We start from the raw sequence: 41,002 nt of genomic DNA, 5'->3' as shown, positions 1-41,002 counted from the left end.
GCGGCTTAGGCGGACGCCTAAGCCGCGGTGAAGGCTCATCGCTCACCCGGTGGAAAGCGTACGACTGCAGTGAAAATCCTAGCGTTCACTAGTCGACGCAGTATCCCTATATCGCGTTCGATACAAGAAATGGCATACCTTATACTACTTTGAAAAAAATCATCCACATGTTTAGATTTTAATAATTTTCTATAGCATAAAATAATCCCAAAAAAGATCCAAATCCGAAGCGCTATGCTTCGGAACTTGGATCTTTTTTGGGATTAAAAAATTCTGGCGTTTTCTCCATTTGATCTAAAAACCCTTGAGACTTCAAACGAATTCCTACTTGTTCATTATAAATGGTTCGAACGATTTTTTTGATAAAGCCCTTTGTTTCTTTTTTTAACGTAAGTTTTCCAACTTGGCTTATCGGAACGGAGTAAAAGGTACGGATTAACTTCACTTGTGCTGGTGTTAACCTTATTAAATAGGGATCAACCGAAAAGCATCTGTGGCAAAGGAATCCAATTTGAGCAAAAGAAAATGCAAATTCCCCGTCCGTTGCTCCACAGTTAGTACATTGATGCAACACCGGATAAATACCAGCAATAGGAAGCATCTTCCATTCTACAAATAAACTAATTGCTTCTGGATCATACTCCTCAGAAATAGCTTCCAGCGCTTCTTGCAAAATAGTAAACACATGTGGTTTCGGGCGCTCATCTTCTATTAATTTATCTACTAGCTCCATGATGAAACTAGCATACGCAGTAGTAAAAATATCTTCTCGAATAGAGCGCATAGAGTCAATAATTTCCCCTTGCTGTAGGGATCCCATCCCTCTACCTTGCTGAATCAAAAAATAAGCATAGGTAAATGGCTGGGATATAGAAGACAGGCGGCTCGTTGGTTTTTTGGCCCCACGAGCCATGGCTGCTCTTTTTCCTAATTCTCGTGAAAATATCGTGACGATTTTATCCGTTTCTCCGTAAGATGAAGTCCGTAAGACAATCCCTTCTACTTTTTGAAGCAAAAGCCTTCCCTTCCTTCTTAATACTCGTCTTCTCTAAATCCATAATCGCGTAAATGGGTCGATTTATTGCGCCAATCTTTTTGAACTTTTACCCATAATTCTAAAAACACTTTCGTTCCGAGTAGCATTTCGATATCATGGCGAGCTCGCGTACCTACTTCTTTTAAAAGTGCGCCTCTTTTCCCGATAACAATCCCTTTTTGGGAATCTCTCTCCACAATAATCGTGGCCATTACACGGATCATATCTTTTTCGGTATCTTCTTCTTTTTTAATCTTATCAATTACAACCGCAATGGAATGAGGAATCTCTTCACGCGTTAAATGGAGTACTTTTTCACGAATTAATTCAGAGATGATGAATCGTTCCGGGTGATCGGTTACTTGATCCGCAGGATAATATTGAGGGCCTTCTGGCAAGTATTTTTGAATTGTTTCAAGCAAACGATCTACATTATTACCTTGCAATGCAGAAATCGGAACTATTTCAGCAAAATCATATTTGTCTTTATAAGACTCAATAATCGAGATTAGTTCATCCGGATGCACTTGATCAATTTTATTAATAACTAGGAATACCGGCGTTTCATTATTCTCAAGTAAATCAATAATGAATTCGTCGCCTTTTCCTCTTGGTTCTGTCGCATTCACCATAAATAAAATAGCATCCACTTCACGAAGTGTATTTTTCGCTACTTTTAACATGAAGTCACCAAGTTTATGCTTCGGTTTATGAATACCTGGTGTATCAATGAAAATCATTTGACTATCATCTAATGTTAAGACCCCTTGTACTTTGTTTCGAGTTGTTTGAGGCTTGTCACTCATGATGGCAATTTTCTGGCCAATTACTCTATTTAAAAATGTGGACTTCCCTACATTTGGACGTCCAATAATCGAAATGAATCCCGACTTAAACCCTTTATTATTTTGTTCCATATTCCATATCCTCCGTTTTAAATGCACCCGGTAATAATTCTCCAACTGTCGTTTCCGATACATCTCCATTTAAATTCGTTAAGAAAACCGGCATATCTTTTTCACAAAATTGTACTAGTACTTGTCTGCAGGCACCGCAAGGAGAAACAGGTCCTTCAGTATCAGCGACAACTGCAATAGCAGCAAAATCTTTTTTTCCTTCAGATACTGCTTTAAATATAGCCGTACGTTCTGCACAGTTAGTCAATCCAAAAGATGCATTTTCAATATTACAGCCGTGGATTACTTCTCCGTCTTTCGTTAAAAGTGCTGCACCTACTGGAAACTTTGAATAAGGTACATACGCATTTTCTCTTGCCTTAATAGATGCTGCTAATAACATTTCTTTATCCATCTTGTTCACCTCTAAAATAATATTCCCGACCATTTCGGGAGAAATATGATTAAACCAACGATTACTGTGCAAATGGCATACACGAGACACGCTCCTGCCGCTAGATCCTTTGCCTGTTTGGCAAGTGGATGTAGTTCAGGCGATGTTAAATCAACGACACGCTCAATCGACGCATTTACTAATTCTATCACGAACATACCACATATTAACATGATAATGATTATCCATTCCCATTTCGATAATCGAGAAAGTAGGCTTGCGATTAATACAATTGCCGCAGCTAGTATGTGGAAGCGAAAGTTTTGTTCACTTTTAACAACATGCACAACACCTTGCGATGCATATAAAAACGACTTAAAAAACTTACGAAAGTCCATGGCCTTCACGCTTTAAACCAAACGCTTGTAAAATCGTTTCTTGTAAACTGAACATTTCTTTCTCTTCTTCTTCCGTCCCGTGATCGTAACCAAGCAAATGTAAAAAGCCATGGACAGCTAAAAAGCAAAGCTCCCGCTCAAATGTATGTCCGTATGATGCCGCTTGTTCTGATGTACGTTCAACCGAAATAACAATATCGCCAAGTAATGTTGGAATATCCGCATCTTTAATCTCGATTTCTCCTTCTCCCATTTCTTCCATGGCAAATGAAATGACATCCGTTGGCATATCTTTTTGGCGATACGTTTTATTAATGTCTTGGATAACCTCGTTTGTTACAAATGTAACACTTACTTCGCTACCTTCTTTTACTGCTAATTGCGTAGCGGCAGAAGTTAATACTTTTTCGACAAGCGTCAGCGTTTCTTCAGATAGTGTGCTTGTTTCATCCATTAAATCTAGTTCTATCATTCTTTTAGCCCCTTACATCCTTATTTTGGGTATTCAATACGCGAATGGAATGTCCCATTCATCGTCGTACAGAAACTTTCTTCCATTCTCTTTATTTCCTTTAACGACAAATCGCATTCATCAAATTGACCATCTAATAATTTGTTTTTAATAATGGATTGGATTAGTTCCCTAATTTTCTCTGCATTTGGTTCTTTCATCGAACGGACAGCAGCTTCTACACTATCCGCAACCGAAATAATCGCAATTTCTTTCGTTTGAGGTTTTGGTCCTGGATATCTGTACAGTTTTTCTGGTGTGTCTTCCTTTATTTCTTTTGCTTTATAGTAAAAGAATTTGAGCAAGCTTGTTCCATGATGTTGTTGTGCAATATCGATTATTTCTTTTGGCATTTTATGTTTCCGTAATATGTCTGCCCCATCTTCGGCATGTGCAATAATAATATCACGGCTCGTTTCTGGTGGTAAATTATCATGTGGATTGTAACCACTCACTTGATTTTCGATAAAAAAACCAGGCCGTTTCGTCTTCCCAACATCATGATAATAACAACCTACGCGCGCGAGTAACCCGTTAGCACCAACCGCTTCACATGCAGCATCTGCTAAGTTTGCGACCATTAAACTATGATGATACGTTCCAGGAGTTTCCGTTAATATTTTTTTTAATAAAGGATGATTCGGATTAGATAGTTCGATTAACCGCATCGTCGACAAAATGCCAAATACGGATTCAAAAAATGGTAATATCCCAATCGTTAGTGCCCCAGATAGTATACCCGATAATACAGCTACTCCAACATAAAACAATATATCGGAAAATTCATACGTCGTTTTTGTCATTAATAAATAAAACAAGATAAATAATAGGTTTATCGCTGAAACGATGAAGCTTGCCCGAAATATTTGAGAATTATTATGTGTTCGCTGCATGGCGAAAATACCTGCTATACTCCCGAATAATATGTATAATGAAATTTCCATTTGAAATACATTCGTATAACCTTCTTGGAAAACAATGCCGGCATAAGCAGCAACAATAAAACTAGTAACGAATGCCGAACGCTCATTTACTAATAAGTAAACAAATACAGAAACCATTGCTGTCGGGAATATAAAGGCAATGACGACATCAAAATTGGACGAAACAGATTGTAACACTTTCATGATTAATACAGAAACAATTAGGCTAAAAGCAACAACAACCAAGTTTTTGGCGTTCGTATTAGCTTTCTCTTTCTTACGAAACGTTTGTGCAAATAGTACCCACATCGTAAGTACAACGAACAATCCAACACCGATCAATGGCTTATAAGAAGCTTTATCTGTTAACATCCCTAGTAATTCAATTTGCCTATAAACTTCTCGGTCTATTATTTCTCCTTTTTGTACAAGAATTTGTCCTTGTAAAATTCGAGTTGGCTCTACACTTGCTCTTGCCTGTTCAATCCGTAACTTCGTTAACTCTTCATTTTCGATTTCTGTTGCTACGATCGCCCCACGTGCTATATTGATAAGGACAGTCATATATTCTCCAGAAAATCCAAATGTATTTCCAACTTGCGAACCAATCTTTTCACGCGCTGCTGGAATATTTTCGGAGCGTATCGGTTCATTTAATGCTGTTTCTACAATAGTGGATAATTTCTCTTTTGATTCTCTTAAAATAGGAGTTGACTGCTTTAATAAAACAGTTAACGTTTCATCACTTAATGGAATAATACTTGCATTTTCCGCTAAAATATCCATTTCATCTTTCAACTTGGAAAGCGGTGTAACAGTCACCTCTTCTACAGCTTCGTCCGGAGGGCTTTTTTTAACTTCGAGTACACTGTCAAAAATAGATTGGATAATTGCTCCTTGGTTGTCTGCGGTTTCATCTTGAAATTGGTAGACAGGAAGAACTTCTAATTCTACTTTTTCTCTTTCTTCCTCTGTTTTGATCGGGTCTTCCATTGTTTTAACAGAACGTATCGTATCAGGTGATAGCTGGAATCGTTCTATATCATATTTACTTTCTTTCACATTTCCAATTAATAAAAAGAACATGCAAAACGCTGTTAAGAGAATGATAACGAAAGGGAGATATTTATGATTGCGCCATTCTCTCCATTTTAACAAAATGGGTTTCACTCTATACTCAGCTCCTTCACAGCTTGTCCTTTTATTATACCTCAAAGTTAAAGCTAGTCATTACTATTTCCTGAAAATTAACAAAAGCAACAGTCAGCTAATGGACCGTTGCTTTTGGAAATGCTATTATTGTTGCTCATCATATGCTTGAATTATTTTTGCAACTAGTGGATGACGAACTACATCACCCTGTTCTAAATATTGAAAATGCATACCGGGAACATTGTGTAAAATTTTCTCCGCAACGATTAACCCAGATTCAGCACCTTTTGGTAGATCTATTTGCGTTTTATCGCCCGTAATGACCATTTTCGAACCAAAACCAAGACGGGTTAAAAACATTTTCATCTGTGCTTTTGTTGTATTTTGTGCTTCGTCTAAAATAACAAAAGCATCGTCTAGCGTTCGACCGCGCATATATGCAAGCGGAGCAATTTCAATTGTACCACGTTCCATCAAGCGGTCTGTTTGTTCGGTCCCAAGTACATCGTGCAAGGCATCGTATAACGGCCGTAAATACGGGTCTACCTTCTCTTTTAAATCTCCAGGTAAGAATCCTAGGCTTTCGCCTGCCTCCACCGCAGGACGTGTTAAAATGATTTTTTTCACATGTGCATTTTTCAATGCTTGAGTTGCCATCACAACGGCAAGATACGTTTTACCAGTACCTGCTGGGCCAATTCCGAATGTTAAATCCGTATGTCTAATTCCTTGTATATACTCTCGTTGACCAATCGTTTTAGCACGAATAGCCTTTCCTTTTGTATTCCTTGCAATTTCTTCATCATACAGACTTGAAAAATATTCAATCGTTCCATTCAAGCTCATTTCAACTGCTGAAGTAACATCACGTAAGTTAATATTGATGCCTTTGCGAATAACAGCAAGCAGTTGTACCATGAGTTTTTTCGCTTCTTCTACGTTCTTCTCTTCACCAACAATTTGAATTTGTTCGCCTCTTGTGATGAGTCGTACCTTTAGTTCCGCTTCAATAAGCTTTACATTTTTATCTGATATTCCGAGAAGCATTACCGCTTCTGCCGGGTCCTGCAAGTTAATATCTAATTGTTTTTGTTCGCTCATGCTTCGTCTCCTTGGGGTATAACTTGTGGTATTGCAATATTTTCATTAACTAATAATAAGACCTTCCCTTTTACTTTATCATTTTGTATAGATACCTGCAAAACTTTATCTTCTAATATTTGTGTACCCGCAGGTAAGTCGTTGATTATTTTTTGAAATAATAAAGGACGTATTAATCGTTCCATCGATTTTTCATTCAACTCGTAAGACTCTTCTATATTTTTTTGTACATATCCTGCTTCTACATAGTTGCGTAAGAAAGATGGAAGAACGATTTCTTTCCAGAAAGGAACGTTAGACTGCCCCTTTTTTTGGATTACCAATTCCCTTTCATTTGGCTTTACAATCGCTACTGTTTTAGGAAGTTCAAACTGTAGTTCAATCCAATAACTTGCATATACTTTTCCTTCTGCACTCGTAATAATTCGTTTATCTCCTTGTGTAACAAACCCATTTACGAGTGTATCCCCTTTTTTAACAGCGACATGTTTTTGTACTGCTCTTACCCCTTTAACTAGTTCAAAATCTGTAATAACACCGCTTCTTTTAGCAATTAAATGAACCGGCGGCGCGTCTTTTATTTCTCGTTCGGTTTGTTTTGGTGCGAGCATTGGCGACACGATAAGCATAGAACCTGATTGGCTAAAATGTACCCATGAATATTCTTTGTACTTCAACAAAATCTTTTGCCTTATTTCTTGTTCAGCAGGCAAGGAAGAAGCAAGCATGTTTTCTTTAATATTCATCGCTTTTAGTTCTTCATATAGTAAGATATTGTTTTCTGGCGAATCGGATTCAATATGAATTGTCCAAATGAATTGTGCAAGACAGATAGGGATGATGAAAAAAAGAACGACGCCTATGAAAGCGTATGAATAAGGAGAAATAATTCCTTTTTTTGTTTCATCTACTAAGGCTACTTTTATTTTCATCGTTTTTCTAACTTTTCGGAAAGCCTTTAAGTCTTTCTTTTTTATCGAGAAATATAAGTAGTTATCGCTGCTATACACGCTGTATACGTTAATATTTATAGCAAACAGACGTTGAAACAAAGCATGTTGATCAGTTGTCATCGGTATTTGTACACGTATGAGGCTTGCCATTAAGTACGATCCTTCCTAGTTAAATTAAAAAAGTTAAGTTGTTCCACAGTTAAATGTAGCCTGCCAGCCGATAGCGATTTTATTTGTAAGCTATCGGCATTAATTTCTAATAAATAATGATCGTAAGAACATACTATGCTATTTTCATTTAACTTAAGAAGGGTTATTTCGTAATCTAAAATAATGTCACTAAAATTATCAATCATAATACTCGCGTGGAGTGGAAATAACTGTTTTATAAAAAACACCCCTTTACATGAATTTATGCATGTAAGGGGGTGTTCATGAGTTATCTTTTGGATTTTGGTGGCGCTAATATTTCAGACAAAATAATAGCTCGGACAAGTTCATCCTTCGTCTCCGGTAATACGCCCGCTATCACTGGTTTTGTAGCATTCACATCTGGTCTATTTCCTTGGTATACAGACAATCGTCCAGAAGATCTTGGCACACCTTGATTGCGACTTACTTCACGCTGCGCTTTTTCCACTGGTACCGCAACAACCGGTTCTTCCTTCATAACCGGCATTCTACGTTCCAGTTCCGCCTGTTGTTGCTGTTTAAACTCTTTTGCTAATTCTCCTAAATTTTTAAACGGATTTTCAGCAAAAGGTTTTTGTGGTGAAACTTTTTTGACCTGTTTTGGAGCATTTTTTTGCTCCGGTTTTTTTTTGCCAAACAATGCGCTAATAATACCAATGATAACGAAAATAATTAATGATTCCAAGGAGAAAGACCTCCTTTCCGCGGTTTTAGACTAGTCTTTCAACTCTTCAGTGGAAGGTTTATCTCCTCCAACTTTACTAATGGAGTCTCTCATACTAGTGTCCGCTTGGATGTTTTTATAGTTCATATAATCCATCACACCAATATTTCCTTCTCTTAATGCCTCAGCCATCGCAAGTGGTACTTCTGCCTCTGCTTCCACTACTTTTGAACGCATTTCTACTACTTTCGCTTTCATCTCTTGTTCAGAGGCTACGGCCATTGCACGTCGTTCTTCTGCTTTAGCTTGTGCGATTTTCTTATCCGCTTCCGCTTGCTCTGTTTGTAGTTCTGCCCCGATATTTTTACCTATATCAACGTCCGCAATATCAATCGATAGAATTTCAAATGCCGTACCTGAGTCTAATCCTTTGGCTAACACGGTTTGAGAAATTAAATCCGGGTTCTCAAGCACGCGTTCATGGCTAGTACTCGATCCGATTGTTGAAATAATTCCTTCACCAACACGGGCAACAATTGTTTCTTCACCCGCACCACCGACTAAACGGTCGATATTGGCACGAACCGTAATACGCGCTTTCGCTTTTACTTCAATCCCGTTCATCGCAACACCGGCGATAAATGGTGTTTCAATTACTTTCGGGTTTACAGACATTTGCACCGCTTCTAGTACATCTCGACCTGCTAGATCGATCGCTGCAGCTCGTTCAAATGTTAGTTCAATATTTGCACGGTGTGCAGCAATAAGTGCGTTTACGACGCGGTCTACGTTACCACCTGCTAAATAATGACTTTCTAATTGATTAATTGCTACTTTTAATCCTGCTTTATGTGCTTTAATAAGAGGATTAACAATACGTGATGGAATTACTCGACGCAACCTCATCCCTACAAGTGTAAAGATACTAATTTTTACTCCCGCCGCTAAAGCTGAAATCCATAGTGTAATTGGGAAAAACGTGAAGAACACCGATAGCAATATAAATGCTAAAACGATAATTACTATTAATCCAATCGTACTTCCAGTAAGTGCCATTATTCTTTCTCCCCTTCCACGACTTCTCGTACAACTATACGAGAGCCTTCTACTTTAATAATTGTAACATGTTTATCCTTCGCAACAAAACTACCATCAGATACTGCATCGATTCGCTCATTGTCGATACGTATAGTTCCAGACGGTCTAAGGGCAGTCATTGTAATGGCCACTTTACCAATTAAATCTATTCGATTTTCATTGGACACATATCCTTGCTCCGTCGTTGTAGCATCAGACAAGATAATCTTGTTTAATGCTTTCATCTGTTTTCCAAAGAACTTCATAATAATCACCATTCCCACTATAGCTACTGTTAAAGCAATTAATACAGCAATACTCATTTGCACAATATTGCCTCCTGCTAGTATTATACTAAAAATAATAGCAGCTGCACCTAATATACCACTAATTCCTCCAGGCAAGAAGAATTCAGCAATTATTAATAGAACTCCGATTACAAAAATAATAATCGTTTCATAGCCTGCAAGACCAGCAACTAGATGCCCGAAAAAGAAAAGCCCGATTGAGATAAGTCCCATCGTACCCGCAACCCCAAATCCTGGAGAGTACAGTTCAACTATCAACCCTAAACTTGCAATAGATAATAATATCGGCACAATAATTGGATGCGTAATAAATCGTGCAACCGATTCCAAAAATGTCTCTTCTGTTTCTACGACTTTCGCATTCACCAGATTTGTCTTTGCCAATAATTCCTCAAACGAATCCACAGTTCCTTTTGAATACTCCACTTCCAAAGCTTCTGATGAAGTGAGTGTCAATAATTTCCCCACAGGCGCTCTGTATTGTGGTAAATCCACAGTGTCGTCCGCCATTGCCTGTGCATATTTGGGATCTTTTCCAGTGCGCTGTGCTGCATTAATCATCTTCGCTTTCCATGCACTGTTTGCTTTTTCGTCTGCTGTATTGCCACTATTATCTATTACTGCTGCTGCACCGATTGTTCCATTAGGAGACATATAAATTTCATCGGTATGTAGCGCTAAATATGCCCCAGCAGATAACGCTTCCGTATTAATAAAAGCTATTTTTCGAATGGAAGTAGAGTCAAGCAAGTTAGAAATTTTCTCCGCTGAATCTACAAAGCCACCTGGTGTATTCAATTCAAATATAATTGCATCTGCTTTTGCCTCTTCAGCTTCATTAATAGATCTCTTCAAAAAAGCGTACAAGCCTTTTTCCACTTCTTTATGGACTGGAATTTTATAAACAGTCGGTGTATCGGCAGTAAAAGAAGGTACAACCATGAAAAATGAGAACAACAATAAACAGAAAGAAATAATGTACCGAGACAAGTTCATCCTTAAACCTCCCTTCTACTATATGTATACTACTGTTTACGGATGAGAACAATAAAAGTTTCATAAAATGAAAATAAACCGAGAAAATAAATTTTCTCGGTTTACATAATTGTAAATGTTAATCATAAAGTACGTGTTTTGAACGTAGGGATGGTTGGGATAAAAATACCACTTACGTTAACGAGCATCTTTTGATTTCTTTTTACGTTTCACGCTTGGGTTTTAGAAACCTCAGCTTTGAAGCTTTGTAAATTTCAATTAATTAGAATTTACGTTTACGGGCAGCTTCAGATTTCTTTTTACGTTTCACGCTTGGTTTTTCATAAAACTCGCGCTTTCTTACCTCTTGAATTGTACCACTTTTAGATACAGTACGTTTGAAGCGGCGAAGAGCATCTTCAAGCGATTCGTTTTTACGAACGACAGTTTTTGACATCTCTTTTTCCCTCCCTCCGAACACACGTCAAGCACATAACCTAGTGTTATGTACTAAAAAATTATACCGTATACTTTCATTCTGGTCAATACTTTGACTTAAATTAATAATCGGATTCACTTTCTAAGCCTTGGACAATTTCTACACCTGAGCTTGCACCGATTCTTGTTGCTCCAGCAGCTACCATTCCTTGTAGATCAGCCAAACTCCGAACACCACCGGATGCTTTTACACCAAGTTCTGGGCCAACAGCGCTGCGCATTAACTTTACTGCATGAACCGTCGCTCCGCCTGTAGAAAAACCTGTGGAAGTCTTCACAAAATCTGCTCCAGCAAGTTTTGAAATTTCACTTGCTCTTAAAATTTCTTCGTCCGTTAATAAGCAAGTTTCTAAAATAACTTTCACGATAGCTTTTCCTTTTGCAGCTTCCACTACAGCTTCGATATCTTTTTGCACAAAGTTATAATCTTGATCTTTTAAAGCACCTACGTTTATTACCATATCGATTTCTTCCGCACCGTTTTCAATGGCATTTGTCGTTTCAAATGCTTTTACAGCCGATGTACTTGCTCCAAGTGGAAAGCCAATTACTGTACAAACTTTTACTGGTGAACCTTTCAATAGATCCGCACTGACACTGACCCAAGTTGGATTTACACAAACAGATGCAAATGTATAGGTTTTTGCTTCCTCACAAAGTTTTTCAATTTGACTTTTAGTCGCATCTTGTTTTAATAATGTATGGTCGATTAATGCCGCAATATTTTGAGTCATTTTATAATCTCCTTCCGAGTTGTACGTACCTCTTTATCATAATGGATAATCTAAAAAAAAGCCAGTGAGATTCTTCTCACTGACTTAGACTAGTTCCTCTACATCTTCAAGCACACGAACAAATTGCCCGTCATTGTATGGATAACCAGCTTTTATTATTTTCACACGCACTAGTTTTCCAATTAACTCTTCCGTACCAGGAATGACTACTTTCAAATAGTTATCTGTATATCCTTCATATAAATCACTAGCAGGATCTAATTTATATTTTTCTTCTGGGATAATTTCTAATACTTCCCCTTCAAAACGGGATGCATACTCAGCCGCTAATTGATCATTCAATGTAATTAATCGATGAACACGTTCATTCTTTATCTCTTCATCTACTTGATTGTCCATTCTCGCTGCAGGTGTACCAGTTCGTTTTGAATAAGGGAAAACATGAAGCTCTGAGAACTTTTGGTCATGAATAAAGTTAAACGTTTCCATAAATTCTTCTTCTGTTTCACCTGGAAAACCGACAATTACATCCGATGTAATGGACAAATCAGGAAGTGCTTCTCTTAATCGGTCTAATCGATTCGCAAAAAACTCCATCGTATATTTTCTACGCATTCTTTTTAATACAGTATCGGAACCAGATTGAATCGGAATATGTAAATGTCTCACAACAATTTTAGAATCTCTTAAAACGTCGATTACTTCATCGGATAATTGACTCGCTTCAATCGAACTAATACGTAGTCGTTTTAAACCTTTTACTTTCGATTCGATATCTCTTAAAAGCTGTGCTAAATTATAATCTTTTAAATCTTCTCCGTATCCACCTGTATGAATACCAGTTAGAACGATTTCAAAATAACCAGCATCTACTAATTGCTGTGCTTGTCTCACTACTTCTTCTGGATCTCTGGAACGCATTAACCCCCGAGCCCACGGAATAATACAAAAAGTACAGAAGTTGTTACAGCCTTCTTGAATTTTCAATGATGCACGCGTACGATCCGTAAAAGCAGGAACGTCCAACTCTTCGTATACTCGATTTTTCATAATATTCCCAACCGCATTAATCGGCATACGCTCTGTTTTATACTGTTCAATATAATCAAGCATTTTCGTACGTTCTTGTGTTCCTACTACAATATCTACTCCTGGAATCGCCATAATTTCAGCGGGAGAAGTTTGCGCATAACAACCTGTTACACAAATTACAGCATCTGGATTTTGACGAATAGCACGTCGAATCACTTGGCGACTTTTTTTATCGCCAGTGTTTGTTACGGTACATGTATTAATCACATATACATCTGATTGTTTTTCAAATTCAGTGCGGTCATAGCCATTTTCTTTAAATAATTGCCATATAGCCTCTGTTTCATAGTGGTTAACTTTACAGCCTAATGTATGGAATGCAACGGATGACAAGTCCTTACACCTCTTTCATTCATATTCATAGGAAATTGCAGCAAGCGCATATAACGGTGCTGTTTCTGTTCGTAGTATCCTTGGCCCAAGTGCTATGGGTTGAAAATCATGTTCTAATAGAAGTTTTACTTCCTGTCTATCGAGCCCACCTTCTGGGCCAAAGACGATTAGTATCGATTGTTTATCATACACTTTTTTTAGTTGGTCAGCAAACTTTTTTCGTTCAGAAAGTTTTGCATCTTCCTCATCTGCAACAAATTTAACATCATACGATTTGGAAATCTCTATAAGATTTTGTAAGGAGATGGGGTTATGTATTTGCGGGATAAAGGAACGGTGAGATTGTTCCGCAGCTTCTTTCGCGATTTTTTGTAAGCGAGCAATTTTTTTCTCATTTTTTTGCTTGTCCCATTTTACGATAGAACGCTTTGCTTCAAATGGATAAAGTGTATGCATCCCTAGCTCCGTCGCTTTTTGGGTGATCAATTCCAGTTTATCACCTTTTGGAAGACCACAAACGATGGAAACTTTTATTGGCATTTCATTCGTTTGCTCATGAGTTTCTTTTATTATTAGCAAAACAGATTTAGCGGTTCCCTCTACAATTGTCATTGTATACGTTTGGTTATTCGCAACTACATATACGTCATCCCCAGGAGACATGCGCATCACTTGAATCATATGATGCGCATCCTCACCTGTAATCGTCACCGTATTATTTTCCTCTATAAGTTCATTTGTAAAATAACGTTGCATGACAGTCTCCTTACTGAACAGGCTTTCTTGAAATAATTGTTACCCAATCTTCCATCATCATAACTTCCTCGATTTCAAATCCAGCTTGTTGTAAGGAACTACGAACATCCTCTTTTTTCGTTGCAATAATACCGGACGTGATAAATAGGCCGCCATCTTTTACAATGGAATAAGCATCATTTGTAAATGTCATAATAATTTCAGCTAATATATTCGCAACGACGATATCTGCTTGTTCGTTCACATTGTCTAGCAGATTACCATGTGTTACTTGAACAACATCTTCTACTTTATTTAATGCGATATTTTCTTTGGCCGATTGAACGGCTACTTCGTCTAAATCCAGCGCATGAATAGAAGCAGCACCTAATTTTGCAGCTCCAATGGAAAGGACGCCAGAACCAGTTCCTACATCAATTACGCTACATGCCGGTTGCACTGTTTTTTCAAGTGCTTGCAAACACATAACAGTAGTCGGATGCGTACCCGTTCCAAAAGCCATACCAGGATCTAGTTCGATGATTAGTTCATCTGTATTTACTCGCTCATAGTCTTCCCAAGTTGGTACGATTGTAAAACGATTCGAGATTTTCACCGGATGGTAATATTTTTTCCAAGCAGTAGCCCAATCTTCTTCATCTACCTCTTGTACAGTTACACGATTATGCCCAAGGTCGATATTAAAGTTTTGTAAGTTGTTAATCGCAAGTTTGATCTCTTCTACCGTTTCCAGTAGAAAGCTAGTTTCCGCTAAATAAGCTTTTACTCGAACACCGTCTACAGGGAAATCATCTGGATTTAAGCTATAAATTTCACCAAATACATCTTCTCTTTCTCTTAATAACTCTTCTGAATCTTCAATAACTACTCCACTAGCACCAGCCTCATGCAAAATATTACTAATTGCTTCCACTGCTTCATTTGTAGTATGAATGGATAGTTCAGACCATTTCACTTGCTCCAACTCCTTTATTCGCCTTTTATCGTTCTTTTGATTTTATCAAATAATGAACTGCCTTGCTCTTCTGGAATATCCCCGCTAATTTCTGCAAATTCACGAAGTAATTGTTTTTGTTTTTCTGTTAACTTCTTCGGTGTGATTACTTTCACTACAACATGTTGATCCCCGGTACCGTATCCATGTACGTTTTTTACCCCTTTTCCTTTTAGACGGAATGTTGTTTGGGATTGCGTACCCGCAGGAACTTTTAGTTTCACTTTCCCTTGCACTGTAGGAACTTCGATTTCGTCTCCAAGTGCTGCTTGCGCATACGTTAGTGGTAACTCGTAATATATATCGTCGCCGTCTCGTTCAAATCTTGGATCTGCTTTTACGCGGAATACAATGTATAAGTCACCCGCTGGCCCACCATTTATGCCTGGTTCTCCTTGACCGCTTACACGTAGTTGTTGACCATCGTCCACACCTGCTGGAATTGTCACTTTAATTTTTTTGCGTTTGTTTACAGTACCTTTACCATGACAAGTCGTACATTTGTCTTTAATCATTTTCCCGGTTCCTTCACAATGATGACACGCACGTTTCGTTTGGATGCGACCAAATGGTGTATCTTGTGTCACATTTACCTGACCATGACCATTACAATGCGTACATTTTTCCGGATGCGTTCCTGGTTTAGCACCAGTTCCAGTACATGTATCACAAGTCTCTTCTTTTGCAACGTCAATTTCTTTTTCTTTTCCAAAAACAGCTTCTTCAAATTCAATCGTCATCGAATATTGAAGATCATTCCCTTTTCGAGGTGCGTTCGGGTCACGTCTTCTAGCACCACCGCCTCCGCCAAAAAAAGAACTAAAGATATCTTCAAATCCAAAACCATCTCCACCACCAAAGCCTTGGTTAGGACCGGCATGACCAAATTGATCGTATTGCGCACGTTTTTGTTCATCACTTAATACTTCATATGCTTCCGAAATTTCTTTGAACTTTACATCAGCGTCCGCTGCTTTGTTAATATCCGGGTGATATTGTTTTGATAGTTTACGATACGCTTTTTTAATTTCATCTTGAGAAGCACTTTTGGAAACTCCTAGCACTTCATAATAATCACGTTTATCCATTGTTCACTCTCCTGCTCTCTACCTACACATAATGAATATTGTAACACGTATAATTTTCTACGTCTAAACAGTAAGAAAAGCCAAAGCCGAATACGGTCTTTGACTTTTCGTTACCGACTAACTTACTAATTACTTGTTGTCTTTATCGTCGTTTACTTCTTCAAATTCAGCGTCAACAACACCGTCATCCTTAGCATCCGCTTGCCCACCATTTGCAGCAGCTTCTGCTTGCGCTTGCTCATATAGTTTCATTGTTAATTGTTGAACGATTTCGTTTAATGCATCTTTTTTCGCTTTAATATCTTCTAAGTTACCAGCTTCAAGAGCAGCTTTTAACGCTTCTTTTGCATCTTCCGCTGATTTTTTCTCGTCTTCTGATACTTTATCTTCTAAGTCTTTTAATGTTTTTTCTGTCATAAATACTAATTGGTCTGCTTCGTTTTTCACTTCAGCTTCTTCTTTACGAACTTTATCCGCTTCAGCGTTTGCTTCTGCTTCTTTTACCATACGGTCGATTTCTTCATCAGATAATGATGAATTCGATTGGATGGTAATATTTTGTTCTTTTCCAGTACCAATGTCTTTAGCTTTAACAGTTACGATACCATTTTTATCGATATCAAATGTAACTTCGATTTGTGGAACGCCACGTGGAGCTGGTGGAATATCCGCAAGTTGGAAACGACCAAGCGTTTTGTTATCTGCTGACATTGGACGCTCACCTTGTAAAACGTGAATATCTACTGCTGGTTGGTTATCTGCTGCAGTTGAGAATGTTTGAGATTTTGATGTTGGGATTGTCGTATTACGTTCGATTAACTTCGTAAATACGCCGCCCATTGTTTCAATCCCTAAAGAAAGTGGTGTAACGTCTAGTAATACAACGTCTTTCACATCTCCAGTTAACACTCCACCTTGAACTGCTGCACCCATTGCTACTACTTCATCAGGGTTTACACCTTTATGTGGCTCTTTACCAGTTTCTTTTTTAATCGCATCTTGTACTGCAGGAATACGAGTAGATCCACCAACTAAGATTACTTTATCAATTTGAGAAGCAGATAATCCAGCATCTTTCATCGCTTGACGAGTTGGTACCATTGTACGTTCAACTAAGTGAGCAGTTAAATCATCAAATTTTGCACGAGTCATCGTTACTTCTAAGTGAAGTGGTCCAGCTTCTCCAGCAGTAATAAATGGAAGTGAAATTTGAGTTGACGTAACACCTGATAAATCTTTTTTCGCTTTTTCAGCAGCGTCTTTTAGACGTTGTACAGCCATTTTATCTTGTGATAAGTCAATTCCATTATCTTTTTTGAATTCTTGTACTAAATAATCCATTAATACTTGGTCAAAGTCATCCCCACCAAGACGGTTGTCTCCAGCAGTTGCTAATACTTCAAATACTCCATCTCCAAGCTCAAGAATAGATACGTCGAATGTACCGCCACCTAAATCGTAAACAAGGATTTTTTCGTCATGATCCATTTTATCTAAACCGTATGCAAGTGCTGCTGCTGTTGGTTCGTTAATAATACGTTCTACTTCAAGTCCTGCAATACGACCAGCATCTTTAGTCGCTTGACGTTCTGCATCATTAAAGTAAGCAGGAACTGTAATAACCGCTTTTGTTACTTTCTCACCTAAGTATTCTTCTGCGAATCCTTTTAAATATTGAAGAATCATTGCAGATACTTCTTGTGGTGTATATTCTTTATCTTCTGCAGATACTTTTTCATTTGTACCCATTAAACGTTTCACAGAAGCGATTGTATGTGGGTTTGTAATGGATTGGCGTTTTGCTACTTCCCCAACTTGTTTTTCGCCATTTTTAAATGCTACAACAGATGGAGTTGTACGGTTACCTTCTGGGTTTGGAATTACTTTTGGTTCTCCACCTTCAAGTACAGATACACATGAGTTCGTTGTTCCTAAGTCAATACCGATAATTTTAGACATACTTATTTCCTCCTAAATATAAAGTGCATTTAATTATTTTTAAATTAAGTTTATTCGTTAACTTTAACCATAGATGGTCTTAAAATTCTATCTTTTAACTTATACCCTTTTTGTAGTTCTTGAAGCACGATACCAGAATCTTTTGAGTCATCTTTTTCTTGCATAACTGCTTGATGAAAATTCGGATCGAATGGAACGCCTTCTGCTTCAATTGGTTCAAGTCCTTCTTTGGATACTGCATCTAGTAAAGAGCGATAAACCATTTCTACTCCTTTAGCTAATGATGCAGCTTCTTCCGAAGTCGTTTCGACAGCTAAAGCACGTTCAAAGTTATCTAACACTGGTAAAATATCCGATAAAACAGACTGCGCACGGTATTTGTAATCCGCTTCTTTGTCTAATTGAACTCGACGTTTATAGTTTTCAAAATCTGCTCGTAAACGAATCGCTTTGTTTTGTTCTTCTTCTAACTGTTGTTTGACAAGCGTTAGCTCATCTACTTCCTCTACTTCTAATTCTACTTCTTCTACTACTTCTTCAGTTGTAACTTCTTCTTGTTCATCTAGCTTTTCAGTTTCAACTTCTTCTGCAATTCCATCTTTTTTTTCAGTCATTGATAGCAACTCTCCTTTATCCATACGGCCCATGTAAAATTTTCGACAATTCTCTCGATAAGTCGCCACTCATCACATCAAGTAAAGAAACGACTCGTCTGTAATCCATTCGAGTAGGTCCAATAATTGCAATGGAACCCATTTGTTCCTCCCCAATTTCGTAGGAAGCTGTAATAATACTACAATCTTCCATAGCTAAGTGGTTGTTTTCTGTACCGATCCGAATCTGAATTCCTTTTTGGTCTAAATGGAATAATCCAGGAATTTGGTTTACATGATCCATCCAATACATGATACTTCGTGCTTTTTCTACATCATTAAATTCAGGTTGATTTAATAGTTGCATTTTCCCACCATAGTACACTTTATCTTCATGTTCAATTGTCATCGCTTTGTTTAATGAACCTAGTAAATCATTTAGACGACCGTTTTTTTGGCGTAAAACTGCTATTGTAACGGCTTCTAATTTTGAAGGGAGCTCATGTAAATGAACACCTACTAAATGTTCATTAATCAAATTGACCATTCGTTCAATATCCGATGCAGTAAAGCTCTCAGGTATAGAAAATACGCGATTTTCTACATGTCCACTATCTGTCACAATAATTGCAACAGCGGAATCATCCGTTAATGGTACGATAGAAAACCTTTTGACACGATGTTTTCTCACATCTAAGCCTAACATAATAGAGGTATAATTCGTTAGTTCTGACAAAATTGCCGCTGACTTACGGATTATTTGTTCCGTCTCTACCATTCGTTCTTCAAAAACAGAACGAATTTGTTTAATCTCGTTTTTGGTAATTCGTTGTGGAGTTAACATATTGTCTACATAATAACGGTAGCCTTTTTGTGAAGGCACACGACCAGACGAAGTATGTGTTTTTTCTAAAAAGCCCATTTCTTCTAAATCTGCCATTTCATTTCGAATTGTAGCAGGACTAAATGGAACTTCCTCCTTTTTCGAAAGTTGACGAGACCCAACTGGTTGAGCGGTTTCGATAAAATCATCTACCGTTACTTGCAATATTAATAATTGCCTGTTAGTTAGCATGATTATCACCTCTGTTAGCACTCGTTAATAGAGAGTGCTAATACTTATATAGAAAATTTATCAAATCTCATGTAAACTGTCAACGTTTTAGCTTGTAAGAAAATATTGAAATACTTCGTTTCCAACAAAACGTCCTCGTTTCGTTAGTTTGATAAAATTATTCTCGATGGAGACAAGCTCTTTTTCAAGAAGTTCATCTATTTCTTTTCCGTACACTCCTTGTAATGCTTGACCATATCTTTGTTCAAATCGTGCAAGTGAAACTCCTTCGTTTTTGCGCAAGCCTAAAAACATTTCTTCTTCCATCTTTTCGACTTGAGAAACTTCTTTTTGCATCATAATAGGTTTTTCATCCACTTCAATTGTATGCATATACTTTTTTAGCGGTCCATGATTTGAATATCGCACGCTGTTTACATATCCATGGGCACCAGCACCAAGACCAATATATTCATCATTATCCCAATAAAGTAAATTATGTTTAGACTCAATTCCTTTATAAGCAAAATTACTAATTTCGTATTGCGCATAGCCATTACGCTTCATTTCATCCATCAAATAGCTATACATTTCTGCTTCTAAATCTTCCCCTGGTAATGTTAGCTTCCCTTTCGATAATAAATTATAAAAAATCGTTTTCGGCTCTACAAGTAGTGAATATGCAGAAATATGTGGAATGTTTAGACGGAAAGCTTCTTTTAAAGATGCTTTCCATTGGTCCATTGTTTGATTTGGCAAGCCATACATCAAATCTATACTAATCGATGGAAAATTTGTTTGTTTGGCATATTCGATGACTTTATATACATGATCATTGGAATGCGTTCTACCAAGTACTTGTAGCAACTCTTGATCAAATGTTTGTACACCCATACTTAAGCGATTTACTCCAAATTTGCGCATCAATTGCATTTTTTCAAGTGTTAATTCGTCTGGATTCGCTTCCGATGTAAATTCCACAAGGCTGTCCATGGGAATATGTGTATGAATTAGTGCAAGTAAACGTTCTAATTGTTTTACCGATAGCGAAGTCGGTGTACCTCCGCCGATAAAAATTGTTTCAACAGATGCATTTTTTAAATCATCCGCCCATAAGACCATTTCTTGTCCGAGTGCTTCAATATATTCATCTACAGGTTGATTTTGAAAAAAGAATTTATTGAAATCACAGTAATTACAAATTTGATGACAAAAAGGAATATGAATATACACTCCCCGTACCATAATAATTCCTACTCTCTATATAGGAAAAAGGGGGCTCTATACTCGCGCCCCCTTCTTTCTTTTTACTTATTTGGCTCATCCATTTTCAGAACGGCCATGAATGCTTCCTGAGGAACTTCTACAGAACCAACTTGTTTCATACGTTTTTTACCTTCTTTTTGTTTTTCAAGAAGTTTACGTTTACGCGAAATATCTCCGCCGTAACATTTTGCTAATACGTTTTTACCGATGGATTTAATCGTAGATCGTGCAACGATTTTTTGTCCGATTGCCGCTTGTACTGGCACTTCGAATTGCTGTCTAGGTATTAATGCTTTTAACTTCTCTACAATTACTTTCCCACGTTCGTAAGCAAAGTCTTTATGCACGATAAAGCTTAAAGCATCTACCTTCTCACTATTAAGAAGAATGTCCATTTTCACTAGTTTCGATTCTTTATACCCAATCAATTCGTAATCAAATGATGCATATCCTTTTGTACTTGATTTTAACGCATCAAAGAAATCATACACAATTTCCGATAATGGAATTTCATAAATAATATTCACACGTGCGGCAGATAAATAATCCATCGTAATAAAATTTCCGCGTTTACGTTGACAAAGCTCCATAACCGAACCAACATAATCTTCCGGAACCATAATTGAAGCCTTTACATATGGCTCTTCAATTTTATCGACTTTTTGTACTTCTGGCATCATGGATGGGTTATCGACTTTAATCGTTTCACCGCTTGTTAACTTTACGTCGTAAATAACACTTGGTGCTGTCGTAATTAAATCGATTTTAAACTCACGCTCAATACGCTCTTGAATGATTTCCATATGAAGCAGTCCTAAGAATCCACAACGATACCCAAATCCTAGTGCTTGGGAAGTTTCAGGTTCAAATTCTAAAGCCGAGTCATTTAGTTCTAATTTTTCGAGGGCATCACGTAAATCAACATATTTTGAATTATCGATTGGATATAAACCGCAGAATACCATTGGATTCATCTTTCTATATCCTGGTAGAGCTTCAGTAGCTGGGTTCGAAGCTAATGTAATCGTATCCCCTACACTCGAGTCTCCTACATGCTTCATCGATGCCGTTAAAAACCCTACATCTCCAACTGTTAGTTCAGAACGCATCGTTGCTTTTGGCGTGAATACTCCCGTTTCTACAACTTCGAATTCTTTGCCAGAAGACATCATTTTAATCTTATCTCCAGGTTTCACTGTACCTTCCATAATTCGAATGTAGACAATTACTCCGCGGTACGGATCGAACAAAGAGTCAAATATAAGCGCTTTTAGCGGAGCAGAAGGATCACCAACAGGTGCCGGAACTTTTTCCACGATTTGTTCTAATATTTCTTCGATACCGATTCCTGCTTTTGCAGAAGCATGTACCGCTTCAGACGCATCTAATCCGATTACTTCTTCTACTTCTTTTTTCACTCGTTCTGGATCTGCAGCAGGTAAATCGATTTTATTAATAACTGGTAAGATTTCTAAGTCATTGTCTAGTGCTAAATAGACATTTGCAAGTGTTTGCGCTTCGATTCCTTGTGCAGCATCTACTACAAGAATTGCCCCTTCACAAGCAGCTAAGCTTCTAGAAACTTCATACGTGAAATCGACATGTCCAGGTGTGTCGATTAAATGAAAAATATATTCTTCCCCATCTTTTGCTGTATATGTCAATTGAACGGCATTCAATTTTATCGTAATTCCGCGTTCTCGTTCTAGATCCATCGAGTCGAGCAATTGGCTCTGCATTTCACGTGATGTGACCGTTTGTGTTTTTTCTAAAATACGATCAGCAAGCGTCGATTTCCCGTGGTCAATATGCGCGATGATCGAAAAGTTACGTATTTTTTTCTGTCGTGCTAATCTCTCTTCATGGTTCATACTTGTTCACTCCTAATTAAACTACTTGAATTATAACAGATAAAGGATTGTTTAAGAAATATAACTATTACATTTTATGTACATTCTAAATAATCTTATTGGATAAAAGTTAAAAAATAATTTTTCGCCAGAATTTAATCTTATCAAAAACCCGTACATAACACAATCTGCTGCGAATGCTTTCCACACAAAAAGAGATGAGGCATCTGTGATACACTTCATCTCTTTTCGATATAAGATAATTTATTGTTAAGGGATAGTGCGTCGTACGGAGTTTCCACTAGCCTTCGCGCTTGCCGCTACGGCAACAAAATCCCCTCTTTTTATCTGGAGATGATTGATCAATCAAAAATGCGCAACATTTATAAGTAATGCGTTAAAGCTCTCGTCGACTCACTCCAAGTACACTTGCTATTTTGAGAATTGGTTGCTTTCACTAGCAATTTGGTTGCTCTCGCGCTGATTTGATTGCTTTCCGAGCAGAACTGGTTGCTTTCAATGATCAATTGGTTGCCCTAAGCCATTTACTGGATCATAGACGCTGATTAGCGAGCACTTTTTACGACAATTATCCCTATAACATCCAAATTATTATTTGCAGAAAGCTATAAAACCTACATGCACCGCTATTTTATTACTTATGAAGGTAATTGTTCATTTAACATATTGGATAATGCTTTTGCTAGAATCGCAATCGAACGATTAATTTCTTGTTCGTTATTATCAATGCCTCCAAGTTCTACAACAAGTAAATTTTTGGAAAGATCTTGGTTGTAAACACCGTCTACTCCCTTACCTTCTTTCAATAAAATCCCTCGTGAAATTCCAGGTACTAATTTATTTAATTGGTTAGAGAGATTTTGCGCAAGTTGCTCATTCCATCGATAGTTGGGATGCTCTCCGCCAACAACGAATATAAATTTAGCGTAGCTTTGTTCTCCACTTCTAAGCGTCGTAACATTTGCTTTTGCGGAATCTCTGTGAATATCTAAAACAATATCATATTCGTTTTGCCCGATTGCTTGTTGGACTAATGGACGAATTGTATGATAGTCATCCATTTCTTTTTTATTGTAGTTTTCTAAAAAAGTTGCCTGTAGTTGGTGAAAAGCAAACTGTGCATTAATCTGATCTTGAAAAGTCGTGATGTTGCTTATCGGATGATAAATAGCAACTTTTTCACCTTGTGCAGCAAGTATCGGTTGATAAGCTTCATGGGAATGAGTAAAGTAAACAAATGCTTTTTTGGGTTCTATTATTTCTTGAACTTGAACAACTGGTTGCTTTTTTTCCAATTGTGCTGCATACACTACAGGAATGTCCTCTTTTTTCTTTTCTTCCACTTGTTCCGGTTGTGCCATAAAAAGAGGTGTTTGGACGGTAGCAATAATGATAGGTGCTAAAAATAAAAGGATTAAGATGCTTGTTAAATTCTTCAGGGATTTAGCCATATATTCCACTCTCCTCACACAATCGTATGTGGAAAAGTGGAATTTTAGAACGACATCATCTATTAGTAATCCATGTTTCTAAGCTGTTAGATAGCAAATGAGCATATTGTTCCACCCATGCATCCGTTTCTTTCGGTGTCACGAATAAGGAAGGATTCTTTCCAACAAAAACCTCTTCAAACAATTTTCTTTTTTCTTCAGTTGGCCAAGTAACCCATTCTCCAAAGATTGGTTGTAAGACTGTTTTGTCAATAGTTGGTTTTTTGCTAGAAACCATCGGGGTTACTGCTAATGCCGATGAAGGACTTCCCTTCTCTTCTATTTTTGACGCGATATAGTGAACAACCTGTTCCATTGCATCCGCGTATAAAACTGGGCCGTCCACAACCATCGGTATTCCAATTGCAGTAACAGGTACGCCGTATACTTCTTCGGAAACTTCTTTTCGTTGGTTCCCAACTCCTGAACCAGGATGTATACCTGTATTGGTAATTTGGATTGTTTTACAAAGTCGTTCACTGTTTCTAGCAGCGAGTGCATCTAGTACGATGATTAAATCTGGCTTAAATGCATTGCTGATTGCTTCTATAAAGTCACTAGTCTCAAATCCAGTTTGTCCTGTTACACCTGGAGCGTACATAACTACCTTGATATGCTCTTCAGAAGTCAATGCAGAATTTTGTAAAATTTCAATCGCTTTAGGTCCTATTGCATCTGGTGTAATTAGTGCATTGCCAAGTCCTATTATTAAGATTTTGGATGACTTCGACAGTTTAATATTTTCATGCATTTCCCTTAGCTTATCGACGAAGACTCTTTCTAAATGTTGAAAGCTTCGATTATCATCCGGACTCACAGTTAAGTCTGTTAAGGTAATATATTTCCCTTTTTTCTTCCCTAGTTCCTTTTCTCCGTTTTCATCTACTTCGATAGAGGTTACTAAAACTGCTCCCTCCCTACTTTCATCAAATTTAATACCCTCGGATTTTTCCAACGTATTCTTATCTTCTTTTGAACGATGTCTAACCATTTCATCAGATTCGTCTAATAAATCTGTTCGTCCCCACATAAAATTCACCTCCAAAATAGTTTGGTCGATGTGTCAAGTAAATATTCTTTGCAATTATATATTGCAATTTGGTTTTGCGTTTGTTAAAATAATGCTTGTTGTATTAGACAGTTTCAACAAAGAAATGTATCATCTCGAGACCATTTTAGGAGGTGAAAGGTATGCCAAATATTAAATCTGCAATTAAACGTGTTAAGAAAAACGCAACTTTGAACGCTCAAAACGCTACTGCTAAATCTGCAATGCGTACTGCTGTAAAAAAAGCGGACAATGCTGCACTTAACAATGACGAAAACGCAAAAGAACTTATTAAATCTGCAATCCAACAATTGGAGAAAGCAGCTTCTAAAGGTTTAATTCATAAAAACGCAGCTACTCGTAAGAAAGCTCAATTAATGAAAAAAGCGTAATTTAAATAAGACTGACCGGATTTATTCGGTCAGTCTTTATTTATTTCCACATTTGTTGATTAACCAAAAGTAGCCAGTAAATTACTTATTAAAATTGTGATAACTCCCTAGGCTCTCTATAAACGGTGCTTTGGGAGTGCTTTGTACGAAACGAGTGTCTACATAATAACCGGACTTCTTGATGTGCAAGGGATGCGACTTTGTCGCATCCCTTGCACATTTTTTTTCGGTAATCGTGTGGAGATCGTTTGTCCGTGGCACTCTATAAGCACGGGTAATTTAAGTGCTAAAGCTTTTGAGAACGAAAGAATAGGCACTTACTTATCTAGATAAAAGCAGCCAAAGATGCAATTTTGGCTGCTCAGTCCTTCTATATATTATTTCCACCTTTTCAATTCGAAAGAAGTGTCCCTCTTCAATATAGCGTCACCATATTTCCAGCACTAACTTTGAAAAAAGTAAGCAAGATAGCAAGATAGAAAGCGAGAGAGTGACCGAAATTGCATCTTCGGAGGCCCACACGACGTGGGTCAGACAGCCGTTGCGACACGATGTCGCGTACTAAGACTGTGCTCCTTTAAATATCCGCAACAAGATTATCGAAAATAGTGTATCAGGAAGTGACACAGTCACTTTCTGATACACTTAAGTCCTCGGTAATGATGTAGTGATCATTTCGTCCAAAGCGAATCGAAAACGTACATGTGCTAAACCCGATAATTGTGCATTTTTCGTGAACTTCTAATGGTGAAAATTGGATAATAAACTAACTGGATTTATTTCATCAAAAACAGCTCTAATATCCGGTTCCGATTAATATTTAATGTTTTTAATTGCAAATCCACTGTCGCTAAATCATTTAATGTCTGTAATAATTTTGCTTCGTTATATAATATTGGGTTATCATAAAGTAGTTTCACACGGTAAGGATGGACTTTTAACTGACCCGCTATTTGCTGGGCATGATACCCTTTTTTCTTTAAATGACCTACTTGAACCATTAACCTCACTTGTGTTGCGATCAATGCATTTAACTTTAATGGATCTTCTTTTTGCTTTAGTAGATCATGATAAATGGCGATTGCTTCGCTTTTATTGCCCGCAAGATATGCATTTCCTAGTGTAAAAACGTCTTGTTCTAATGTTCGAACGAGTAATTTTTTCACTGTTTCTGTATCTATTTCTTGCGCTTCTCCTACGAACGTGGCTATTTTAGCTAATTCTGTTTGTAAATGAACTAAATCTGTTCCGCCAAATTCGATGAAACGCTCCATCGTTTCCTCTGACATTGTTTTGCCATGCGCTTTTAGTTCATGCAACACCCAACTTTTCAAATCATGCGCTTGTAAGCTAGTTGCTTCGATTATATTAGCGGTTTGTTTCATGGCTTTTGTAATTTTTTTACGCTCATCTAATTTCTCATATGGGGCGATAAAAACGACAATTGCTGTTGGAGAAGGACTTTGGAGCCACTTTTCTAGACTAACTGTATCATGCAGCACTTTTTCTTTTCCTTTTTCTGTTGCTTTTAAAAAGAAAGCATTTTTGGCAATTACTAGCTTTTTGTCTGAGAAAAAAGGAATCGTATCTGCTTCATACATTACTTCGTCCACGCTTTTTTCTTCCATATCGAAGGTTATTATTTCAACCTCACCTTGCTCATTTAATTGTCTCTTTAATCTTTTTAATGTCTCTTCTATAAAATACGCTTCTGTTCCGTATAATAAATACACATCCGACAAATCATTGTTCGCTATTTTCATCCATTTTTCTGAAATCATCTTGGATCTCCTTACTACTGTATGTTTGACTTTATTATAACGTAAAAGTAGTGAATAATTTGTGACATTGTCAGCAGGAAATGAGAAATGAAAGATTCCATGTAGATTTTTAATAGGCTATCCTATATAATTAGGTGGAAATAGGAGGGGTAATAATGAATGAATTTGAACAAAATGTACAGTCGAAGCGTAACGACGCAATCGACTCAGGCGTAGGTTTTGTAGTCTCCTTTGGATTTTTTACAATTATGTTCGCTATTGCAGTAATTGTTGAGTTTGTTTCTCGATAATCACTAGAAAAGGGTTTTGTCTATTGGGCAAAGCCTTTTTTTAGTTACTTAAAATTTGTTACCAATATTTCTCCCTTTTTCGTTATTTCAACTTCAATCGCTCCATCTCTACCCGTTTGTAAAAAAGGTATTTGAAGCGTTTCTAAACGCTCGACTACATCTGGATGTGGGTGGCCAAATCTATTCCCAAACCCAGCAGTAATGATCGCCACATCGGGATTTGTTAATGTTAAAAAAGATTGTTCGCTAGAAGTTTTACTTCCATGATGCCCCATTTTTAATAACGTAATATTTTTTAACGCTCCCCGGTACCTATTAACTAAATCCAACTCTCCCTCTTTCTCTAAATCCCCCATAAATAATCCATGAAAATAACGATTTTGCATGGATAAGACTAGTGAATCATTATTTCCTTCATACATAGAATCTATTGGATAGATATAGTGAAACTGAAAATAATTTGAGTCTATTTCCAGTCCCGCGCCTTTTTCTACCATAGGAATTTGTTGCTCCCTTACTTCTTTTAGCAAATCTTGCATGCCCTCTTTATTAGTAGATCCAGGTGTAATATGAATTTCACCTACGGGCACTTCCCCTAAAATCTCCTCTGCACCTTCCATATGATCCGCATCTGCATGCGTAATGACTAGTGTATCTATTTTGGTTATTCCTTTTCCTTTTAAAAACGGTACAACAATTTGTCTTCCCACTTCATAGACTTCATTCGTCACCTTCCATGCTTCCTGTTCAAAACGTAATAACCCTCCCGTATCAATCATGATTACTTCTTTTCTGTAAGGCATTTCAATCACGATACAATCCCCTTGCCCGACATTTAAAAAAGTTATTTTCGTCGATGAATCTAAATATGGGGTAATATGCATAATTCCAATTGGCGATAAAAGAAGTAAACTACATACAATAAGCCGCTTCTTTCGTTCAATCGAGATAAAAAAAAATATCACCGTCACATAAGCCGTAAACACAAGTAGCAAGGACGGCTTCATCGGATTCCACATTTGAAAAGGTAAACTACCTAAATACATGATAAAGTCACCTAATAAATTGCGTATCGGTTCATATAATTGGAAAAGAAAATCACTAAGCGTAGTAGAAATATACGTGAGTAACAAGAAAAAGAGGTTAATAGGTAAAATGATAAACGAAAACAAAGGAACAAAAACTAAATTTGCGAGGAATGAGGAAATGGAAATTTCATAAAATTGATAAAGAAGAATAGGATAAACAATCAATTGACACAGAGCTGTAATAACAAAAGATTGCATCACATAGGACGTACTATTTTTTAACAACACAGTCGAGTAAATAAGCGAAAGTGCAGCTAAATACGATAATTGAAAACCAATTTGAAAAATAACCCAAGGCGTGAGTAAAACAAAACCAATAACGCTTAACGAAAATGCATCATCGATTGCAAGTTTTTTCTTAAACAATAAACTAAGTAAAACGATCTCCGTTACGGAAACAGATCTCCATACAGATGGAGCTCCTCCAGCGATAAATGCATAAAGCGGAAGAGCAATAATTAATAATAAGTTTGCCGTTTCTCTTCGAATCCCGATCCTAATCATCGATTCATATACAAGTAATGCGAGTAGAGCTACATGTAGACCCGAAATCGCAAATAAATGCGTTATTCCTAGTGTTTGATAAGCATGTTGCATATCAGACGGCATCTGCTCTCTACTGCCGATTAAAAGCGCTTCCGCTTCTGCCTGTAAAGATGAAGGAAATGTAGTTTGTATATGCCACTTCATCGCAAATCGCTTTTCTGCCATATACGTAAGAAAGCTCTTGTTTTTCTCTATGATTTGATACGTTTCTACTGCCATTTGACCGACAGCTCCGTTACTTTTAATATAAGAATCCATGTCAAAAGCATAAGCATGAGAAGCTGGTCGTTTCTCTACCTCTTTAGCATCTACCTGAAATACCATACCAGCAACGGATGTTTGCATAAGCATATTTTTTTGACTTTCCGTACTTATTTTAAGTTGTACATACCATTTTTCACCGTCTTCAGATATTGCAAATCCTCGCATATATTGCCCATTTATCCGGTAAATATCTGTCCAAGTTATTTCCTTTACTTGAATTTCATTTGCCTGTATCGGCGTAACTGTTTGCACATAAAAATAAGAAGCAATACCAAAGATGATTGTTCCGGCTATATAAAGTACATGCTTTTGCTTGTACAATAGCCAGCAAAATAGCATGACAAATAACACCAGTAGTTTTACTGATCCATACGCACTAATAGTTGCAATTACAACAGATAAAGCTACATAAATAAAATTTCCTTGAATGGTTATACGCCGAATAATTCTGCCACCTTCTTTTCATAAGGCGCCAATTCTTCCATACTTGCTCCTTTCTCTCGTAACTTAGTTAACAGTTCCATATAGAGTGCAACCTTTTCATCACTTAAAAAGTCGATTTTACGTTCGTCAAACGGGACTTGAATCACTTCCACTCCCGCTTGTTTTAGCAGTTCGATTGCATATTCATTGTTTTTATAATCCTGTGCATAATAAAGGCGAGCAATTCCTGCTTGAATAATCGATTTTGTGCATGGTAAACAAGGAAAATGAGTCACATATAAATCTGCTCCATTTACAGAAACCCCATATTTGGAGCATTGTAATAATGCATTCATTTCTGCGTGAATGGTCCGTACACAATGATTATCTACAACGTAACAGCCATGATCGATACAATGATCTCCACCTGAAATAGAGCCATTATAGCCCCCTGCCATAATACGTCGATCACGAACGATTGTTGCACCGACTGCTAATCTAGTACAAGTGCTTCTTAATGCAAGTAAATGGCTTTGTGCCATGAAAAATTGGTCCCATGTAATACGCTCCATATAACTACCTCCAAGTAATATATACTTCTTCTAGTTTAGTAGTTTTTATCGTGTATAGTCAATATTACTTCACAGTTATTAGGGGTTCTAATTTTTCAAATGTTTTTTGTCCAATCCCTGTCACATTCATTAAATCTTGCTTTTCTTTAAAATGACCGGTTCCTTCTCTGTACGCAAGTATCGCTTCAGCCTTTGCAAGGCCGATTCCAGGTAAAGTAGTGAGCATCATGGCATCCGCTTTATTAATATTTACTAAATTGGAATTTTCGACTTTCGTTGCTGCTATTTCCTCTATTTCTTCTCCTTCAAGCGGTACGTAAATAACCATTTCATCTATTACTCTTTGCGCATGATTAATATTTTTACTATTAGCCGTAGCTAAATAACCTCCAGCAAGTTCAATCGCATTTAACACACGATCACCTTCTGCAAGTTCATAAACTCCTGGATTATTCACTGCGCCTTTGACTTCGATAAAAATTGCAATATCTTCTACATATTCAGTTGTTTCTTCTTGTTGTTCTATAAAGGAATCTTCAAAAGGGATAGGTTGTACATCATCAGCTGTGGGAGGTGCTGATTTGAATTGGGATTGTATAACGAAAAATAATACAATCGTGATCACTGTTGTTGGGAGTAACAGCTTTTTCTTGTATTTCTGAACTAATAAACGAACCAGAAATATCATCCTCTCGCAAAAAGAGGTAAATTATATGGAGTTATAAAAACTATACTAAATTTACCTCTCTTTGGAAAGAACTATTTAGTTGCGTGTATAAAATAACGTTCGATTTCTTCTTCATCTTGTTCTTCAAAAACAGACGTTGAAACGGTTACGGAAGCATATCCAATTTGTTTTAATAACTGTGTATATGATTCTAAAGAAAATGTACGTTGATAATGTGATTCTTCAAATCGTTCATAGTAACCCGAATCATCTCGAACAAAAAACGTCATATCGTGATAAATGGAATGTTCTTCATCCCCTATTTCTGTATGCCATATGTACGCAACTTGCTCATCTTCAAACGTAAACGGACCATTGGGAAAAATTACATCCATTTTATAAAGCGAATGTACATCGAAAAAGAGTTGGCCATTTGATGATAGTGCCTCATAAATACGTTCGAATGTTTGTTTTACTTCTTCCAAAGTGTCCAAATAATTGATCGAATCGATGGCGATGACTGCTACATCTACTTCGTCCATGCCATCTATTTCAGACATCGATTGGCACACGAAAGAAATGTCCGTACCTTGCTCTAAGCTACGGCTTTGTGCAATCGTTAACATCGATTCCGATAAATCTACACCTATTACGTCATAGCCGGCTTTCGCAAATTGCACACTCAAGACACCCGTGCCACAGCCAATATCGACTAAACGTTTTCCGCTAGATGCGGGTGCAGATGCCTGCACCCATTTTGCATATTTATCATATGGTATATCGGACATGAGTGAATCATAAATAAAGGCAAATCGGTCGTACATTACCATTATGCATCTTGCCCTACTTCAATCATTGGTGCATCTCCCCATAGACGCTCTAAGTTGTAATAAGCACGTTCGTCTTTATGGAATACATGTGCTACTACATCGCCCATATCTACTAAGATCCATCTAGCTTCATCGAACCCTTCTAGACGTTTTACAGGATATCCAGCGATTGTTGCTTGTTCCTCTAATTCTTTTGCAATCGCTTGTACTTGGCGATCTGAGTTTGCATGGCAGATTAAAAAGTAGTCTGCAAGTAATGATACCCCTTGCATATTTAATATGACGATATCCTCTGCTCGTTTATCGTCTGCTGCTTTAAAAGCAATCTCTACTAATGATTTTGTCGTTGTCATTCGTTCACTTTTCCTTTCTTTTGTGTCAAATCATTGTAACAATGAAATGAATCCGGAAATACCGATTGTTTTTTTTCGATCAAAAAGATCATACTTTGTTGGATACAACTAATCATTGCATCTTCTAAATCTATTTCCGCTTTTTCCCTTAAAAGCTCAACTCCGGGAAAATTGCGGCTAGGCTCTATCATATCCGAGACATAAATAATTTTTTCAAGTCGTGACATACCTGCTCGACCGGTTGTGTGGAATTTAATCGCGTTTAATGTATCTTCATCGTGTATATGAAATTCATGTTTCGCTACGTAACTTCCAACAGGTGCGTGCCAAAGTTCATGGTGAAAGTCTAATAAAATCGGATTCATCTTTTCCGAAATAATCTTTTCCCTCAACCATTCCTTCTCTGCATATTTCACACTATCATGTAAAATACCGGCAAGCTCTGCTTTTTCCGGGTCTTCTCCATATTTTGTTGCAAGATGAACTGCCGTCATAGCTACCCCTCTAGTGTGAATATAGCGTTTTTCGGGCATTCTATCCTTCATCTGCTCCATTACATGCTCAAATTTCATACAATTTCTCCTTTTGGATGAAATCAATCACTTTATCCGGAATAAGCAACTTCGTTGTTACTCCATTCATCAGTCGATTTCGCACAAGTGTAGAAGATATATCAATTTGAGGAATTGCAATTGTACTAATAGGATATGCCGATTCTATTTTTGTATTTGGTCTAGGAACCCCTACAAACTGTACTTTTTGAACGAGTTCATCTATACGATGCCAGTTCGGCAAATACTCCACTTGATCACCACCGATGATGAAGTAAAATTCGCTTTCCGGCTCTCGCTGCTTTAACATTTCCACTGTATCAATCGTATAAGAAGTGCCTCCACGCTCTAGTTCAATTGTTTCCACTGACAAATTCGGAATTCCACGAATCGCAAGCTGTACCATCTTTAAACGCTGAGCTGCTGTTACTTGCTCGTCCTCTTGTTTATGTGGTGGGGTTGCATTAGGCATGAATCGCACTTCATCCAGACGTAGTGCGTTCAACACTTCATTGGCAATGATTAAATGACCAATATGAGGCGGATTAAATGTACCACCTAAAATCCCTATTTTTTTACTCATGCCCGACTCGCTTTTGGAAGCTCGATTCGTTTATTATTTTTCGATGCTTTATATAATACAACCGTCAAACCGATCAATTGTACAAGCTCAGCTCGAGTCCCTTTTGCCAAGGCTTCTGCCACTTCATGCTTCTCGTCTTCACAGTTTTGTAAAATACTAATTTTGATTAATTCACGAACTTCTAATGCTTCACCTATTTGTTTAATCATCGCATCATTTACGCCACCTTTACCAACTTGAAAAATTGGCGATAGGTGATGTGCCTGACTGCGTAAAAATCTTTTTTGTTTACCTGTTAACATAATTTCCTCCTAATTGCTCGGTTAAGCGTTCCACCATTTGTTCCGTATTTGGTTTAACTCCATTCCAATACGTAAAAGCTATTGCCCCTTGGTGGACGAGCATTCCTAATCCATTTACCGTGCGAACATTGTATTTTTTCGCTTCCTCTAAAAAAGGGGTAACTAAAGGATTATATACAATATCCGCAACAATTGCATGTTCTTTTATTTGGCTAAGCTGAATTGGTAGCGTCGCCGTGTTGTTTTTCATCCCTTGTGGCGTTGTGTGAACGATCACATCGAACTGCGCTATAGTCGCTTCTGCTTCTTCTAATGTGATTGCTTGTCCAATTTGTAATTCTTCCACTAGACGTTTTGCATTCGCATATGTGCGATTAGCAATTGCAATATGCGAAAAGTCTAATTGTTTGAAAGCATGGGCAATACCTCTTGCAGCGCCACCAGCACCTATAATAAGAATTCGATTTGTTTGATCAATCGGTCCAAGTGACTCGATAAATCCAAAGCCATCCGTATTATATCCAACAAAACGACCGTCTCCCGTTTTCACAACTGTGTTTACAGCTCCGATCCCTTTTGCGGAATTGTCTACTTCATCTAAAAAAGGAATAATGGCTTCTTTATATGGAACCGTAACATTCCAACCACTGCAACCTAATAATTTTAATGCGTTCACTGCTTCCTCAAGCTTTCCTTCTTCCACATGAACGGGAATATAACTTGCATTTATATGTTGCTCCTCTAGCCATGTATCATGCATATACGGAGAAAGTGAGTGTGCGATAGGATTTCCTATAACTGCAAACCATTTTTTCAACTAAAAAACCTCCTATATAAGCGATGGTCGAATAGACACTTCAACGCCAGCTGGTGCATGCGCAGCTACAATTACGCCACCGTGCTGAACAGTAATCCAACCTAACCCTGAGAAAACAATATCTGTTTTTGCATCTTTAATCTTAAATTCATGACGCACTAAAGGTGGCAATAAATCTGCAAACTGCTCTGATGGCGGCGATAATAACTTTCCTTTATGTTCTGCATATAAATTGTCTGCATTATCAAGCTTCGTTCGGTGAATCGGAATATCATTCGCGATATGGCAAGTAAACGCAGAGCGATCTCCTTTGATAAAATCGAATCGAGATAATCCACCTAAAAATAAAGTTTGCTCGCTATTCAATTGGAACACTTTCGGCTTAATTTCTTTTTTCGGCGTAATAAATTTAAGCTCAGTTGGATCCAAATAATGCGCCATCTGATGATGATTTATAATACCAGGTGTGTCATATAATGCTTTGGTATCGTCTAATGGAATTTCAATCATATCAAGCGTTGTTCCAGGAAAATGGGATGTTGTAATGACTGCATCTTCTCCAGTTGCTTGTTTAATAATACGATTGATAAATGTTGACTTACCAACGTTTGTACAACCAACGACATACACATTTTCGCCTTTACGATAATGCTCAATTGCTTCCATTGCTTCTGGCATACCAGTTCCTTTATGTGCACTTACAAATAACACATCGATTGGAGACAACCCTAATTTTTTTGCTTCTTGTTTCATCCAGTTAATTACTTTATTTTTCTTCACGGACTTTGGTAATAAGTCTGCTTTATTGGCAATTAACAAAATTGGGTTATTTCCAACGAAACGATGTAATCCCGGAAGCCAACTTCCATTAAAATCAAATATATCCACAATTTTAACGATTAATCCTTTTTGCGTTCCTAATCCATTTAAAATACGTAAAAAGTCATCATCCGTTAACGAAACCGGTTGTAATTCATTGTAATTTTTTAATCGAAAACAACGTTGACAAATGATATCTTCTTTTTCTAATGAAGAAATTGGGGCATACCCCGGTTCTCCCACTTTTTCTGTTTGAATAATTGTTCCACAACCGATACATTTTGGTGCTTCTGTCACACTTCTTCCTCCCATGTTACTTGACCTTTTTTATCAAGATAACTAAAAATTCTTCGTTCCACTATACGATTAAATTTAGTAATAAACCCGTCTGAATTTGCGACTGGAATAACTAAAATCGTATGGAGCTTTTGTCGGTTTCCACCGAATACATCTGTTAAAAGTTGATCGCCAATAACAACCACTTCGTCACGATTGACGTTCATTTTCTTAACTGCCTGTTTGAAAGCTTTTCCTAACGGTTTTCGTGCATTAGAAATAAACGAGATCCCAAGCGGATCTGCGAATGATTTTACTCGAAACTCATTGTTATTCGAAACAATTGTTACTTGAATGCCAGCCGCTTTCATGACTGCAAACCATTCGATCAACTTCGGTGTTGCATTAGGACGATCCCACTCTACTAGTGTATTATCTAAATCTGTAATCACTGCTTTCACACCCTTTTCTTTTAAAAAGTCGGGTGTTATATGAAAGATGCTTCTTACAAATTCACTTGGTATAAAATATGAATACAAAAACGAACACTCCAATTCGGCGCTTTTTCTTTTACGATTATAGCATATTTGCCACAATCTCACCCATTCGTACAAATTTCCCGGGTTTCATGCTGGATAAAAACTCCATACTACCTTCCTCAAACAGCATAACTACGGTCGATCCAAACGAGAAATAACCGACTTCTTCCCCTTTTTTCCAAACAGGAGAAGTATTCGTTAGTTCAATCGAATTGACAAACATAGCCCCAACTTTAATATGGAAACAATGTTTTTGATTAGGCATACTAAGTTCCGTTAACAAACGATAATTCCCGCTAATTGCTTCTTTTCCATATTGAAGTCCCCATTTATTAACAGGATACGATTTTTTTCCAAGCTTATACTGTCGAATTACTTCCCCGTCTACCGGTGCGTGAATGCGATGATATTCAGCTGGACTTAAATATAAAATAATATAATTGCCATTTACAAACTGGTTAGCAACCTCTTGCGAACCAACTAAATTTTCTAATGTATAAGGTTTATCTTTCACTAGAAAAATGCCATCTTTCGAAATAGCACCAAATGTTTCTACAGTTGCATCCACAGGACTAATAATACTAGTTGTCCCTGGATGTATCGGTCTACTATTTGTTGTCACTTCGCGGATAAAAAAATCGTGCAAAGTAGAAAACTCATTAATAGGACGAGAGACGTCTAGTAATGTTATATTAAAATACTTAATATAAGAAAGTATGAAGGATTTACTAAGCTTTGATCGTGCAAATGATTGAATAACAGAGGAAGACCATCTACCATTCGTTAATTCAATCATCGATTGATATAATTTTTCTCTCATTTCTATCTCCCTATGAACAATAGTTTACAATTTTTACTTTTTCAACGTATAATAAACAAAATAGTTGATTTGTAAAGGAGTGATTTACAATGTATTTACAAAGTATTATGTCCAATACCCGAAAGAAATTGAGATCACATGCAGCTAATATGATTACTATTGCAAATCTTGCTTTTGGCGGCGCAGCCATTATGGCTACGATGAATGAAACTCCTGCATACAGTGTTTTATTTATATTTATAGCAGGTTTGTTAGACCGTTTTGATGGAATGGTTGCAAGAAAATTTCAAGTTGAATCGGCACTCGGAAAACAACTCGACTCAATGAGTGATATCATTTCTTTTGGCGTCGCTCCAGCATTGCTCTTGTATTCCTTAGTATTACAAGAATTTAGTACTGCCGGCATGGCAATCACCATCATTTATATCGCGTGTGGTGCATTTAGACTTGCCCGATTTAATATTTCGGAATCGAACGGATTTTTTACAGGTCTCCCGATTACAGTTGCAGGCGTTATTTTAACATTATCTTATTTTGCTATTGATATTATTCCTTCCGTTTCATACATGTTCTTATTCATCATTCTTGCTTTTTTAATGATCAGTACATTTACATTAAAGAAAGTTTAATACCTTTTTCCAAATTAAAACGGTTGCTACTTGCAATCGTTTTTTCATATTCTTATGTTTTTCGACATATACTAAAGCGTATAACTAGATGGAGGTGAATAGTATCTCTGGTCTTTTGACTGCATTTATAAGTGTTGTCTCAGATCTTCCTCTTGTTCTCGGTTACTTGAAGGGTCAGGCGTTTCATCAACCATTTACGCCAGAAGAAGAAAAAGTGATGATCGATCGTTTTTTGGATGGTGATCTATCCGCAAGAGATGAACTCATCGAACGCAATATGCGCCTCGTTGCGCATGTTGTAAAGAAATTCCATCCAAAACATGAGCTATTAGATGATTACATCTCCATTGGGACGATTGGATTGATGAAAGCAGTTAATAGCTATACGCCAACTAAAAAAACGAAACTAGCAACCTATGCAGCAAGATGTATAGAAAATGAAATACTTATGTATTTGCGTTCGCTAAAAAAAGTACAAAAAGACGTTTCTTTGCATGAACCAATCGGAATGGATAAAGATGGCCATTCTTTAGAGATAACAGATTTACTTCAAAATATGGATAAAAGTACCGATGAGCAACTTGTCGATGAAGAAGATACAAACAGATTGTATACACACTTGTCTAATTTAGAAAAACGAGAATTAGAAATTGTTATTCGCCGATATGGCTTACTTGGGCATGAGCCAATGACGCAAAAAGAAATATCGAAACAATTGAAAATATCTAGAAGTTACGTGTCACGAATTGAAAAACGTGCGCTTGTTAAACTATACCAATCGTATATTCATGAAAAAAACTCTTTTGATGTATCAAACACCAAAAGAGCTTAGAAGAACTTAATCTTCACTTGTCTCTGCTATCATAATGAATGCTAAAACAGCCGTTATTAAAATAGACATTCCCATCAAAAAGATCATTCTATTAACCCCCTCTAACATATTAAAGCCTTTGTTGCCTATATCATAGCATACAATGGATAAATTATTAATATGAAAGTGATTATTCTAGTTTGTCAAATTCATGACAAATTATAATCGCTCTACTACACGCAAAACGATTTCTGTCGAATGCTTAGCCGCAACCGGTAAAAATTCATCGAAACTAATAGAAGACTCTTTCCCAGCAATATCCGATAGTGATCGGATGACAACGAAGGGAACTTCGAACTGATGACAAACTTGCGCTACAGCTGCCGCTTCCATTTCACAAGCTTTCATCTGTGGAAAATGACCGCGAACTTCTTCTACTTTTTCAGGATTATGCATAAAAATATCTCCAGTTGCGATTAATCCAGTAGCCGCTTCATGTTCTCCAATTTCTTTTACTGCTTCTTCTGCCAATTTCATCAAATGTTTATCAGACTTAAACGCTGCTGGAAGTAGTGGCACTTGTCCCATTTCATATCCAAAAGCCGTCACATCGACATCATGATGTCGTACTTCATCTGAAATAACTATTGCACCTACAGAAAGTGTTGGATCATATCCACCAGCTGAACCAGTATTAATCACGTAGTCCGGTTTATATTCGTTTAATAAAATAGCTGTCGTCATTGCGGCATTTACTTTACCTATTCCGCTTTTTAATAGAATTACTTCATGATTTTTGTAAGTACCAATTGTAAATTCACTATTTGCAATTATTCTTGTTTCAGCATTTTCTATTGCATTTCTCAATAATTCTACTTCTTGCTCCATTGCACCAATAACTGCAATTTTCATCTTATTTTGCCCCTCTCTATCCATTACGCCTTGGCGTAATTACGTCCAGATTTTGAATCGAGCTTGAGGCCTATAGGAGGTAGGTCATACAGTCGTTGCGATAGGACATCGCGAACCTAGACTACCCTCATTGACTCCTTTCAAAATCTGTGACATCCGCCGGAGGCTTTATCTTCGTTCAGCGGGCGTTTAAACACCCGCTGAACAGTAAACAAAACCGCATTCATTCACCGGTGGAAATCTTTTGCTCCTGCGCAAGCTCGTCGCAGTGAAATATTTTGCTCCTGCGCAAGCTCGTCGCAGTGAAATATTTGCTGAATGAAAATAAAGCGCTTCTATTAAAATAAGTCAAAGACGCCCTTGAAGTCAAGAGGCGTCTTCTAATGTTGTTAACTTTTCTCTTTTCGTCGGTTTCCATCCTTGCCCATCTACCCATTCTAAAGAAATTCGGTAAATTTCTTTTCCATCTTTCGAAGTGACGGTCCCAATCGATTTTTGAGGGCTGCCACCATTTCCTAAATACTTCACATACATATTAGAAGGATCTAGTCCAGCAGCATATGCTAGTGCTTCTACCTTTTCTGCCCAATCAACCGATGAACTGTCATAACTAGAGACATGTTCCCCAGTTTGTGTTGTGCCAATTGGTTCCCATTCTGAGTCAACAGTATCATTTTCTTGGTTTGTATTGCTAGATTGCTCTGTTGTACTAGATTCGCTATTATTTTCCGATGAATCTACTTTCGTATCTTCTTCCTCTGCAGTTGGATTAGTGCTTGGCTCATTTTGGCTAATGGATTCGTTTACAGAAGAATCTTCTTCCTCTTGGTCGGTGGTTTCTTCTTCTGTCGTGTCCGCAGTATCCGCTACATTTTCTTCTACGGCAGCTTCTTCGGATTTATCGTCCGTTACGATATTTACGACTACTACGATGATTAGGAGTAATACTATTCCAATTAATATATTTAGTATTTTATTTGATTTTTTCTTTCGAATTTGTCTCAAATTCATGCGTCTATTATTTTCTTTCATACAATTCCTCCTCCGTTCATTAGAGAATACAATATAATAAGACGATTAGAAAGCGTATTTAGTTTCATTTTCCAGAACAAAATGCTAAATGGCTTCAAGTCTATCATTTTTTTATTAGTTTCCACAAAAGAAAGTATGTGCAGTATAGGGATACTGCGTGGTAATGCGTCAACTAGTGACCGCTATGATTTCCGCTGCAGTCGAACGCTTTCCGCCGGGTGAGTGCACTGCACCCCATTTATTAGACACATGAATGGGATGTCATAATATGAGAAAACGATTTAGCTTAGAAGAAAAATATCAAGCTGTTCTGCTCTATTTATCCGGTCGTTATTCTTACCGCGAAGTT

Annotated in this window: 43 protein-coding genes; 4 read left to right on the top strand and 39 right to left on the bottom strand. The window is 37.3% G+C overall.

What is annotated here, in order from left to right:
• Positions 1-232 precede the first annotated feature (232 nt).
• The 24 genes from recO to gpr form a co-directional block, all read right to left on the bottom strand.
• The gene (gene recO / locus FG383_RS14980) at positions 233-1,015 is read right to left on the bottom strand and encodes a DNA repair protein RecO (protein WP_142608198.1); all 783 of its coding nucleotides are present in this window, start codon (positions 1,013-1,015) and stop codon (positions 233-235) included.
• Positions 1,016-1,032: 17 nt separating this feature from the next.
• Entirely contained in the window at positions 1,033-1,953 is a 921-nt protein-coding gene (era, locus tag FG383_RS14975; RefSeq protein WP_142608197.1) for a GTPase Era, read from the bottom strand.
• Positions 1,940-2,347, bottom strand: coding sequence for a cytidine deaminase (locus tag FG383_RS14970; RefSeq protein WP_142608196.1), 408 nt, complete (start codon positions 2,345-2,347; stop codon positions 1,940-1,942). Before FG383_RS14970 ends, era begins: the two co-directional genes overlap by 14 nt.
• 11 nt (positions 2,348-2,358) lie before the next feature.
• Complete coding sequence (locus FG383_RS14965) at positions 2,359-2,724, bottom strand: diacylglycerol kinase family protein (protein ID WP_142608195.1); 366 nt, start codon at positions 2,722-2,724, stop codon at positions 2,359-2,361.
• On the bottom strand, positions 2,711-3,196 hold the full coding sequence (gene ybeY / locus FG383_RS14960; RefSeq protein ID WP_142608194.1) for an rRNA maturation RNase YbeY: 486 nt from the start codon (positions 3,194-3,196) through the stop codon (positions 2,711-2,713). The genes FG383_RS14965 and ybeY overlap by 14 nt, the downstream gene beginning before the upstream one ends.
• Before the next feature lie 20 nt (positions 3,197-3,216).
• Complete coding sequence (locus tag FG383_RS14955) at positions 3,217-5,328, bottom strand: HD family phosphohydrolase (RefSeq protein ID WP_246097021.1); 2,112 nt, start codon at positions 5,326-5,328, stop codon at positions 3,217-3,219.
• 126 nt (positions 5,329-5,454) lie between these two features.
• On the bottom strand, positions 5,455-6,411 hold the full coding sequence (locus FG383_RS14950; protein WP_142608193.1) for a PhoH family protein: 957 nt from the start codon (positions 6,409-6,411) through the stop codon (positions 5,455-5,457).
• Positions 6,408-7,514: a sporulation protein YqfD gene (locus tag FG383_RS14945; protein WP_142608192.1), complete on the bottom strand. Its 1,107-nt coding sequence runs from the start codon at positions 7,512-7,514 to the stop codon at positions 6,408-6,410. Before FG383_RS14945 ends, FG383_RS14950 begins: the two co-directional genes overlap by 4 nt.
• Before the next feature lie 289 nt (positions 7,515-7,803).
• Complete coding sequence (locus FG383_RS14940; RefSeq protein ID WP_142608191.1) at positions 7,804-8,241, bottom strand: hypothetical protein; 438 nt, start codon at positions 8,239-8,241, stop codon at positions 7,804-7,806.
• Positions 8,242-8,271: 30 nt separating this feature from the next.
• Entirely contained in the window at positions 8,272-9,276 is a 1,005-nt protein-coding gene (gene floA, locus FG383_RS14935) for a flotillin-like protein FloA (RefSeq protein WP_142608190.1), read from the bottom strand.
• On the bottom strand, positions 9,276-10,601 hold the full coding sequence (locus FG383_RS14930) for an NfeD family protein (RefSeq protein ID WP_142608189.1): 1,326 nt from the start codon (positions 10,599-10,601) through the stop codon (positions 9,276-9,278). Before FG383_RS14930 ends, floA begins: the two co-directional genes overlap by 1 nt.
• Positions 10,602-10,863: 262 nt before the next feature.
• Positions 10,864-11,037, bottom strand: coding sequence for a 30S ribosomal protein S21 (gene rpsU / locus FG383_RS14925; protein WP_016426884.1), 174 nt, complete (start codon positions 11,035-11,037; stop codon positions 10,864-10,866).
• Positions 11,038-11,140: 103 nt separating this feature from the next.
• Positions 11,141-11,812 carry a deoxyribose-phosphate aldolase gene (deoC, locus tag FG383_RS14920; RefSeq protein WP_142608188.1) on the bottom strand — a complete coding sequence of 224 codons (672 nt, stop codon included), beginning with the start codon at positions 11,810-11,812 and terminating at the stop codon, positions 11,141-11,143.
• A gap of 84 nt (positions 11,813-11,896) precedes the next feature.
• On the bottom strand, positions 11,897-13,237 hold the full coding sequence (mtaB, locus tag FG383_RS14915; protein ID WP_142608187.1) for a tRNA (N(6)-L-threonylcarbamoyladenosine(37)-C(2))-methylthiotransferase MtaB: 1,341 nt from the start codon (positions 13,235-13,237) through the stop codon (positions 11,897-11,899).
• A 15-nt stretch (positions 13,238-13,252) separates the two neighbouring features.
• Positions 13,253-13,993, bottom strand: coding sequence for a 16S rRNA (uracil(1498)-N(3))-methyltransferase (locus FG383_RS14910; protein WP_142608186.1), 741 nt, complete (start codon positions 13,991-13,993; stop codon positions 13,253-13,255).
• 10 nt (positions 13,994-14,003) lie between these two features.
• Entirely contained in the window at positions 14,004-14,948 is a 945-nt protein-coding gene (gene prmA / locus FG383_RS14905) for a 50S ribosomal protein L11 methyltransferase (RefSeq protein WP_142608185.1), read from the bottom strand.
• Positions 14,949-14,962: 14 nt separating this feature from the next.
• Positions 14,963-16,075, bottom strand: a complete 1,113-nt coding sequence (gene dnaJ, locus FG383_RS14900; protein WP_142608184.1) for a molecular chaperone DnaJ — start codon at positions 16,073-16,075, stop codon at positions 14,963-14,965.
• Between the two features lie 129 nt (positions 16,076-16,204).
• Complete coding sequence (gene dnaK / locus FG383_RS14895; protein ID WP_142608183.1) at positions 16,205-18,034, bottom strand: molecular chaperone DnaK; 1,830 nt, start codon at positions 18,032-18,034, stop codon at positions 16,205-16,207.
• A 50-nt stretch (positions 18,035-18,084) separates the two neighbouring features.
• Positions 18,085-18,648, bottom strand: a complete 564-nt coding sequence (gene grpE / locus FG383_RS14890; RefSeq protein ID WP_142608182.1) for a nucleotide exchange factor GrpE — start codon at positions 18,646-18,648, stop codon at positions 18,085-18,087.
• Positions 18,649-18,664: 16 nt separating this feature from the next.
• Positions 18,665-19,702 (bottom strand): heat-inducible transcriptional repressor HrcA, encoded by a 1,038-nt coding sequence (hrcA, locus tag FG383_RS14885; RefSeq protein ID WP_142608181.1) that lies wholly within the window; start codon positions 19,700-19,702, stop codon positions 18,665-18,667.
• 87 nt (positions 19,703-19,789) lie between these two features.
• Positions 19,790-20,926: a radical SAM family heme chaperone HemW gene (gene hemW, locus FG383_RS14880; RefSeq protein ID WP_142608180.1), complete on the bottom strand. Its 1,137-nt coding sequence runs from the start codon at positions 20,924-20,926 to the stop codon at positions 19,790-19,792.
• Positions 20,927-20,988: 62 nt separating this feature from the next.
• Positions 20,989-22,818 (bottom strand): translation elongation factor 4, encoded by a 1,830-nt coding sequence (lepA, locus tag FG383_RS14875; protein ID WP_142608179.1) that lies wholly within the window; start codon positions 22,816-22,818, stop codon positions 20,989-20,991.
• A gap of 638 nt (positions 22,819-23,456) precedes the next feature.
• Positions 23,457-24,269, bottom strand: coding sequence for a stage II sporulation protein P (spoIIP, locus tag FG383_RS14870; protein WP_142608178.1), 813 nt, complete (start codon positions 24,267-24,269; stop codon positions 23,457-23,459).
• Between the two features lie 55 nt (positions 24,270-24,324).
• Positions 24,325-25,338, bottom strand: a complete 1,014-nt coding sequence (gene gpr / locus FG383_RS14865; RefSeq protein ID WP_142608177.1) for a GPR endopeptidase — start codon at positions 25,336-25,338, stop codon at positions 24,325-24,327.
• 161 nt (positions 25,339-25,499) lie between these two features.
• Here gpr and rpsT point away from each other — a divergent pair, with 161 nt between their 5' ends.
• Complete coding sequence (gene rpsT / locus FG383_RS14860) at positions 25,500-25,748, top strand: 30S ribosomal protein S20 (RefSeq protein WP_142538269.1); 249 nt, start codon at positions 25,500-25,502, stop codon at positions 25,746-25,748.
• Between the two features lie 776 nt (positions 25,749-26,524).
• On the opposite strand, the gene holA is transcribed toward rpsT, so the two are convergent.
• Positions 26,525-27,529 (bottom strand): DNA polymerase III subunit delta, encoded by a 1,005-nt coding sequence (gene holA, locus FG383_RS14855; RefSeq protein ID WP_142608176.1) that lies wholly within the window; start codon positions 27,527-27,529, stop codon positions 26,525-26,527.
• A gap of 155 nt (positions 27,530-27,684) precedes the next feature.
• Here holA and FG383_RS14850 point away from each other — a divergent pair, with 155 nt between their 5' ends.
• Entirely contained in the window at positions 27,685-27,819 is a 135-nt protein-coding gene (locus FG383_RS14850) for a YqzM family protein (RefSeq protein WP_093266124.1), read from the top strand.
• A 44-nt stretch (positions 27,820-27,863) separates the two neighbouring features.
• Here the strand turns inward: FG383_RS14850 and FG383_RS14845 are convergent, their stop codons facing one another.
• From FG383_RS14845 to FG383_RS14790, 12 genes are all read right to left on the bottom strand, one after another.
• The gene (locus tag FG383_RS14845) at positions 27,864-30,056 is read right to left on the bottom strand and encodes a DNA internalization-related competence protein ComEC/Rec2 (RefSeq protein WP_142608175.1); all 2,193 of its coding nucleotides are present in this window, start codon (positions 30,054-30,056) and stop codon (positions 27,864-27,866) included.
• Between the two features lie 92 nt (positions 30,057-30,148).
• A complete protein-coding gene (locus FG383_RS14840; protein WP_142608174.1) occupies positions 30,149-30,712 on the bottom strand; it encodes a ComE operon protein 2 in 564 nt (187 codons plus the stop codon).
• Positions 30,713-30,776: 64 nt separating this feature from the next.
• Complete coding sequence (locus tag FG383_RS14835; protein ID WP_142608173.1) at positions 30,777-31,400, bottom strand: helix-hairpin-helix domain-containing protein; 624 nt, start codon at positions 31,398-31,400, stop codon at positions 30,777-30,779.
• Between the two features lie 71 nt (positions 31,401-31,471).
• Entirely contained in the window at positions 31,472-32,209 is a 738-nt protein-coding gene (locus tag FG383_RS14830) for a class I SAM-dependent DNA methyltransferase (protein ID WP_142608172.1), read from the bottom strand.
• Entirely contained in the window at positions 32,209-32,562 is a 354-nt protein-coding gene (gene rsfS, locus FG383_RS14825) for a ribosome silencing factor (RefSeq protein ID WP_142608171.1), read from the bottom strand. Before rsfS ends, FG383_RS14830 begins: the two co-directional genes overlap by 1 nt.
• Entirely contained in the window at positions 32,559-33,134 is a 576-nt protein-coding gene (yqeK, locus tag FG383_RS14820; protein ID WP_142608170.1) for a bis(5'-nucleosyl)-tetraphosphatase (symmetrical) YqeK, read from the bottom strand. Before yqeK ends, rsfS begins: the two co-directional genes overlap by 4 nt.
• Entirely contained in the window at positions 33,124-33,696 is a 573-nt protein-coding gene (locus FG383_RS14815; protein WP_142608169.1) for a nicotinate-nucleotide adenylyltransferase, read from the bottom strand. The genes yqeK and FG383_RS14815 overlap by 11 nt, the downstream gene beginning before the upstream one ends.
• Entirely contained in the window at positions 33,693-33,998 is a 306-nt protein-coding gene (yhbY, locus tag FG383_RS14810) for a ribosome assembly RNA-binding protein YhbY (RefSeq protein ID WP_142608168.1), read from the bottom strand. Before yhbY ends, FG383_RS14815 begins: the two co-directional genes overlap by 4 nt.
• On the bottom strand, positions 33,985-34,815 hold the full coding sequence (gene aroE, locus FG383_RS14805) for a shikimate dehydrogenase (protein WP_142608167.1): 831 nt from the start codon (positions 34,813-34,815) through the stop codon (positions 33,985-33,987). Before aroE ends, yhbY begins: the two co-directional genes overlap by 14 nt.
• A 12-nt stretch (positions 34,816-34,827) precedes the next feature.
• Positions 34,828-35,931, bottom strand: a complete 1,104-nt coding sequence (gene yqeH, locus FG383_RS14800) for a ribosome biogenesis GTPase YqeH (RefSeq protein ID WP_142608166.1) — start codon at positions 35,929-35,931, stop codon at positions 34,828-34,830.
• The gene (locus FG383_RS14795) at positions 35,928-36,449 is read right to left on the bottom strand and encodes a YqeG family HAD IIIA-type phosphatase (RefSeq protein ID WP_142608165.1); all 522 of its coding nucleotides are present in this window, start codon (positions 36,447-36,449) and stop codon (positions 35,928-35,930) included. Before FG383_RS14795 ends, yqeH begins: the two co-directional genes overlap by 4 nt.
• A 37-nt stretch (positions 36,450-36,486) precedes the next feature.
• Positions 36,487-37,269 carry a phosphatidylserine decarboxylase gene (locus tag FG383_RS14790; protein WP_142608164.1) on the bottom strand — a complete coding sequence of 261 codons (783 nt, stop codon included), beginning with the start codon at positions 37,267-37,269 and terminating at the stop codon, positions 36,487-36,489.
• A gap of 89 nt (positions 37,270-37,358) precedes the next feature.
• Between FG383_RS14790 and pssA the strand changes: the two genes are divergently transcribed.
• Together pssA and sigK are read left to right on the top strand one after the other, a co-directional pair.
• Complete coding sequence (gene pssA, locus FG383_RS14785; protein ID WP_142608163.1) at positions 37,359-37,898, top strand: CDP-diacylglycerol--serine O-phosphatidyltransferase; 540 nt, start codon at positions 37,359-37,361, stop codon at positions 37,896-37,898.
• A 103-nt stretch (positions 37,899-38,001) separates the two neighbouring features.
• Positions 38,002-38,730 carry an RNA polymerase sporulation sigma factor SigK gene (sigK, locus tag FG383_RS14780; protein ID WP_142608199.1) on the top strand — a complete coding sequence of 243 codons (729 nt, stop codon included), beginning with the start codon at positions 38,002-38,004 and terminating at the stop codon, positions 38,728-38,730.
• Positions 38,731-38,928: 198 nt separating this feature from the next.
• Here sigK and mtnN read toward each other — a convergent pair whose 3' ends face one another.
• A complete protein-coding gene (gene mtnN / locus FG383_RS14775; protein ID WP_142608162.1) occupies positions 38,929-39,621 on the bottom strand; it encodes a 5'-methylthioadenosine/S-adenosylhomocysteine nucleosidase in 693 nt (230 codons plus the stop codon).
• A gap of 366 nt (positions 39,622-39,987) precedes the next feature.
• Positions 39,988-40,653, bottom strand: coding sequence for a YrrS family protein (locus FG383_RS14770; protein WP_142608161.1), 666 nt, complete (start codon positions 40,651-40,653; stop codon positions 39,988-39,990).
• Positions 40,654-41,002: the final 349 nt, after the last annotated feature.

The sequence above is a fragment of the Psychrobacillus soli genome, from assembly GCF_006861775.1.
Classification (GTDB): domain Bacteria; phylum Bacillota; class Bacilli; order Bacillales_A; family Planococcaceae; genus Psychrobacillus; species Psychrobacillus soli.
This window is presented reverse-complemented; position numbering and strand designations above follow the sequence as displayed.

Coding starts and splice junctions, on each gene's coding strand:
- FG383_RS14815 (WP_142608169.1), bottom strand. CDS start 33,696: ATGAGTAAAAAAATAGGGATTTTAGGTGGTACATTTAATCCGCCTCAT.
- FG383_RS14950 (WP_142608193.1), bottom strand. CDS start 6,411: ATGAGCGAACAAAAACAATTAGATATTAACTTGCAGGACCCGGCAGAA.
- rsfS (WP_142608171.1), bottom strand. CDS start 32,562: ATGACAACGACAAAATCATTAGTAGAGATTGCTTTTAAAGCAGCAGAC.
- hrcA (WP_142608181.1), bottom strand. CDS start 19,702: ATGCTAACTAACAGGCAATTATTAATATTGCAAGTAACGGTAGATGAT.
- floA (WP_142608190.1), bottom strand. CDS start 9,276: ATGGCACTTACTGGAAGTACGATTGGATTAATAGTAATTATCGTTTTA.
- rpsT (WP_142538269.1), top strand. CDS start 25,500: ATGCCAAATATTAAATCTGCAATTAAACGTGTTAAGAAAAACGCAACT.
- FG383_RS14930 (WP_142608189.1), bottom strand. CDS start 10,601: ATGAACTTGTCTCGGTACATTATTTCTTTCTGTTTATTGTTGTTCTCA.
- hemW (WP_142608180.1), bottom strand. CDS start 20,926: ATGGTACGGGGAGTGTATATTCATATTCCTTTTTGTCATCAAATTTGT.
- dnaK (WP_142608183.1), bottom strand. CDS start 18,034: ATGTCTAAAATTATCGGTATTGACTTAGGAACAACGAACTCATGTGTA.
- FG383_RS14845 (WP_142608175.1), bottom strand. CDS start 30,056: ATGCTATTTTGCTGGCTATTGTACAAGCAAAAGCATGTACTTTATATA.
- era (WP_142608197.1), bottom strand. CDS start 1,953: ATGGAACAAAATAATAAAGGGTTTAAGTCGGGATTCATTTCGATTATT.
- FG383_RS14910 (WP_142608186.1), bottom strand. CDS start 13,993: ATGCAACGTTATTTTACAAATGAACTTATAGAGGAAAATAATACGGTG.
- pssA (WP_142608163.1), top strand. CDS start 37,359: ATGTATTTACAAAGTATTATGTCCAATACCCGAAAGAAATTGAGATCA.
- holA (WP_142608176.1), bottom strand. CDS start 27,529: ATGATTTCAGAAAAATGGATGAAAATAGCGAACAATGATTTGTCGGAT.
- FG383_RS14965 (WP_142608195.1), bottom strand. CDS start 2,724: ATGGACTTTCGTAAGTTTTTTAAGTCGTTTTTATATGCATCGCAAGGT.
- FG383_RS14970 (WP_142608196.1), bottom strand. CDS start 2,347: ATGGATAAAGAAATGTTATTAGCAGCATCTATTAAGGCAAGAGAAAAT.
- FG383_RS14835 (WP_142608173.1), bottom strand. CDS start 31,400: ATGATATTTCTGGTTCGTTTATTAGTTCAGAAATACAAGAAAAAGCTG.
- FG383_RS14840 (WP_142608174.1), bottom strand. CDS start 30,712: ATGGAGCGTATTACATGGGACCAATTTTTCATGGCACAAAGCCATTTA.
- gpr (WP_142608177.1), bottom strand. CDS start 25,338: ATGTGGGGACGAACAGATTTATTAGACGAATCTGATGAAATGGTTAGA.
- FG383_RS14790 (WP_142608164.1), bottom strand. CDS start 37,269: ATGAGAGAAAAATTATATCAATCGATGATTGAATTAACGAATGGTAGA.
- yqeK (WP_142608170.1), bottom strand. CDS start 33,134: ATGAAATTTGAGCATGTAATGGAGCAGATGAAGGATAGAATGCCCGAA.
- lepA (WP_142608179.1), bottom strand. CDS start 22,818: ATGAACCATGAAGAGAGATTAGCACGACAGAAAAAAATACGTAACTTT.
- ybeY (WP_142608194.1), bottom strand. CDS start 3,196: ATGATAGAACTAGATTTAATGGATGAAACAAGCACACTATCTGAAGAA.
- FG383_RS14945 (WP_142608192.1), bottom strand. CDS start 7,514: ATGGCAAGCCTCATACGTGTACAAATACCGATGACAACTGATCAACAT.
- dnaJ (WP_142608184.1), bottom strand. CDS start 16,075: ATGGATAAACGTGATTATTATGAAGTGCTAGGAGTTTCCAAAAGTGCT.
- FG383_RS14830 (WP_142608172.1), bottom strand. CDS start 32,209: ATGGTAATGTACGACCGATTTGCCTTTATTTATGATTCACTCATGTCC.
- FG383_RS14850 (WP_093266124.1), top strand. CDS start 27,685: ATGAATGAATTTGAACAAAATGTACAGTCGAAGCGTAACGACGCAATC.
- mtnN (WP_142608162.1), bottom strand. CDS start 39,621: ATGAAAATTGCAGTTATTGGTGCAATGGAGCAAGAAGTAGAATTATTG.
- spoIIP (WP_142608178.1), bottom strand. CDS start 24,269: ATGGCTAAATCCCTGAAGAATTTAACAAGCATCTTAATCCTTTTATTT.
- FG383_RS14770 (WP_142608161.1), bottom strand. CDS start 40,653: ATGAAAGAAAATAATAGACGCATGAATTTGAGACAAATTCGAAAGAAA.
- rpsU (WP_016426884.1), bottom strand. CDS start 11,037: ATGTCAAAAACTGTCGTTCGTAAAAACGAATCGCTTGAAGATGCTCTT.
- grpE (WP_142608182.1), bottom strand. CDS start 18,648: ATGACTGAAAAAAAAGATGGAATTGCAGAAGAAGTTGAAACTGAAAAG.
- yhbY (WP_142608168.1), bottom strand. CDS start 33,998: ATGTTAACAGGTAAACAAAAAAGATTTTTACGCAGTCAGGCACATCAC.
- deoC (WP_142608188.1), bottom strand. CDS start 11,812: ATGACTCAAAATATTGCGGCATTAATCGACCATACATTATTAAAACAA.